49 protein-coding genes and 1 riboswitch (1 of these 50 cut by a window edge) are annotated in these 56,771 nt (G+C 68.6%); of the genes, 25 read left to right on the top strand and 24 right to left on the bottom strand.

Going from position 1 to position 56,771, the window contains the following annotated elements; genetic code table 11:
* The 4 genes from HNP48_RS27120 to HNP48_RS27135 form a co-directional block, all read left to right on the top strand.
* A protein-coding gene (locus tag HNP48_RS27120; protein ID WP_184863073.1) for a methyl-accepting chemotaxis protein crosses the window boundary here: on the top strand, positions 1–143 show its end. The gene continues 1,636 nt to the left of window position 1, outside the view; only the last 143 of its 1,779 coding nucleotides appear in the window; its start codon lies off the left edge, out of view; the stop codon is at positions 141–143.
* Positions 144–244: 101 nt separating this feature from the next.
* The gene (locus HNP48_RS27125) at positions 245–469 is read left to right on the top strand and encodes a 4-oxalocrotonate tautomerase family protein (protein ID WP_184863075.1); all 225 of its coding nucleotides are present in this window, start codon (positions 245–247) and stop codon (positions 467–469) included.
* Positions 470–534: 65 nt separating this feature from the next.
* A riboswitch (cyclic di-GMP riboswitch) is annotated at positions 535–628 on the top strand.
* Positions 629–814: 186 nt separating this feature from the next.
* Positions 815–2,545 (top strand): methyl-accepting chemotaxis protein, encoded by a 1,731-nt coding sequence (locus HNP48_RS27130; RefSeq protein ID WP_184863077.1) that lies wholly within the window; start codon positions 815–817, stop codon positions 2,543–2,545.
* Positions 2,545–3,042 (top strand): chemotaxis protein CheW, encoded by a 498-nt coding sequence (locus HNP48_RS27135; RefSeq protein ID WP_184863079.1) that lies wholly within the window; start codon positions 2,545–2,547, stop codon positions 3,040–3,042. Before HNP48_RS27130 ends, HNP48_RS27135 begins: the two co-directional genes overlap by 1 nt.
* 10 nt (positions 3,043–3,052) lie before the next feature.
* On the opposite strand, the gene recJ is transcribed toward HNP48_RS27135, so the two are convergent.
* Both recJ and HNP48_RS27145 read right to left on the bottom strand, forming a co-directional pair.
* Complete coding sequence (gene recJ, locus HNP48_RS27140) at positions 3,053–4,768, bottom strand: single-stranded-DNA-specific exonuclease RecJ (protein WP_184863081.1); 1,716 nt, start codon at positions 4,766–4,768, stop codon at positions 3,053–3,055.
* The gene (locus tag HNP48_RS27145) at positions 4,765–5,721 is read right to left on the bottom strand and encodes a phosphoglycerate mutase (RefSeq protein ID WP_184863084.1); all 957 of its coding nucleotides are present in this window, start codon (positions 5,719–5,721) and stop codon (positions 4,765–4,767) included. The genes recJ and HNP48_RS27145 overlap by 4 nt, the downstream gene beginning before the upstream one ends.
* 75 nt (positions 5,722–5,796) lie before the next feature.
* Between HNP48_RS27145 and HNP48_RS27150 the strand changes: the two genes are divergently transcribed.
* From HNP48_RS27150 to HNP48_RS27165, 4 genes are all read left to right on the top strand, one after another.
* Positions 5,797–7,053, top strand: a complete 1,257-nt coding sequence (locus tag HNP48_RS27150; RefSeq protein WP_184863086.1) for a lipoprotein-releasing ABC transporter permease subunit — start codon at positions 5,797–5,799, stop codon at positions 7,051–7,053.
* A 17-nt stretch (positions 7,054–7,070) separates the two neighbouring features.
* Complete coding sequence (locus HNP48_RS27155; protein ID WP_184863088.1) at positions 7,071–8,324, top strand: lipoprotein-releasing ABC transporter permease subunit; 1,254 nt, start codon at positions 7,071–7,073, stop codon at positions 8,322–8,324.
* Positions 8,317–9,048 (top strand): lipoprotein-releasing ABC transporter ATP-binding protein LolD, encoded by a 732-nt coding sequence (gene lolD / locus HNP48_RS27160; protein ID WP_260420403.1) that lies wholly within the window; start codon positions 8,317–8,319, stop codon positions 9,046–9,048. The genes HNP48_RS27155 and lolD overlap by 8 nt, the downstream gene beginning before the upstream one ends.
* Positions 9,049–9,163: 115 nt before the next feature.
* Complete coding sequence (locus HNP48_RS27165; RefSeq protein WP_184863090.1) at positions 9,164–12,076, top strand: PAS domain S-box protein; 2,913 nt, start codon at positions 9,164–9,166, stop codon at positions 12,074–12,076.
* 19 nt (positions 12,077–12,095) lie between these two features.
* Here the strand turns inward: HNP48_RS27165 and HNP48_RS27170 are convergent, their stop codons facing one another.
* Genes HNP48_RS27170 through HNP48_RS27185 form a run of 4 tightly spaced genes read right to left on the bottom strand, consistent with a single transcriptional unit; the run spans position 12,096 to position 16,130 of the window.
* A complete protein-coding gene (locus HNP48_RS27170) occupies positions 12,096–13,139 on the bottom strand; it encodes a VWA domain-containing protein (RefSeq protein WP_184863092.1) in 1,044 nt (347 codons plus the stop codon).
* A 20-nt stretch (positions 13,140–13,159) separates the two neighbouring features.
* A complete protein-coding gene (locus HNP48_RS27175; RefSeq protein WP_184863094.1) occupies positions 13,160–14,164 on the bottom strand; it encodes a DUF58 domain-containing protein in 1,005 nt (334 codons plus the stop codon).
* Positions 14,145–15,161, bottom strand: coding sequence for a MoxR family ATPase (locus HNP48_RS27180; RefSeq protein ID WP_184863096.1), 1,017 nt, complete (start codon positions 15,159–15,161; stop codon positions 14,145–14,147). The genes HNP48_RS27175 and HNP48_RS27180 overlap by 20 nt, the downstream gene beginning before the upstream one ends.
* A 33-nt stretch (positions 15,162–15,194) precedes the next feature.
* Positions 15,195–16,130 carry a S1C family serine protease gene (locus HNP48_RS27185; protein WP_184863098.1) on the bottom strand — a complete coding sequence of 312 codons (936 nt, stop codon included), beginning with the start codon at positions 16,128–16,130 and terminating at the stop codon, positions 15,195–15,197.
* Positions 16,131–16,231: 101 nt separating this feature from the next.
* Here HNP48_RS27185 and HNP48_RS27190 point away from each other — a divergent pair, with 101 nt between their 5' ends.
* The 11 genes from HNP48_RS27190 to HNP48_RS27240 all read left to right on the top strand — a co-directional run bounded on the left by HNP48_RS27190 (position 16,232) and on the right by HNP48_RS27240 (position 29,932).
* Positions 16,232–17,056 carry a TatD family hydrolase gene (locus tag HNP48_RS27190; RefSeq protein ID WP_184863100.1) on the top strand — a complete coding sequence of 275 codons (825 nt, stop codon included), beginning with the start codon at positions 16,232–16,234 and terminating at the stop codon, positions 17,054–17,056.
* Positions 17,057–17,153: 97 nt separating this feature from the next.
* Positions 17,154–17,693 carry a DNA-deoxyinosine glycosylase gene (locus HNP48_RS27195; protein ID WP_184863102.1) on the top strand — a complete coding sequence of 180 codons (540 nt, stop codon included), beginning with the start codon at positions 17,154–17,156 and terminating at the stop codon, positions 17,691–17,693.
* Entirely contained in the window at positions 17,694–18,458 is a 765-nt protein-coding gene (locus HNP48_RS27200; protein ID WP_184863104.1) for a spermidine synthase, read from the top strand. It abuts the gene before it with no gap.
* Between the two features lie 52 nt (positions 18,459–18,510).
* Positions 18,511–20,319, top strand: a complete 1,809-nt coding sequence (locus HNP48_RS27205) for a GspE/PulE family protein (protein WP_184863106.1) — start codon at positions 18,511–18,513, stop codon at positions 20,317–20,319.
* 130 nt (positions 20,320–20,449) lie between these two features.
* Positions 20,450–20,938 (top strand): tripartite tricarboxylate transporter TctB family protein, encoded by a 489-nt coding sequence (locus HNP48_RS27210; protein ID WP_184863108.1) that lies wholly within the window; start codon positions 20,450–20,452, stop codon positions 20,936–20,938.
* 18 nt (positions 20,939–20,956) lie between these two features.
* Entirely contained in the window at positions 20,957–22,468 is a 1,512-nt protein-coding gene (locus tag HNP48_RS27215; RefSeq protein ID WP_184863110.1) for a tripartite tricarboxylate transporter permease, read from the top strand.
* Positions 22,469–22,593: 125 nt separating this feature from the next.
* Complete coding sequence (locus HNP48_RS27220) at positions 22,594–23,889, top strand: DUF3422 family protein (protein ID WP_184863112.1); 1,296 nt, start codon at positions 22,594–22,596, stop codon at positions 23,887–23,889.
* A 151-nt stretch (positions 23,890–24,040) separates the two neighbouring features.
* Positions 24,041–24,973: a DMT family transporter gene (locus HNP48_RS27225; protein WP_184863114.1), complete on the top strand. Its 933-nt coding sequence runs from the start codon at positions 24,041–24,043 to the stop codon at positions 24,971–24,973.
* Between the two features lie 109 nt (positions 24,974–25,082).
* Positions 25,083–25,886 carry an SDR family oxidoreductase gene (locus HNP48_RS27230; protein ID WP_184863116.1) on the top strand — a complete coding sequence of 268 codons (804 nt, stop codon included), beginning with the start codon at positions 25,083–25,085 and terminating at the stop codon, positions 25,884–25,886.
* A gap of 279 nt (positions 25,887–26,165) precedes the next feature.
* Entirely contained in the window at positions 26,166–27,275 is a 1,110-nt protein-coding gene (locus tag HNP48_RS27235) for a TRAP transporter substrate-binding protein (protein WP_184863118.1), read from the top strand.
* A complete protein-coding gene (locus HNP48_RS27240) occupies positions 27,272–29,932 on the top strand; it encodes an EAL domain-containing protein (protein ID WP_184863120.1) in 2,661 nt (886 codons plus the stop codon). Before HNP48_RS27235 ends, HNP48_RS27240 begins: the two co-directional genes overlap by 4 nt.
* A 12-nt stretch (positions 29,933–29,944) precedes the next feature.
* Here HNP48_RS27240 and HNP48_RS27245 read toward each other — a convergent pair whose 3' ends face one another.
* Entirely contained in the window at positions 29,945–30,844 is a 900-nt protein-coding gene (locus HNP48_RS27245; protein ID WP_184863122.1) for a DMT family transporter, read from the bottom strand.
* A gap of 93 nt (positions 30,845–30,937) precedes the next feature.
* On the opposite strand from HNP48_RS27245, the gene HNP48_RS27250 reads away from it, so the two are divergent.
* Complete coding sequence (locus HNP48_RS27250) at positions 30,938–31,921, top strand: quinone oxidoreductase (RefSeq protein WP_184863125.1); 984 nt, start codon at positions 30,938–30,940, stop codon at positions 31,919–31,921.
* Positions 31,918–32,763, top strand: a complete 846-nt coding sequence (locus HNP48_RS27255; RefSeq protein ID WP_184863127.1) for an NUDIX domain-containing protein — start codon at positions 31,918–31,920, stop codon at positions 32,761–32,763. The genes HNP48_RS27250 and HNP48_RS27255 overlap by 4 nt, the downstream gene beginning before the upstream one ends.
* Here HNP48_RS27255 and HNP48_RS27260 read toward each other — a convergent pair.
* The 10 genes from HNP48_RS27260 to HNP48_RS27305 all read right to left on the bottom strand — a co-directional run bounded on the left by HNP48_RS27260 (position 32,750) and on the right by HNP48_RS27305 (position 44,942).
* Entirely contained in the window at positions 32,750–34,405 is a 1,656-nt protein-coding gene (locus HNP48_RS27260) for a Na/Pi cotransporter family protein (protein ID WP_184863129.1), read from the bottom strand. The two genes, HNP48_RS27255 and HNP48_RS27260, sit on opposite strands and share 14 nt — an antisense overlap.
* A 306-nt stretch (positions 34,406–34,711) precedes the next feature.
* Positions 34,712–35,539 (bottom strand): phosphodiesterase, encoded by an 828-nt coding sequence (locus HNP48_RS27265; RefSeq protein ID WP_184863131.1) that lies wholly within the window; start codon positions 35,537–35,539, stop codon positions 34,712–34,714.
* 5 nt (positions 35,540–35,544) lie between these two features.
* Positions 35,545–36,609, bottom strand: a complete 1,065-nt coding sequence (locus tag HNP48_RS27270) for an ABC transporter ATP-binding protein (protein WP_184863133.1) — start codon at positions 36,607–36,609, stop codon at positions 35,545–35,547.
* Positions 36,599–37,399 carry an ABC transporter permease gene (locus HNP48_RS27275; protein ID WP_409362586.1) on the bottom strand — a complete coding sequence of 267 codons (801 nt, stop codon included), beginning with the start codon at positions 37,397–37,399 and terminating at the stop codon, positions 36,599–36,601. The genes HNP48_RS27270 and HNP48_RS27275 overlap by 11 nt, the downstream gene beginning before the upstream one ends.
* A gap of 7 nt (positions 37,400–37,406) precedes the next feature.
* Entirely contained in the window at positions 37,407–38,222 is an 816-nt protein-coding gene (locus HNP48_RS27280) for an iron ABC transporter permease (protein ID WP_184863137.1), read from the bottom strand.
* A 9-nt stretch (positions 38,223–38,231) separates the two neighbouring features.
* The gene (locus tag HNP48_RS27285; RefSeq protein WP_184863139.1) at positions 38,232–39,245 is read right to left on the bottom strand and encodes an ABC transporter substrate-binding protein; all 1,014 of its coding nucleotides are present in this window, start codon (positions 39,243–39,245) and stop codon (positions 38,232–38,234) included.
* 38 nt (positions 39,246–39,283) lie between these two features.
* Entirely contained in the window at positions 39,284–40,276 is a 993-nt protein-coding gene (locus HNP48_RS27290) for a LacI family DNA-binding transcriptional regulator (protein ID WP_184863141.1), read from the bottom strand.
* Between the two features lie 134 nt (positions 40,277–40,410).
* Entirely contained in the window at positions 40,411–40,917 is a 507-nt protein-coding gene (gene lspA, locus HNP48_RS27295) for a signal peptidase II (protein ID WP_184863143.1), read from the bottom strand.
* Complete coding sequence (gene ileS, locus HNP48_RS27300; RefSeq protein WP_184863145.1) at positions 40,917–43,775, bottom strand: isoleucine--tRNA ligase; 2,859 nt, start codon at positions 43,773–43,775, stop codon at positions 40,917–40,919. The genes lspA and ileS overlap by 1 nt, the downstream gene beginning before the upstream one ends.
* A 114-nt stretch (positions 43,776–43,889) precedes the next feature.
* A complete protein-coding gene (locus HNP48_RS27305) occupies positions 43,890–44,942 on the bottom strand; it encodes a bifunctional riboflavin kinase/FAD synthetase (RefSeq protein WP_184863147.1) in 1,053 nt (350 codons plus the stop codon).
* 169 nt (positions 44,943–45,111) lie between these two features.
* Between HNP48_RS27305 and HNP48_RS27310 the strand changes: the two genes are divergently transcribed.
* Positions 45,112–45,669, top strand: a complete 558-nt coding sequence (locus HNP48_RS27310; protein WP_184863149.1) for an HNH endonuclease — start codon at positions 45,112–45,114, stop codon at positions 45,667–45,669.
* A gap of 420 nt (positions 45,670–46,089) precedes the next feature.
* Here HNP48_RS27310 and HNP48_RS27315 read toward each other — a convergent pair whose 3' ends face one another.
* The 4 genes from HNP48_RS27315 to HNP48_RS27330 form a co-directional block, all read right to left on the bottom strand.
* Positions 46,090–47,487, bottom strand: a complete 1,398-nt coding sequence (locus tag HNP48_RS27315) for an alpha/beta fold hydrolase (protein ID WP_184863152.1) — start codon at positions 47,485–47,487, stop codon at positions 46,090–46,092.
* 79 nt (positions 47,488–47,566) lie between these two features.
* Positions 47,567–48,682: an acyl-CoA dehydrogenase family protein gene (locus HNP48_RS27320; protein ID WP_184863154.1), complete on the bottom strand. Its 1,116-nt coding sequence runs from the start codon at positions 48,680–48,682 to the stop codon at positions 47,567–47,569.
* A gap of 12 nt (positions 48,683–48,694) precedes the next feature.
* Entirely contained in the window at positions 48,695–49,876 is a 1,182-nt protein-coding gene (locus HNP48_RS27325) for an acyl-CoA dehydrogenase family protein (RefSeq protein ID WP_184863155.1), read from the bottom strand.
* A 46-nt stretch (positions 49,877–49,922) separates the two neighbouring features.
* The gene (locus tag HNP48_RS27330; RefSeq protein WP_184863158.1) at positions 49,923–50,621 is read right to left on the bottom strand and encodes a YceH family protein; all 699 of its coding nucleotides are present in this window, start codon (positions 50,619–50,621) and stop codon (positions 49,923–49,925) included.
* Between the two features lie 24 nt (positions 50,622–50,645).
* Here HNP48_RS27330 and purN point away from each other — a divergent pair, with 24 nt between their 5' ends.
* The gene (purN, locus tag HNP48_RS27335; RefSeq protein WP_184863160.1) at positions 50,646–51,230 is read left to right on the top strand and encodes a phosphoribosylglycinamide formyltransferase; all 585 of its coding nucleotides are present in this window, start codon (positions 50,646–50,648) and stop codon (positions 51,228–51,230) included.
* A gap of 13 nt (positions 51,231–51,243) precedes the next feature.
* Here purN and HNP48_RS27340 read toward each other — a convergent pair whose 3' ends face one another.
* From HNP48_RS27340 to HNP48_RS27350, 3 genes are all read right to left on the bottom strand, one after another.
* Positions 51,244–51,798, bottom strand: coding sequence for a hypothetical protein (locus HNP48_RS27340; RefSeq protein ID WP_184863162.1), 555 nt, complete (start codon positions 51,796–51,798; stop codon positions 51,244–51,246).
* A gap of 158 nt (positions 51,799–51,956) precedes the next feature.
* A complete protein-coding gene (gene xopAW / locus HNP48_RS27345) occupies positions 51,957–52,916 on the bottom strand; it encodes an EF-hand domain-containing protein (RefSeq protein ID WP_184863164.1) in 960 nt (319 codons plus the stop codon).
* Positions 52,917–53,121: 205 nt separating this feature from the next.
* Positions 53,122–53,394, bottom strand: coding sequence for a DUF1653 domain-containing protein (locus HNP48_RS27350; RefSeq protein WP_184863166.1), 273 nt, complete (start codon positions 53,392–53,394; stop codon positions 53,122–53,124).
* Positions 53,395–53,439: 45 nt separating this feature from the next.
* On the opposite strand from HNP48_RS27350, the gene HNP48_RS27355 reads away from it, so the two are divergent.
* Both HNP48_RS27355 and HNP48_RS27360 read left to right on the top strand, forming a co-directional pair.
* On the top strand, positions 53,440–55,296 hold the full coding sequence (locus tag HNP48_RS27355) for a M48 family metallopeptidase (protein WP_184863168.1): 1,857 nt from the start codon (positions 53,440–53,442) through the stop codon (positions 55,294–55,296).
* A 61-nt stretch (positions 55,297–55,357) separates the two neighbouring features.
* Positions 55,358–56,629 (top strand): RsmB/NOP family class I SAM-dependent RNA methyltransferase, encoded by a 1,272-nt coding sequence (locus HNP48_RS27360; protein ID WP_184863170.1) that lies wholly within the window; start codon positions 55,358–55,360, stop codon positions 56,627–56,629.
* The last annotated feature ends 142 nt before the right edge of the window (positions 56,630–56,771 follow it).

The raw sequence follows: 56,771 nt of genomic DNA on the forward strand, positions 1-56,771 counted from the left end.
GCAAACCCCCCGCCCCGGCCGCTGCGCGGCTCACGGCGTCCAAGCCGGTGGTGGCCCACAAGCCCGCGGCTGCCGGCCCGGCCCCTGCGCCGGCCCCGCGTGCCACGGCCAAGGGCGGTGACGACGATTGGGAGAGCTTCTGACCGGCTTGCCAACCGTTTCCACCCAGACACCCCCGAGGGCAGCCCAGGCTGCCCTTTTTTCATGCAAGATGGGCGCTCCTCCCATTCCCCAAAGGTCTGCCATGCCCCTGGTCACCATCCGCCTTGCCAACCGCGACATCCCCACGACGTCGGCCCAGAAGGCCGCGCTCATTGCTGGCACCACCCGCCTCATGCAGGAGGTGCTGGACAAGAAGCCCGAGACCGTGACCGTCATCATCGACGAGATCGATCCCGACAACTGGGGCGTGGGCGGCGAGCAGGTGACGGTGGTGCGCCAGCGCAGCAAGGGCCCTACCCAGGCCTGAGCCTGGGGTGTGCAGCGGCCTATTCCCGACCATATCCCTGACATATTTGCTTACAGGTAGGATGCGCGCAACAAAGGCACACCCGTACGAAAGTCGGGGTCGCAAAGCTTCCGGTCTGAGACCTCGTGCGCGAGGGGGTATGGCAGCGGGGCCGCTGATTTCCGGATGACTTGCGTCCTCGGGTGACTCGCCGCCAGGCGAGGGCACCCCTTCAGGGCGCGCCGCTGATCGCGCGCCTGCTTCTTCTTTTCCCCCTGTATTGACTGCCTTTGTGGCGCCCCTCCCGGGATGGACGGGGCTGGGCGCCCCTGTTCCAGTCCACACGATGAATCCCAGGGAAAAGCAATGAAGTTGAACGATATCCGGGTGGCCACCAAGATGTGGGGCACGATCCTGGGCCTGTTGGTGTTGATGCTCGGCGTGTTTGTCTTCACCCAGTACCGCTCCAGCCTGGCCATGGAGCGGGCACTGGCCGATGTGCAGCGCTACGAGGCCAACATCACGGCGGCGGTGCGCTGGCAGGGGCTGACCGAAACCAATACCGAGCGCTCGCTGGCCAGCATGGCGAGCACCGACGAGGTGATCGAAAAATTCTTTGCCAGCCGCCAGGATGCCGGCTCCGCCCTCATCAGCGAAGTCCAGTCCGGCGTGCGCGCCAGCGCCATCTCGGAGGCCGACAAGGCCGCCCTGGCCAAGGTGGGCGAGGCCCGCGGCACCCTGCTCGACACCCTCAAGAAGCTCCCCGCGGTCAAGGCCTCGGCCGAGCCCGGTGCGCGCAAGGATTTTGCGCTCAAGGAATTCCTGCCGACCTCGGTGGCCTATGTCGATGCGCTCAAGGGCTTCGTCAAGGTGCAGGAGGCCCAGCGCGACGCGGCCAAGATCGAGGCCGGGAATGCGCAGCGCAACGCCACGCTGCTGGGCCTGTCGAGCGCCGCTGTGGTGTTCGTGATCGGCATCCTGCTGGCGTCCCTGCTGGTGCGCTCGATCACGCGCCCGCTGGACCGCGCGGTGGCCGTGGCCGGCGCGATTGCGGGCGGTGACCTGACCCAGCAGGTCCATTCCTCGCGCAAGGACGAATTCGGCCAGCTGCTGCAGGCGCTGTCGCTGATGGTGGGCAAGCTGCATGGCGTGGTGACCGAAGTGCGCCGCGGCGTGGACTCGGTGTCCACGGCCTCGACCGAGATCGCCAATGGCAACCACGACCTGAGCAGCCGCACCGAACAGACGGCCAGCAACCTGGAGGAGACGGCGGCCAGCATGGAGCAACTGACGGCCACGGTATCCCAGTCCTCGGACACGGCGCAGCAGGCGAACCAGCTCGCGGTGGGGGCCGCCCAGGCGGCCACGCATGGCGGCGAGGTGGTGGGCCAGGTGGTGGTCAGCATGCAGCAGATCAGCGACTCGTCCAGGCGCATCGCGGACATCATCGGCGTGATCGACGGCATCGCCTTCCAGACCAACATCCTGGCGCTCAATGCCGCCGTGGAAGCGGCCCGGGCCGGCGAGCAGGGCCGTGGCTTTGCCGTGGTGGCCGGCGAGGTGCGCAGCCTGGCGCAGCGCAGCGCCCAGGCGGCCAAGGAGATCAAGACCCTGATCAGCGCCTCGGTGGAAACCGTGGAAAAGGGCTCGGCCCAGGTGAGCCAGGCGGGCCAGGCCATGGGCGAGATCGTCGGTGGTGTGCGCCGCATGACCGACCTGATCGCCGAGATCGCCGCCTCGGCCAGCGAGCAGCGCGACGGCATCGGGCAGGTGAACCAGGCCGTGACCAACCTGGACCAGATGACGCAGCAGAACGCCGCGCTGGTGGAAGAGTCGGCCGCCGCCGCTGCCGCTTTGCGCGACCAGGCCCAGCATTTGGCCGACGTGGTCTCCATCTTCAACGTCGGCAGCGCAGCCATTGGCTACGCCAACCCACCTGCCGTGCCCCCGGCGATCAAGCCGTCCGCTGCCGCCCCCAAGCCACCGAAGGCAGCACTGGCCAAGGCGGCCGCGGTGCCGGCCCGAAAGGCTGCTGCGCCCCGTCTGACCGACAAACCCGCCAGCACCCCGGACGATGACCAATGGACGAGCTTCTGATGAATGCACCGAACGCGACCACCACCCGCGCGCCGCTGGCCGCTGCAGGCCAGTACCTGAGCTTTCGCCTGGGTGAAGAGAACTACGGCATCGACATCCTGCAGGTGCAGGAGATCCGCTCCTACGAGCCGCCCACGCGCATGCCCGACAGCGCAGGCTTTCTGCTGGGGGTGGTGAACCTGCGCGGCGTGGTCGTTCCCATCCTCGATTTGCGGGTGCGTTTGCACTGCGCCGACAGCGGGATCACCCCGTCCACCGTGGTGATCGTGATCGACCTCAAGACCCGCGTCGTGGGTGTGGTGGTCGATGCCGTCAGCGATGTGGTCACGCTGGAGGCCGGCATGGTGCACGCGGCACCGGGTGTGTCGGGCACGCCGGATGCAGCGAGCATCCGGGGCTTGGCACAGGTGGGTGAGCGCCTGCTGATCCTGCTCGACATCGAGGCCCTGCTGGGCGATGCGGCCCCGGCCGGGGAAGGGCTGGCGAGCGTCGGCTGAGCGCGCCGCGTCAGAGTTCCGCGCCTTCCACGAGGAACTGCACCTTGCGCTCGCCGCGCCACTCGTTGACATCGAGGCGAAAGGCCAGCAGCACACGTGCCGGCAGCTGTTCGGTGTGGCCGAACCAGATCGCGTCGACGGGGTTGCCCTGGTGCATGAGCTTGAGGGACAGGTGGTTCTTGGCCTCGCCCACCAGGCGCTGGCTCAGCACCTGCACCTCTTCGCTGAAGGTGGGGGGCGCAAAACCCTGGCCCCAGACCTCGCGGTGCAGCGTGTCCACCAGGTCGGCGCGGCAGTACTCGGGCGCCAGCGGGCCGTCGGTCTCGATGCGGCGCGTGAGCGTGGAGGCGTCGAGCCATTCCTGCGCTACCTGGGCCAGGGCCTGCTCGAAGGTCTCGAAGGACTCTTCGGCCACGGTGCAGCCTGCCGCCATGGCATGGCCGCCGAACTTGAGCAGCACGCCCGGGTGGCGTTTGGCCACCAGGTCGAGCGCGTCGCGCAGGTGAAAGCCCGGAATGGAGCGGCCCGAGCCCTTGAGCTCGTGCTCCTTGCCCGGTGCGCTGCTGGCCGCGAACACGAAGGTCGGACGGTGCAGCTTGTCTTTGATGCGCGAGGCCACGATGCCGACCACGCCTTCGTGGAAGTCGGGGTCGAAGACGCTGATCGCGGGCGGCGGATCTTCGCTCTCGTCAAACAGGTTCTCGGCCATCAGCATGGCCTGCTCGCGCATGCCGCCTTCGATCTCGCGGCGCTCGCGGTTGATGGCGTCGAGCTGGCCGGCCAGGTCGCTGGCGCGGCCCGCGTCATCGGCGAGCAGGCACTCGATGCCCAGCGTCATGTCGGCCAGCCGGCCCGCGGCGTTGATGCGCGGGCCCAGCGCAAAGCCGAAGTCGAAGGTGGTGGCCGCTGGCGCCTTGCGGCCCGCGGCCGTGAACAGCGCGGCCACCCCGGCCGGCATGGCGCCTGCGCGGATGCGCCGCAGCCCCTGGGCCACCAGGCGGCGGTTGTTGGCGTCCAGGCGCACCACGTCGGCCACGGTGCCCAGGGCCACCAGGGTGAGCAGCGGGTCGAGCTTGGGCTGGCTGGCGGTATCGAACACCCCCCTGCGGCGCAGCTCGGAGCGCAGCTCCATCAGCACATAGAACATCACCCCCACGCCGGCCAGCGCCTTGCTTTCGAAGCTGCAGCCGGGCTGGTTGGGGTTGACCATGGCATCGGCCGCGGGCAGCTCGGGGCCGGGCAGGTGGTGGTCGGTGACCAGCACCTGGAGGCCCTGGGCCCTGGCTTCGGCCACGCCCTCGACGCTGGCGATGCCATTGTCCACGGTGATCAGCATGTCGGCGCCGCGCTCCTTGACACGGCGTGCGATCGGCGGGGTCAGGCCGTAGCCATCGGTCACGCGGTCGGGCACCAGGTAGTCCACGTGCTTTGCGCCCAGCAGGCGCAGGCCGCGCACGGCCACGGCGCAGGCCGTGGCGCCATCGCAGTCGTAGTCGGCCACCACGCACAGGCGCAGGTCCTGCGCGATGGCGTCGGCCAGCAGGGTGGCTGCCGCCCCGATGCCCTTGAGTCCCGTAGGGGGCAGCAGGCGGTTCAGGCCTTCGTCCAGCTCGTCCTTGTCGCGCACGCCGCGTGCGGCGTACAGGCGCGCAAGCAGGGGGTGTACACCGGCCTGCTCCAGCGCCCAGGCGGCGCGCGGGGGGATGTCTCTTGCCGTGATTTTCATAGTTGGGTCGCCACCTGCGCGAAGCGGGTGGGCTGAAAGCGGGCCTTGATGCGCTGCACCAGGCCGCGCGGGGCGGTGTGGAAGGCCAGGGCGGCACGTTCGCCGCACAGGGTGAGGCGCACGGGGCGGCCTTGCTCGGCCTGGCGCAGCAGGTCGGCCACGGGGCCCGCGTCCAGTGCCGTCCAGGCGGTGGCCCAGGCGCGCCAGTCTTCGCGCAGGGCTGCATCGCGCAGGGCCAGCGGTACCGACGGCGCCGATGCGGGCCCGGCGGCCGTGGCGGGCAGGGCGCCTGCGCCATGCACCCAGAAGGAGTTGATGACCGGCAGACCACGCTCGGCCCGCGCATCGTTGAAGGCGTGGGTGTACAGCAGCATCTGCATCTCGCTGTGCAGCCGGTGCAGGGTGCGGGCCCGGGCCGCGTCGGGCATCCAGGCGCGCACGTCGCGCAGCAGCACGCGGTCCAGCGAGGCCGTGGCCAGGTCGGCGAACAGCGGGCTCTCGGCCAGCCAGCGCGTGGGCTGCTCGTAGTGCAGGTGGATGCCATCCTCGGCAAACCAGGGCGAGACGATGGCCAGCAGGGCGCGTGAAGAGGCTTCGTCCAGCCCCAGGGCCTCGGGGTCGCGCAGGGTCACGTGGTCGGTGCTCACCTGCCACTGGCAGGGCGCCACGAAGGCCCAGGCCTGGCCGTCGGTGGGCTGGCCCTGCTGCTGGCGGTGCCAGGCGGCCCAGGGCGTGCGTCCGTCGTCTGCGGGCAGGCCCAGGGCCTGGGCCAGGGCGCGCTCGTGGGGAGCGGAGAAACTGGTCTCCTCGGCCGTGCTGGAGCGGGCCGGGTCGGCGGCGAGCCGCGCCAGCAGGCGGTCCAGGTGCGGCAGGGCGAGCGTGGCCAGGGTTTGCTGGCACCCCTCGGAGGCGCTGGCAGCGTAGGGGATGAGCAAATGGAGGATGTCCGACATCCCCCTATTGTCCGGGATGCCACAATCGCTCCCGCCGTGTTCGGCCATTTCCCGTGGCCCCGGCCTTTCTCCACCATGCAACTTCCCTACGAACTGGCCCTGGGCCTGCGCTACACCCGCTCGGGCCGGGCGGCGCGGCGCAACGGCTTCATTTCCTTCATCTCCGGCGCGTCCATGCTGGGCATCGCGCTGGGCGTGGCGGCGCTGATCGTGGTGCTCAGCGTCATGAACGGCTTCCAGAAGGAGGTGCGCGAGCGCATGCTGGGCGTGGTCGCCCACATCGAGGTCTTTGCACCGCAGGGCGCGGCCATGCAGGATGCGGCGCGCACCATCGCCGAGGTCAAGCAGAACCCGGCCGTCACCGGCGCTGCCCCCTACGTGGCGGCCCAGGCCCTGATCGCCCATGGAGACGACATGAAGGGGGCCCTGGTGCGCGGCATCGACCCGGCGCTGGAAGGCTCGGTGACCTCGCTGGCCGCCTCGAATGCCGAGGTGCTGGCCACCCTGGTGCCTGGGCAGTTCCGCGTGGTGCTGGGCAGTGAGCTGGCCAAATCGCTCGGCGTGAAGGCCGGCGACGCCGCGACCCTGGTGGTGCCTGCTGGCCAGGGCCCGGGCGGCAGCCAGAGCGGCCCGCGCTACCAGCCGCTGACCGTGGCCGGCACGGTGGATTCGGGCCACTTCCAGTACGACTCCACCCTGGTCTGGATGCACCAGGACGATGCCATGGCCACCTTCGGCCTGCGCGGTCCCACGGGCATCGGCCTGAAGCTGCAGGACCTGGAGCAGGCCAATGCCGTGGCCTACCAGCTCGCGCGCACCGTGAGCGGCGACCTGCTGCTGCGCGACTGGACCCAGCAGAACCGCACCTGGTTCGAGGCCGTGCGCCTGCAAAAGCGCATGATGTTCATCATCCTGGCCCTCATCGTCGCCGTGGCGGCCTTCAACCTCGTCTCCACCCTGGTGATGACGGTCAACGACAAGCGCGCGGACATCGCCATCCTGCGCACCCTGGGCGCCAGCCCGAAGAGCATCATGGGCGTGTTCGTGGTGCAGGGTGCCATGGTGGGGGTGATCGGCACGCTCGCCGGCCTGGTGCTGGGCCTGGGTATTGCGCTCAACATCGACGTCATCGTGCCCGCCATCGAGAAGGCGCTGGGCGCCTCCTTCCTGCCCAAGGACATCTACCTCATCGACCGCATGCCCAGCGAGCCGCAGAGCACCGACATCGTGCCCATCGCCCTCATCTCGCTGGCGCTGGCCTTTGTTGCCACCCTGTACCCGAGCTGGCGCGCCAGCCGCGTGAACCCCGCGGAAGCCCTGCGCTACGAATGACGGCGGCCTGAACCCCTATGCAAATCCCCTACGAACTGGCCCTGGGCTGGCGCTACACCCGCGCAGGCCGTGCCACGCGGCGCGATGGCTTCATCTCGTTCATCTCGGGCGTGTCCATGCTGGGCATTGCCCTGGGCGTGGCGGCGCTGATCATCGTGCTCTCGGTGATGAACGGTTTCCAGCGCGAGGTGCGCGACCGCATGCTCAGCGTGGTCTCGCACATCGAGATCCTGGCGCCCCAGGGCGCGCCGCTGCCCGACGTGGCCACCACCCTGGCCGAAGCCAGGCGCAACCCCCACGTGACGGGTGCAGCCCCCTTCGTCTCTGCGCAGGCCCTGCTGTCGCGCGGGCAGGACATGCGCGGTGCCCTCGTGCGTGGCATCGACCCGGCGCTCGAAAGCTCGGTGACCGATCTGGCGGCCGGCAACGAGAAGACGCTCAAGCTCCTGGTGCCCGGTGAGTTCCGCGTGGTGCTGGGCGGTGAGCTGGCCCGCGCCCTGGGCGTGCGCACAGGCGATACCGTGACGCTGATCGCCCCCGCCGGCCAGGTCACGCCGGCCGGCGTGGTGCCGCGCCTCAAGCAGATGACGGTGGCCGGTACCTTCGATTCGGGCCACTACGAGTACGACGCGGCCCTGGTGCTGCTGCACCATGAGGATGCCCAGCGCATCTTCCGCCTGGAAGGCCCCACGGGCATCCGCCTGAAGATCACCGATGTGCACCAGGCGCGCGCCGTGGCCGCCGAACTCGCGGGCAGCGTGGGCGGCGGCCTGGTGGTGCGCGACTGGACGCAGCAGAACCGCACCTGGTTCGCCGCCGTGCAGCTCGAAAAGCGCATGATGTTCATCATCCTCACCCTCATCGTAGCGGTGGCGGCCTTCAACCTCGTCTCCACCCTGGTGATGACGGTGACCGACAAGCGCGCCGATATCGCCATCCTGCGCACCCTGGGCGCCAGCCCCAGGAGCATCATGGGCGTGTTCGTGGTGCAGGGGGCCATGGTGGGTGTGATCGGCACCCTTGCCGGCCTGCTGCTGGGCCTGGTGATCGCCTTCCACATCGACGTGATCGTTCCGGCCATCGAGCAGGCGCTCAACGCGAGCTTTTTGCCCAAGGACATCTACCTCATCAGCAAGATGCCCAGCGATCCCCAGGGCTCGGACATCGTCCCCATCGCCGTCATCTCCCTGGTCCTGGCCTTTGTGGCCACCCTCTACCCCAGCTGGCGCGCCAGCCGTGTGAACCCCGCCGAGGCGCTTCGCTATGAATAACAATAACGCAACAACCTCCGCTGCATCCTTGCCCGCCGCCCCGCCCGCGCGTGGCGAGGTGGTGCTGCAGGCCCAGGGCCTGACCAAGCGCTTCACCGAGGGCCGGCTCGATGTGACCGTGCTGCACGGCGTGGACCTGCAGGTGCATGCGGGCGAGACCCTGGCCATCGTCGGCGCCTCGGGTTCAGGCAAGAGCACCTTGCTGCACCTCTTGGGCGGGCTCGATGCGCCCACGGCCGGCAGCGTGCGCCTCAAGGGCCACCAGCTGCCCTCGCTTTCGCCCGAGCAGCAGGGCCGGCTGCGCAACGAGCACCTGGGCTTCATCTACCAGTTCCACCACCTGCTGCCCGAGTTCACGGCGCTGGACAACGTGGCCATGCCGCTGCGCATCCGCCGCATGCCGCAGGCGCAGTGCCATGACGAGGCCGCGCGCGTGCTGGCTGCGGTCGGCCTCAAGGAGCGCCTGCACCACCGCCCCGCCGAGCTGTCGGGCGGCGAGCGCCAGCGTGTGGCGATTGCCCGCGCCCTGGTCACGCGGCCGGCCTGTGTGCTGGCCGACGAGCCCACCGGTAACCTGGACCGCAATACCGCCGATGGCGTCTTCGCACTCATGCTGCAACTGGCACGCGAGCAGGGCACGGCCTTCGTGATGGTCACGCACGACGAATCGCTGGCCGCGCGCTGTGACCGCGTGGTGCACCTGGTGCTGGGCAAGCTGGGGTAGCCCCAAGCGGGGAACCGCTGGTTACCAGCGCAGGGCCTGGCGCGGCCATGGAAGGGTTCGCATTGGCGCGAACCCGTTTTAAGATGCGCGCAGTGGGCTTCAGGAGACTCTCCCGATGACGGTTCCGGCATCCCTTCCTTCCGATGAAGCGCGCAGGCTGGAAGCCCTGCGCGCCCTCATGGTGCTGGACTCCCCCGCCGAGCCCTTGTTCGACTCCATCGCCCGCATGGCGGCCGATGTCTGTGGCGTGCCGATTGCCCTCATCAGCCTGGTCGATGCCGAGCGCCAGTGGTTCAAGGCCAATGTCGGCCTGCCAGGGGTCAACGAGACCCCGCGCGATGTGGCCTTCTGCGCCCATGCCGTGCTCTCGGACGAACTCATGGAGGTGCACGACGCCACCCAGGACGCGCGGTTTGCGCGCAACCCCCTGGTCACCGAGGCGCCCGACATCCGCTTCTATGCCGGTGCGCCCCTGGTGGCCGGCGATGGCGGCGACCGCGTGGGCACCCTGTGCGTCATCGACCGCGAGGCACGTGCGCTGACGCCGCAGCAGCGGGCCACGCTGCGGTCGCTCTCGGCCATGGTGTCCCAGGCCCTGGACATGCGCCGCGACCTGATCGCGCGCGCGTTCTCGGTGCGCCAGAAGTACGAAACGGCCTTGTCCGAAAGCGAGCTGCGCTACCGCACCATGGTGGAAGCGCAGACCGAGATGGTTTCGCTGGCCTGGCCGCATGGCGAGGTGTTCTATGTCAACCCGGCCTATGCGCGCCACTTCGGTCTCGTGCCGCGCGACATGGTGGGCAAGGACTTGTTCGCCTACGTCGATGTGGCCGACCGCGAAGTGGTTCGCGCGCGCATTGCCGAGGTCTTTCGCACCGAGGGCACCACCCAGGGCGAGAACCGCATGCTCAGCGCCGACGGCACCGAGCGCTGGATGGCCTGGACCAACAGCTTTCTGCGCGACAGCGAGCACCGGCCCTACCTGCACTCGGTGGGGCGCGACATCACGGCGCAGAAGGTGGCCGAGCGCGCCCTGCTGGCCAGCCAGCAGTTGCTGGAGCGCACGGGCCGGGTGGCACGTGTGGGCGGCTGGGAGCTGGACCTGCGCAGCCGCCGGGTCTCCTGGTCGAGCGAGACCCGGCGCATCCACGAGGTGCCGCCGGAGTTCACCCCCACACTGGAGACAGCCCTGGACTTCTACCCGCCCGATGCCCAGCGCACCATGGAGGCGGCTGTGCGCCAGGCGATGGCGACCGGACTGTCCTGGGACCTGGAGGTGCCCCTGGTGACCGCCGCGGGCCAGCGCATCTGGGTGCGCGCCGTGGGCGAGGCCGAGTACGAGGGCGGGGCCGTGGTGCGTCTGTTCGGCGCCTTCCAGGACGTGACGGAGCGCCGGCGCATGGCGCAGCAGCTGGCCAACAGCGAGCGCTTCGTGCGCCTGGTCACCGACGGCCTGCCGATCCGCATCGGCTATGTGGACCGGGAGCTGCGCTTTCGCTTTGCCAACCAGGCCGCGTGCCAGCGCTTTGGCCGCTCGCGCGAGGAAATCATCGGGCGCACGCGCGAGGAGCTGCTGGGCGAGCCCGCACCGCCCGAGGTGGCACAGCGTGTGCAGCAGGTGCTGGCAGGTGTCGCACAGCGCTATGAGGCCGATGAGCTGCGCGATGGTGTCGTGCACCGCATCGAAAGCCAGCTCGTGCCCGATGTCTCCGACGATGGCCGGGTGCGCGGCTTCTTCTCCACCGGCATCGACATCACGCAGCGCGCGGCCGCCGAGCGCGGCCTGCGCGTGCTCACGGCCATCCTGGAGCACACCTCCGATTTCGTGGTGCAGACCGACCTCAAGGGCAAGGTCACCTACATGAACCCCGCGGCGCGGCGCGCGCTCGGCTTTGCGCCCGATGAGGATGTGGGCGCCCACATGTTCACGGAGTTCAACACCTCCGAGACCAATGCGCTGTATGTGCAGACCATCCTTCCGGTCGTTCGGGCCCACGGCATGTGGGTGGGCGAGACCACGGTGTACGCCGCCGGGCAGCGCGTGGTGCCCGTGAGCCACATGGTCATTGCGCACCGCGATGGCGAGGGGCGCATCCAGCATTTCTCGGCCATCATGCGCGACATCTCCGAGGCGGCGCAGGCGCGGGCGGCCCTGCTCAAGCAGACGGCCACCCTGCGCTCCATCACCGAGGCGCTGCCCTCGCTGGTCGCGGTGGTGGGGCCGGATGAGCGCTACCAGTTCGTCAACAGTGCCTTCGAGCGCTGGCACCGTGTGCCGCGCGAGCAGATCCTGGGCCGCAGCATGGAGGATTTCCTGGGCGCGGCAGAGTACGCGCGCACCCGGCCCATGGTGCAGAAGGTGCTCGGCGGCGAGACCCTCACCTTCGACCAGGGCCATCCCCAGCGCGTGCCGGCCAGCCACGTCACCATCCACTTCATCCCGCTGTGGTCCGAGCCCGGTGCGGTCGATGGCTTCGTCTCCATGGCGCAGGACGTCACCAGCTACCACCAGGAGGCCGGCCGGCTGCTGGACCTGGCGCAGCACGATCCGCTCACGGGCCTGCTCAACCGGGCCGGCCTGCAGGCCTATGTGGGCCAGAAGGACCTGGCGGCCGAAGGGCCGCTGCTGGCCTTGCTTTACATCGACCTGGACCACTTCAAGCCGGTGAACGACGAGCATGGCCATCCCGTGGGAGATCTGCTGCTGCAGGCCTTCGCCCAGCGCCTGCTGGCCCTGGTGCGGCCCAGCGATGCGGTGGCGCGGCTGGGGGGCGACGAGTTCGCCGTGGTGCTGGCCGGCGTGCGCGAGCCGGCCCATGCCGAGGCCGTGGCCGGCAAGATCCTGGAGGCGGCGCACACGCCGTTCGAGATCGGCACTCTGCGGCTGTCGGTGGGCGCCAGCGCCGGTCTGGCGCTGGGCACGGATGCCACCCGGGGATGGCCCGACCTCATGGCCCGGGCCGATGAAAAGCTCTACCTGGCCAAGCGCTCGGGCCGGGGGCAGTTCCAGGGCGGGGCGGCCGCGTAGGCCTGTCCGCCCGCCCGGCCTACATCACCCGCCCGTACCACCAGACCGACAGGCCGGCCGCCATGAGGGCCAGGGCAGCCCCGACCAGCGCGAACAGCGCCGAGATCTCGGTCTCCTTCTTCTCCACCGTGAGGCGCGAGCTCAGGGTCTCGTAGACCTTCTTGAGGTCGGCTGCCGTCGCGGCGTGGAAGTATTCGGCCGCCGTGCGGGTGGCCACGGCCTTCAGGGTCTCTTCGTCCAGGCGCACGCGCATGGACCAGCCCTCGAAGCCGATGGTCTCGCCCTGCAGCGTGCCCACGCCCACGGTGTACACGCGCACGCCGCGGTCGGCGGCCCATTTGGCGGCCTCCAGCGGGTCCACCCCGGTGGTGCGCTGCCCGTCGGTCAGCATGATGATGGCGGCCGAGTTGTAGGAGCCCGGCGCCACGGGCGTGAAGGGCTTGGCAGGGTCCTGCTTGTTCAGGTCTTCGAGGGGCTTGGGCTTCATGGCCTGGCGCCCGCCCAGGGCCGAGATGTCGATGCCGGCATCGGGGAACAGGGTGGCCAGCGAGAGCATGATGCCGTTGCCCGTGGCCGTGCCGCGCTGCAGCTGGAAGCTGTCGATCGCCTTGACCAGGTCCTCGCGGCTCTGTGTGGGCAGTTGCGCCAGCTGGGCGCTGCCGGCAAAGGCGACGATGCCCACGCGCACATGGCGCGGCAGTTCGGCGATGAAGGCCTTGGCCGCGTCCTGCGCGGCGGTGATGCGGTCGGGCTGCACGTCGGTGGCGCGCATGCTGCCCGAGACGTCCATGGCCAGCATGATGGTCTGGTCCTGCGAAGGCAGGGTGATCACGGCCAGGGGCCGCGCGGCGGCCACGAGCAGGGCGATGAGCGCCAGCAGGAACAGCAGCGGCGGAATGTGCCGGCGCAGGTGCTGGGCCGGGCCCATGGCTTCGCGCACCAACGCCAGGCTGGAGTAGCTCAGCGCCGTTTTCTTGCGCCGGTGCAGCAGCCACCAGTACAGCAGTACCAGGAGCGGTGCGGCCAGCAGCAGCCAGAGCAGGGTGGGCCAGAGAAAGACCATGGTGGCGTGTCCTGTGGTTGTCAGGCGGCGGCCTGCGCGGCCGTCCATTGGAACGAGGGGTGCGTGGCCGGGCGCACGCGGTGCTGGCGCAGGTCCATGAAGCGCAGCAGCGCATCCACCAGGTCGTCGTCGGTGCGCAGCTCCAGCGTATCGGCGCCGGCCTTGGTCAGGCCCTCGCGCAGCACGGCCTCGCGCTGCGCCGCCAGCCGCGCGAAGCGGTGGCGAAAGCCGCTGTCGTGCGTGTCCACCTGCAGTTGCTCCCCGCTTTCGGCGTCGCGCAGCGTGACCAGGCCCACGTCGGGCAATTCCAGTTCCAGCGGGTCGAGCAGGCGCACGCTCACCACGTCGTGGCGGCGGGCCAGCTGGGCCAGCGGCTTTTCCCAGCCGGGGGCGCTGATGAAGTCCGACACCACGAACACCGTGGAACGCCGGCGCAAGGTGCCCAAGGCGCCCTGCAGCAGCAGGTGCAGCTCGGTATTGCCCGATTGCAGTTGGGGGGCCGGCTTGAGCAGCTGGTGCACCAGGTGCAGCACATGGGCGCGGCTGCTGCGCGGCGGCAGCACGGTGTCCACCGCGCGCGCAGGCGCACCGCCGGCGCCATAGAGCATGGCGCCCACGCGGTTGCCGTGGCGCGTGAGCAGGCGCGAGAGCACGGCCACGAAGCCGATCAGGATGTCGCGCTTGGCATTGCCCTCGGGCCCGAAATTGACCGAGGGGCTCAGGTCCAGCAGGAACCAGGCCGACATCTCGCGGTCTTCGGTGAACACGCGCACATGGGGCAGGTTCAGCCGCGCGGTCACGTTCCAATCGATGTGGCGCACGTCATCGTGGGGCTGGTACTCGCGCAGGTCCGCCAGGTCCAGGCCGGCGCCGCGCATCAGTGTGCGGTAGTCGCCCTGCAGCAGCCCGTCGAGCCGGCGGATGACGCTCCACTCCAGCTGCCGCAGCAGGCGGTCGGCCTGGCCGGGCAGGGTGGGGAGCGTGCGCGGCGGCGCAGCCCCAGTGTCAGGCGGCTTTTTGCTCATGGTGCAACGGCTTGGCGGGGGCGGGCACCTTGGCCATGATGCGCGCGATCAGTGCGTCGGCATCCAGGCCTTCGGCCAGGGCTTCGTAGGACAGCGACAGGCGGTGGCGCAGCACGTCGGCCGCCAGGTCGGTCATGTCTTCGGGCAGCACATAGCTGCGCCCGCGCAGCATGGCCAGGGCCTGGGCACCCTCGGCCAGGCAGATGGTGGCGCGCGGGCTGGCGCCGCAGGCGATGAAGGGGGCCAGGTCCTTGAGGTCGTGGCGCGCCGGCGCGCGCGTGGCGGCCACCAGCTTCACGGCGTACTGCAGCAGCGAGGGGTCGACATAGACCTCCCGGCACTCGGCCTGCAGCGTGGCCAACTGGGCCGTGGTGGCCACGGGCAGCACCTGCACGGGCTTGGCCAGCGCGCGCTGGGCGATCACGAATTCCTCTTCCTCGGTCGGGTAGTCGATCAGCACCTTCATCATGAAGCGGTCCACCTGGGCTTCGGGCAGGGCGTAGGTGCCCTCTGTCTCGATGGGGTTCTGTGTGGCCATCACGAGGAAGGGCGAAGGCACCTTGTGCGTTTCGCCGGCAATCGTCACCTGGCGTTCCTGCATCACCTCGAGCAGCGCGCTCTGCACCTTGGCCGGGGCGCGGTTGATCTCGTCGGCCAGCAGCAGGTGGGTGAACACCGGGCCCAGCGAGGTGCTGAACTCGCCCGTCTTCTGGTTGTACATGCGCGTTCCCACCAGGTCGGCGGGTACCAGGTCGGGCGTGAACTGGATGCGCTTGAAGCTGCCCTGGATGGTGCTGGCCAGGGTTTTCACGGTCAGGGTCTTGGCCAGGCCGGGCACGCCCTCGACCAGCAGGTGGCCCTGGGCCAGCATGGCCACCATCACGCGTTCCAGGAAGCGGTCCTGCCCCACCACGACGCGCTTGACTTCGTAGAGCACCTGCTCCATCAGCGTGGCGGTGGCGGCGTTCGAGGCGGTGGTCAGCGGGGTCGGTTCCATGGGACTCCTTGCGGGACGGTGGACGGTAGGGATTCAGAAGGGCGACATGCCCACGGCCGAGGCCGCGTTCTCGATGGGCACGGCAAAACCGATGCCGATGAAGGTGCGCGCCGGCGTGGGGTTGAGGATAGCGGTGACGATGCCGATGACCTCGCCATCCATCGTGACCAGCGGGCCGCCCGAGTTGCCGGGGTTGGCCGCCGCGTCGAACTGGATCAGGTTGCCCAGCTCACGCTTGCCCTCGGGCGAGGTGAACTGGCGCCCCAGGCCCGAGATCACGCCGGCCGAGGCCGAGGGCCCGATGCCGAAGGGAAAACCCACCACGGCGACCTGGTCTCCGGGGCGCAGGTCGTTGGTGGAGCGCAGGGAGGCGGCTTCCAGGTCGTCGGGTACCTTGTGGGCCTGGAGCACCGCCAGGTCGTTCTCGGGCTGCACGCCGGTGATGGTGGCCGTGGTCTGCAGCCCGTCGTGGAAGGTCAGCTGGATGCGGTCGGAGCCCGCCACCACGTGCAGGTTGGTGAGGATCACGCCCTTGTCGACGATCACCACACCCGTGCCCACGCCGCGCTCCACCTCTTCCTTGCCGTTCTTGCTGCGCCCGAAGCCCACCACGCGCACCACCGAGGGTGCGATGGTTTCCACGGCGCGTGCCGCCGCCGAGGGCAGGGTGGTGGTCTCCAGGGTGCGCAGCACCGCCTTGTCGATGTCTTCCTGGGTGAGCTTGCGGGGCACGGCGCGCTGGTTCAGCCACACGCTGGCGACCAACAGGGCGGCCAACAACAGCAGGGTCGCCCACAGGGCATGCAGGCTGCGGCGCGAAAGGCTGACCGCCTGGGGCCTGGCGGCGGGCTGTTCCGGGGCAGGCGCCGCCTGGGCAACCGCCTCCAACGGCGCGGCGCTGCCCGGGTCCGCGGCCCCGGACGGGCGGCGGGCAGGGCGGGAGCTGCTGTAGACAGTGGGTCTGGGCATCCTGTCACCTTCCGGTGCACCTTGGCGCGGTGCATGGTTTCACAGTAGCACGGATCGCGCCCTTGTGCATCCCCCGGGACATCATCGTGCATCATGTTCGCATGAGCTTCTGGATAGACACCCATTGCCACCTCGATGCCCCCGAGCTGGCGCCCGATGTGGATGCCGTGCGCGCACAGGCGCGTGCGGCCGGCGTGGCGCACTGCGTACTGCCGGCGGTGCAGCGCTCCAACTGGGACGATGTGCGCCGGCTGGCGCACCAACATGGGGACAGCTACGCCCTGGGAATCCACCCCCTGTGCACCGCCACGGCGGCCGACGAGGACCTGGCGCACCTGGCCCAGGCCCTGGCGCAGCACCACGACGACCCGCGCCTGGTCGCCGTGGGCGAGATCGGCCTCGACTACTTCGTGCCGGGGCTCGACCCGGACCGGCAGGCGCATTTCTACCGCGAGCAGCTCAGGCTGGCGCGGCGCTTCGGGCTGCCGGTGATCCTGCACGTGCGCCGCTCGGCCGACAAGCTGCTCAAGGGCCTGCGCGAGGTCCCGGGCCTGTCGGGCATCGCCCATGCCTTCAATGGCAGCGTGCAGCAGGCCCAGGCCTTCGTGGACCTGGGTTTCAAGCTCGGCTTTGGCGGCGCCATCACCTACGACCGCGCCCTGCAGCTGCGCCGTCTGGCCACCGAGCTGCCGCTCGGCTGCCTGGTGATGGAGACCGACTCGCCCGACATCCCGCCGCACTGGCTCTACACCACCGCCGCCGAGCGCGAGGCGGGCCGCCCCCAGGGCCGCAACACTCCGGGCGAGCTGCCGCGCATCGGCGAGGTGGTGGCGGGGCTGCGTGGCATGCCCGTGCAGGCGCTGGCCGCGGCCTCCACGGCGAACGCGATGGCGGCCTTGCCGCGCATGGCACCTCTGCTGCCCTAGCAGACACGCTTGCTTACCTTTTGTGCGCGGCAAATGGACGTTCTTTAGCTATACATTTGATAGTAATTGCGCGCCATCGCATTCGCCCGCACACCGCATGTCCTCCATCTCCCCTGCCACGCCCCCCGATCACACGCCAGCCCGGTTGACCGGCCTGCCGGCCGTGGTGTCCGGGCGCACCGTGGTGCTGGTGCTGGGCAGTTTTCCCGGCGCCGCCTCGCTGCGCGCGCAGCAGTACTATGGCCATCCGCAGAACCAGTTCTGGCGTATCCTGCAGGCGCTGTGGCCGCAGCACCCACTGCCGGGGCCCGGCCAGTACGCCCAGCGCTGCGCGTGGCTGCTCGAGCGCGGGCTGGGCCTGTGGGACGTGTATGCCAGCTGCGAGCGCGAGGGCAGCCTGGACGCCGACATCCGCCATGCCGTGGTGAATGATTTTGCGGCGCTGCGCGCCGTGGCACCACGGCTGGCCGCCATCGCCCACAATGGGGGTGAAAGCTACAAGCACGCGGCGCGCACCGCCGCCCTGGGCGTGCCGGTGCACAAGCTGCCGTCGACCAGCCCGGCCAACGCCTCCTGGAGCTTCGAGCGCAAACTGAACGCCTGGGCCGAACTCATGGCCCGTTATGAATTGACCTGAATGACCACCCGCAAGAAAGCCCGCCCGATCGAACTGCCCGAAGTCAGCGTCTCCGATGACGGCGAAGTGCGCCACCTGCACCTGGGCACGCCCTGGATCCAGGGCTCGATGCGCGTGGACGAACCCTTTGCGCTGGAGCTGGAGTACGTGCAGCGCATGATGGCCTGGCTGCTCTTCGTCGAGCCCGCGTCCGTGGGCAAGCGCCACGCCATGCAACTGGGCCTGGGGGCGGGCGCCATCACCAAGTTCTGCCACAAGAAGCTGCGCCTGTGCGCCACGGCCATCGAGCTCAACCCCCAGGTGCTGGCCGTGTGCCGCCAATGGTTCAAGCTGCCGCCCGATGGCCCCAAGCTGCGCGTGGTGCTGGCCGATGCGGCCCAGGAGATCCAGAACCCCATGTGGCTCGGGACCGTCGATGCGCTCGCCGTCGATCTGTACGACCACGATGCGGCCGCGCCCGTGCTCGACAGCCCCGACTTCTACGCCGACTGCCGCGCCCTGCTGTCCGAGGACGGCAGCATGACGGTGAACCTCTTTGGCCGCTCGTCGAGTTACGAGAAGAGCCTCCAGAGCATGGCCAGCGCCTTTGGTGAGGACGCGCTCTGGGCCTTCAAGCCCACGCGCGAAGGCAACACCGTGGTGCTGGCCCAGCGCACCCCCACACGCCCCAAGCGCGCCGAGCTGCTGGCCCGTGCCGAAGCCATCCAGGCGCGCTGGGAGCTGCCCGCTCCCAAATGGCTGCGGGTGTTCAAACCCGTGGCCTGACCGCCTTGCACCCTGCCCACCCGTCCCGCCCATCCCCTCCAAGAGGTCCGACATGAGCACCACCATTTCCCCGCCCGCTCCAACCGCGAAGGCCGGCATCGCCCCGGTCAACCACATCGGCCCCGTGGACTGGCGCCGCCTGGTCGAGTGGCTGAGCGCCGATGGCGTGATCTCCCAGGAAGAGGCGCAGCGCACAATTGCCCGCTGCTCGCAGGCCGAAAGCGCGCAGCCGGCGTTGGTCCGGCTGGCCGCGGTGGCCATGACGCGCGCCTCCGATGGCAAGCCGCTGGACATCGAGCTGCTCACCGAGTACCTGGCCAAGCGCAGCGGCCTGCCCTACATGCGCATCGACCCGCTCAAGGTCGATGTGGGCCGGGTCGCCGACACCATGAGCGCCACCTATGCCGAGCGCCACAAGGTGCTGCCCGTGCAGGTGACGACCAAGGAGGTGGTGGTGGCCACGGCCGAGCCCTTCATCAGCGACTGGGTGGCCGAGGTCGAGCGCCAGTCGCGCCGCACGGTGCGCCGCGTGGTGGCCAACCCGCAGGACATCCATCGCTTCACGGCCGAGTTCTTTGCGCTGGCCAAATCCGTGCGCGCCGCGCAGAAGGCCGGCGGCGCCGCCAGCGGCAGCAGCTTCGAGCAACTGGTGGAACTGGGCAAGAGCAACAAGCAGCTCGATGCCAATGACCAGGGCGTGGTCCGGGTGGTGGACTGGCTCTGGCAATACGCCTTCGACCAGCGCGCGAGCGACATCCACCTGGAGCCGCGGCGCGAGCAGGGCGTGATCCGCTTTCGCATCGACGGCGTGCTGCACCCGGTCTACCAGATGCCCATGGGCGTGCACAACGCGATGATCTCGCGCATCAAGCTGCTCGGCCGCATCGACGTGGTGGAAAAGCGCCGCCCGCAGGATGGCCGCATCAAGACCCGCAACCAGCGCGGCGACGAGGTGGAAATGCGCCTGTCCACGCTGCCCACGGCTTTCGGCGAGAAGATGGTGATGCGGATCTTCGACCCCGACAACACCGTCAAGGACCTCGATGCCCTGGGCTTCGCGCAGCACGACGCGACGCGCTGGGAGGGGCTGGTCAAGCGCCCGCACGGCATCATCCTCGTGACCGGGCCCACGGGCTCGGGCAAGACCACCACGCTGTACTCCACGCTCAAGCGCGTGGCCACTGAAGAGGTCAACGTGAGCACGGTGGAGGACCCGATCGAAATGATCGAGCCCAGCTTCAACCAGACCCAGGTGCAGCCCCAGCTCGACTTCAACTTTGCCGAGGGCCTGCGCGCGCTGATGCGCCAGGACCCGGACATCATCATGGTCGGCGAAATCCGTGACCTGGAGACGGCCGAGATGGCGATCCAGGCGGCACTCACGGGCCACCTGGTGTTCTCCACGCTGCACACCAACGACGCGCCCTCGGCCATCACCCGCATGATGGAACTGGGCGTGCCCTCCTACCTGATCAATGCCACGCTGCTCGGGGTGCTCGCGCAGCGCCTGGTGCGCACCTTCTGCAAGCAGTGCAAGCAAAAGGACGAGTCGGCCGACCGCGAGGCGCTCAGTGCCTTCATCAAGCCCTGGAAGCTCAGCGGCGGCTACCAGCCCTACAAGGCCGTGGGCTGCGTGGACTGCCGCATGACCGGCTTCCAGGGGCGCATGGGGCTGTACGAACTGCTCACGGTGAGCGAGGCCCTCAAGGAGAAGATCAACACTGCGCCCTCGATCGAGGCGCTGCGCCGCCAGGCCATTGCCGACGGCATGCGGCCCCTGCGCCTGGCCGGTGCCTTGCGTGTGGCCGAGGGCATCACCACCATCGAGGAGGTGATGTCCGCGACCCCTCCAATGGACTGATTTGCATGCCTTGTACATAGGGAAAACGCGCAGTCCCGAGTGTTACCGGGTGTAGGTGGAATCCACATCCGGCGGGGGCCTTGCTGCCCCCACAATCGCACGGTCGTGAAATCCGCATAGGAGACATATCGTGCAAATCAAAAGTCAAAAAGACTTTTTCTCTGGCCTCATGTTCATGGGTGTCGGTGTCGCGTTCGCGTGGGGGGCCACCACCTACAACGTCGGCAACGGTGCCCGCATGGGGCCTGGCTACTTCCCGCTGCTGCTGGGCATCCTGCTGGCCCTGATCGGTGCGGTGATCACCTTCAAGGCCACCACCGTCGAGACGGTGGACGGTGACAAGATCGGCAAGTGGGCCTGGAAGCCGCTGTTCTTCATCCTCGCTGCCAACTTTGCCTTCGGCATCCTGCTGGGCGGCCTGCCCAGCCTGGGGATTCCGGCCATGGGCCTGATCGTCGGCATCTATGCGCTGACCTTCATCTCCAGCCTGGCCGGCAACGAGTTCAAGGCGCGCGATGTGTTCGTGCTCGCCACCGTGCTCGCAGTCGGCAGCTACGTGGCATTCGTCTGGGCGCTGAAGCTGCAGTTCCCGGTGTGGCCCAGTTTCATTTCCGGTTAAGCCAGGAGCATCCACACCATGGAATTGATCAACAACCTGTCGCTGGGCTTCGGCGTAGCGTTCACGTTCCAGAACCTCATCTATTGCTTCATCGGCTGCCTCTTGGGCACGCTGATCGGCGTGCTGCCCGGCATCGGCCCCGTGGCCACCATCGCCATGCTGCTGCCTGCCACCTACGCCCTGCCCCCCGTGGCGGCGCTGATCATGCTGGCCGGTATCTACTACGGCGCCCAGTACGGCGGCTCCACCACCGCCATCCTGGTCAACCTGCCGGGCGAATCGTCCTCGGTGGTGACCGTGATCGACGGCTACCAGATGGCGCGCAAGGGCCGAGCGGGGCCGGCGCTTGCGGCGGCCGGGCTGGGTTCGTTCTTCGCCGGTTGCGTGGGCACGCTGATCCTGGCGGCCTTCGCGCCCCCGCTGACCGAAGTGGCCTTCAAGTTCGGCCCTGCCGAATACTTCTCGCTGATGGTGCTGGGCCTGATCGGTGCCGTGGTGCTGGCCTCGGGCTCGCTGCTCAAGGCTGTGGGCATGATCGTGCTGGGCCTGCTGATGGGCCTGGTGGGTACCGACGTGAACTCGGGCGTGGCCCGCTTCAGCTTCGACATCCCCGAACTGACCGACGGCATCGGCTTCGTGACCATCGCCATGGGCGTGTTCGGTTACGGTGAAATCATTGCCAACCTCTCGCGCCCCGACGACGAGCGCGAAGTGTTCACCGCCAAGGTCGAGGGCCTGTTCCCCACCAAGGAAGACTTCAAGCGCATGATCCCCGCCGTGCTGCGCGGAACCTCGCTGGGGGCTGCCCTCGGTATCCTGCCCGGTGGCGGCGCGCTGCTGGCGGCCTTCGCTGCCTACACGATCGAGAAGAAGACCAAGCTCAAGCCCGGCGAAGTGCCGTTCGGCCAGGGCAACATCCGCGGCGTGGCGTCGCCCGAGTCGGCCAACAACGCCGGTTCGCAGACCTCGTTCATCCCGCTGCTGACGCTGGGTATTCCTCCCAACGCCGTGATGGCGCTGATGGTGGGTGCCATGACCATCCACAACATCCAGCCTGGTCCCCAGGTGATGACGAGCAACCCCGAGCTGTTCTGGGGCCTGATCGCCTCGATGTGGATCGGCAACGCCATGCTGGTGATCCTGAACCTGCCGCTGATCGGCATCTGGATCAAGCTGCTCACCGTGCCCTACCGCTGGCTGTACCCCTCCATCGTGCTGTTCTGCGCGGTCGGTGTGTACTCGACCAACAACAACACCTTCGACATTTGGATGGTGGGTGCCTTCGGTCTGGTGGGCTACATCTTCCACAAGCTGGGCACGGAACCTGCGCCCCTGCTGCTGGGCTTCATCCTGGGCCCGATGATGGAAGAAAACCTGCGCCGTGCCCTGCTGCTGTCGCGCGGCGACTGGAGCGTGTTCGTCACGCGTCCGCTGTCGGCCGGCCTGCTGGCGGCCGCCGCCCTGCTGCTGGTCATCGTGCTGCTGCCTGCGGTGAAGAGCAAGCGTGAAGAGGCCTTCGTCGAGGACTGATCCCTCGGCGGTCCCTGACCTCCCCGCAACGGCGCCTTCGGGCGCCGTTGTTTTTTGGCGAGTCCGCGCTGCCGGCTTGGTGGGGTCGCAGTAGACAATGGCGTGACCGCTTCTTGATCCAGCGCATGCCCACACCCACCAGCTTCCAGCAGCACCCGCACCGGACCCTGCTGCACAACGAGATCCATGCCCGCCCGCCCGAGGCCATGGCGGCACCGCTGGCCATCGCCCACATCGTGATGCTGGCCGATGCCGCGGGGCGCGAGGCCAGCCGGGCCCATGTGGCCGCGCTGCTGCGCAACCACCATCTGGCCCTGCCCGATGCCCACACCACCCACCTGCGCATGGACCTGGGTGCGTTTCGCATGCGCTGGGAGCTGCACACCGAGTTCGTGACCTGGACCTTCATGGTGCCGGCACAGGTGGATGCCTTTGGCGACCGCGACCCTGTGGGTGCCACCGAGGCCGTGCCCCAGGAGTGGCTGGCGGCCTTGCCTGGCCAGTGCCTGTGCAGCCTGAACCTCTGGGTGCTGCCCACGCACACCTTTGGTTCGGGCTCGCTGGTCAAGCATGTGCTGCACGAGGACACGCTGGTCGCCTCCACCGTGGCCGATGGCCATGGCGAGGTGTACACCGACTTCGCGATCCATGCCGACGGCTTCTCGCGCATGGTGCTGCTGGCCGGTGGCATGACGCCACGGCGCCTGGGCCGGCTGGTGCAGCGCCTGCTGGAGATCGAGACCTACCGCATGGCGGCGCTGCTGGGCCTGCCCGCGGCGCGCGAAGCCGCCAGCGTGCTGGCCTTTGCCGAGCGCGAGCTGGCCGAACTGGCCGAGGCCATCCGCACGGCCAACCGCGATTCCGAGCCCGTGCTGCTCGACCGGCTGACGCGGCTGGCCGGGCAGGTGGAGAGCCAGTACGCGGCCACGCACTCGCGTTTCTCGGCCAGCAGCGCCTACTTCGAACTGCTGGACCGGCGCATACAGGACGTGGCGGAGTCGCGCCTGGCCGGCATGCAGACCATCCGTGAGTTCATGGACCGGCGCCTGACGCCGGCCCGCAGCACCTGCGAGTGGGCGGCCCGGCGGCAGGATGCCCTGTCGCAGCGTGTCTCGCGCATGAGCAACCTGCTGCGCACGCGCGTGGAGATCGAGCAGCAGCAAAGCAGCCAGGCGCTGCTGGCCACCATGAACCACCGCCAGGACCTGCAGCTCAAGATGCAGTCCACGGTGGAGGGCCTCTCGGTGGCGGCCATCACCTACTACATCGTCGGCCTCGTGAGCTACCTGGCCAAGGGCGCGCAGAAGCTCGGCTGGCCCCTGTCGGCAGAGACCACGGCGGCCCTGGCGATTCCGCTGGTGGCCGTGGGCGTGTGGTGGTCGCTGCGCCGGCTGCACCACACGATCTTCCGCAAGCACTGACCGCGGAGCCCGCGCGCGCGGCCGTCGCCGATGGCGCTGGCCCACGCACGCAGGACTGATGGCGCGGGTTATTGCTCCCGTGCCACACTGGCGGGCTGCCCGGGGGCGTCTGCAGACCGCAGGGGCCCGACCGTCGGCGCGAGAGAAGCCTTTGTCGAACCCCCAGCCACCATCGGCCGCCAAGGCCGGCAGCCAACACATCGCCTCGGGCTTCCTGCTGGCCCTGTTCGGCTCCATCGCCTTCAGCGGCAAGGCCATCATCGTCAAGCTGGCCTACCGCTACGGCGTTGATGCGGTCACGCTCATCATGTACCGCATGCTGTTTGCGCTGCCCATCTTCGCCGCCATGGGCTGGTGGGCCAGCCGGGGCAGGCCGCCGCTGTCGCGCAAGGATTGGCTGGGCATCGTGGGGCTGGGCATCACGGGCTACTACCTGGCGAGCTTTCTCGACTTCGCCGGTCTGGCCTACATCAGTGCCAGCCTGGAGCGCCTGATCCTGTACCTCAACCCCACGCTGGTGATGATGCTGGGCTGGGTGCTGTACCGGCGTGGCATCCGCTGGGGCCAGGCCCTGGGCATGCTGGTGAGCTACAGCGGCGTGGTGCTGGTCTTCGGCCATGAGGCCAACCTGCAGGGCAGCAATGTGGCCCTGGGGGCGCTGCTGGTGTTCCTGAGCGCGGTGAGCTATGCCATCTACCTGGTCTACAGCGGCGAGATGGTGCAGCGCATCGGCGCCTTGCGCCTGGTGGGTCTGGCCACCACCGTGGCCTGCCTGTGCTGTCTGCTGCAGTTTGTGGTGCTGCGCCCACTCTCCGCGGCCATCGTCGCGCCCGAGGTGGTCTGGCTGTCGGTGCTCAATGCCACGCTGTGCACGGCCGTGCCGGTGCTCATGGTCATGATGGCGATCGAGCGCATCGGTGCCGGCATGGCGGCGCAGATCGGCATGGTGGGGCCCCTGTCCACCATCCTCATGGGGATCTGGATCCTCGGAGAGCCCTTCACGGTCTGGGTGGCGTGTGGCACGGCCCTGGTGGTCGCGGGCATCTTCGTCTTCACCCGCCCCGCCCGCAGGGCAGCGTCCTGAACGGCCTCAGAGGGCAGTGCCCCGCCGTGGGCAGGGCTGGCCAAGTCCACTTATGATTTGGCGCAGGGGGAGCGCGGTGTGCGCTTCCCGATGAATCACGGAGTTGGACATGGATCTGGGTATTGCAGGCAAGTGGGCGTTGGTGTGTGGCGCGAGCAAGGGTTTGGGCTTTGGCTGTGCCCAGGCGCTGGTGAACGAAGGTGTCCACGTTGTCATCAATGCCCGCAATGCCGACGTGCTGGCCCAGGCTGCGTCGCGCCTGCAGGCGCAGGGGGCAGGCGGCAAGGTGCAGGTCCTGGCGGTGGCGGCCGACATCACCACCCCCGAAGGCCGCGCTGCCGTGTTCTCGGCGGCCGGTGGCCCCGGTCACGCCTTTGACATCGTGGTCACGAATGCCGGCGGACCCCCTCCCGGTGATTTCCGCAACTGGGACCGCGATGCCTGGATCAAGGCGGTGAATGCCAACATGCTCACCCCCATCGAGCTCATCAAGGCCACGGTGGACGGCATGGCAGAGCGCGGCTTCGGCCGCATCGTCAACATCACTTCCAGCGCCGTGAAGGCCCCCATCGACATCCTGGGCCTGTCCAACGGTGCGCGCAGCGGGCTCACGGGCTTTGTCGCCGGGGTCGCGCGCAGCAAGCTCGCGGCCGGTGGCGTGACCATCAACAACCTGCTGCCGGGCAAGTTCGATACCGACCGGCTGGCTGCCACCATCGGCAACGCGGCTGCCAAGTCCGGCACCAGCGTGGAAGAGTTCCGCCGGGCGCAGCAGGCCCAGATCCCGGCCGGCCGCTATGGCACGGCCGAAGAATTCGGCGCCATCTGCGCCTTCCTGTGCAGCATGCAGGCGGCTTACATGACCGGCCAGAATGTGCTGGCGGACGGGGGCGCGTACCAGGGGACGTTCTGAGCGGTACGGCGCTGGGGCCACCCGCATCGGCACTGTCCACGCGGGTAGGTACCCGCCATCGGCTGCGGCATGCAGGGCCTTGATGTCCCTCAAGGTCGCTGGAATGAAGGGCGTGCCGGGGGCTGCAAGGGGGCTTTTCTGCGTGTTTTCCCGGTTTGGCGTGGGGGGTGCCAAGGCACAATGGGCTGATGGCCCTGCCAGGGTCCGTTGTGTTTTGCGCACATTTTTCCCATACTTTGGGAATCTAGGACGAACAATGAGGCTGGAGATACCATCGCCATGAACCTGTCCCGTGTCCTGACGAACCGACTTGCCGCTCTGGCCCTGCTGGGGGCAGGCCTGTGGGCGTGCGGCAGTGGCGTGGCCTGGGCCCAGGCCGCCGGGGCCGGGCCGGGCGCCAAGGCCGCCATGCCCTACAAGCTGCGCATCGTCGGGGGGCTGGCCGGTATCAACCAGTACACACGGCAGGAAGAGCCTTTCTGGAGCAAGGAGCTGGCCCGCCTGAGCGGAGGCAAGTTCGACGCCGAGATCGTACCCTTCGACCGCGCCGGCGTGCCCGGGGGCGAAATGCTGCGCCTGCTGCAGCTTGGGGTGGTGCCCTTTGGCACCACGCTCATGAGCTCCTTCTCGGCCCAGTACCCGGAGTACACCGCGCCCGACCTGGCGGGCCTGAACCCCGACATTGCCACGCTCAAGACCACGGTGGCGGCCTTTCGCCCCTACCTGGAAAAGGCCTTGCGCGACCAGCATGGGGTGGAGGCCCTGGCCATCTATGTCTACCCGGCCCAGGTGGTCTTCTGCAAGAAGCCCTTGCGCAACCTGGCCGACCTGTCGGGCCGGCGCATCCGCGTCTCCTCGTCCAGCCAGGCCGATTTCGTCGGGGCGCTGGGCGGTGTCCCCGTGCTCACGGGCTTTGCGCAGATCGTGACCAGCCTGTCGGCCGGCAACACCGAGTGCGCGATCACCGGCACCATGTCGGGCAACACGCTGGGCCTGCACACCATGACCTCCCACCTGCATGCGCTGCCGGTGAACTGGGGCCTGGCGGTGTTTGCCGCCAACCAGGCCGCCTGGGAGGCCTTGCCCCCCGACCTGCGCGCCTTGCTGCGCCGCGAGCTGCCGCGGCTGGAGGCCGCCATCTGGGAAGAAGCCGAGCGCGAGACCGCCGATGGCATGGCCTGCAACCGCGGGGCGGCCAATTGCACCGGGGGGCGCAAGGGCAACATGGTCGTCGTGCCCGTATCGGAGCAGGACGAGAAGAGCCGCCGCGAGATCCTGGCCTCCACGGTGTTGCCGCGCTGGGTGCAGCGCTGCGGCCCGCGTTGCGCGGACATCTGGAACCGAACCATCGGGCCCGTGCGCGGCCTGGCCGCGGCGCCTGGCAAATGAACCCATCCTCGCCAGCGCGCATCAAGATCTACGTCTCGGGGGCGGTTGCCTTCTTCCTCGCGTCGGTGGCCCTGGTGGCAGCCACGCTGGTCTGGAATGCGCGCCAGGTGGCGCTGGCCGACAGCGCAACGCAGGCCACGCGTTTCGTGGCGGGGGCCGAGGCGGCGCTCAACCGGTCGCTGCTCTCGGTGGACGTGCTGCTGGCCAGCATGGACGAGTTGCTGGGCCTGTCGACCGCCATGGTCGACTGGATCGACTCCGACAGTGCCAGCCAGCGCCTGCGCAGTTCGGCGCGCCAGAACCTCATGGTGCGCTATGTGGCTCTGGTCGATGCCCAGGGCAAGGTGATCGCGTCCTCGGACGCCGCAGGCAGCCGGCTGGCGCTGGATTTGCCGGCAGGTTTTCTCGATGAAGTGCTGAACCAGTCGGTCTCCACCCTCATGGTCAGCCAGCCTGTGGTGAGTTTTGCCAGCGCCGAAAAGGTGCTGTACTTTGCGCGCCACCTCAAGATGGCCGACAGCTCGCGTGTGGTGGCGCTGGCAGAATTGCCTGTGACCTCGCTCAGCTCGGTGCTGGTGCAGGGGGTGGACATCAGCGGCCTGCAGGTCACGCTGGAGCGCGCGGGCGGGCAGATGCTGCTGAGCGTGCCGGGGCGCGAGGATGCCGTCACCCACACCCTGTCGCCACCGCTCGAGACCCTGGACGACAGCGGGCCGAACTGGCGCGCCCCGGCGCGCCTGAGCGGTGAGGTCGCACTGGTGGTGTACCGCCCCATCCTGTACCAGGACCTGCGCATCTCGGCCAGCATTCCACAGCGCGATGCCCTGGCTTCCTGGCGCACCGAACGCAATGCCGTGGCCCTCACCGCGCTGGCCTTCCTGGCCATGATCCTGGCCGCGGGCGGGTTTGCCCTGCGCTACATCGACCGCATGACGCAGGCCCGCCTGGCCATTGCCCAGAGCAAGGCCACGCTGGACCAGGCGCTCGAATCCATGGTCAGCGGCTTCGTGCTGCTCGACGGCATGCAGCGCGTGGTGCAGTGGAACCGGCGCTTCGAGGAGATCTTCCCCTGGCTCCAGCCCATGCTGGCGCCCCAGGTGCCGTTCCGCAAGGTGCTCGAAGAAAAGGCCCGGCACCATTTGCCGCACGCCTCCGATGCGGAGCGTGCGCTGTGGATAGAGCACCGTCTGGCGCTGCAGGCGCAGCCCCAGGGGCCGCACGAACAGTCCCTGCCCGATGGCCGCGTGATCCAGATCACCGAGCGGGTGACGCCCGATTCGGGGCTGGTCATCACCTACCACGACGTGACCGCGCTGCGCCAGGCCAGTGCCGAGATCGAGAGCCTGGCCTTCTTCGATCCCCTGACCAACCTGCCCAACCGGCGCCTGTTGATGGACCGCATGCAGCAGGCCACGGCCGCCAGCGTGCGCAGCGGCCAGCACGGCGCCCTGCTGTTCCTGGACCTGGACCACTTCAAGACCCTGAACGACACCCTGGGCCACGAGGTCGGCGACATGCTGCTGCGCCAGGTGGCGCAGCGCCTGAAGACATGCGTGCGGCGCGAGGACACGGTGGCCCGCCTGGGCGGGGACGAGTTCGTGGTGATGCTCAGCGACCTGTCGGAGCACAGCAGCGAGGCGGCTGCCTATGCCCGCCGGGTGGGCCAGAAGATCCTGCGCAAGCTCAACCAGCCCTACACGCTGGGCACCCACACCTACCACAGCACCCCGAGCATCGGCGCCACGCTGATGGGCGGCGCCATGCAGCCCTCGGTGGACCTGCTCAAGCAGGCGGACATCGCCATGTACCAGGTCAAGTCGCAGGGCCGCAATGCGCTGTGCTTCTTCGATCCGCAGATGCAGATCGCGATCAGCCAGCGTGCGCAGCTGGAGAGCGACCTGCAGCTTGCCCTCACGGGGCGCCAGTTCGTGCTGCACTACCAGCCCCAGTTCCACCTCGACGGCCGCATGGTCGGGGCCGAGGCGCTGATCCGCTGGCGCCACCCCGAGCGCGGACTGCTCACCCCCGGCCACTTCATCGGCGTGGCCGAGGAGAGCGAGCTCATCGTGCCCATGGGCCACTGGGTGCTGCGCACCGCCTGCGAGCAACTGGCCGCGTGGCAGGGCGATGCGCGCTACCGGCATGTGCAGCTGTCGGTCAACGTCAGCGCGCGCCAGTTCCGCCAGCGCGACTTCGTGGCCCGGGTGGTCGAGGTGCTGCGCGAAACCGGGGCCCGGCCCCACCTGCTCAAGCTCGAACTCACCGAGTCCCTGGTGCTCGACAACGTGGACGACACCATCGCCAAGATGGGCCTGCTCAAGACCAAAGGGGTGCGTTTCTCGGTGGACGATTTCGGTACCGGTTACTCCTCGCTGGCCTACCTCACGCGGCTGCCGCTGGACCAGCTCAAGATCGACCAGTCCTTCGTGCGCAACCTGGGCGTCAAGCACACCGACGACGTGATCGTGCAGACCATCATCGGCATGGCGCGCAACCTGGAGCTCGACGTGATCGCCGAGGGCGTCGAGACCCAGGCGCAAAAGGATTTCCTGGCCCTGCACGGTTGCCAGTTCTTCCAGGGCTACCTGATGGGCCGCCCCATGCCCGTGGCCGATCTCGAGGCCCAACTGGGCACCAGCAGCGCGGCGTTGGCCTGAACGCGCGCCACCTCAGCGCCGCGACGACACGACGATCCCGCCCACGATGAGGGCAAAGGCCAGGCCGTGGAACAGCTGGGGCCTGTCGCCCAGGAAGGCCGCCGACAGCAGCGCGGCGAACAGCGGGGTGAGGTTGACGAAAAAGCTCGCCAGCGCAGGCCCCGCGCGCTGCACCCCCACGCCCCAGAAGCGGTAGGCCAGCACGGCCGGCCCTACGGCGATGAAGGCCAGTGCGGCCGCCAGCGGCCAGCCCCACGCGATGTGGGTGCGCCCGGCGGCCCACTCCAGCCCCGCGAAGCTGCCCGACCAGGCCAGGCCGAACACCATCTGCGCCATCAGAAAGGCCGCCCAGTCGCCGCGGATGGCAGCCGGTTCGCGCGTGCCCGAGAGCATCCAGCTGTAGAACGCCCAGGAGATGGTGGCCAGCACCATGAACAGGTCACCCGGCACCAGGCGCAGCGCCAGCAGCTGGCTCCATTCGCCGCGCGAGAGCACCAGCAGCACCCCGCACATGGACAGAAAGGCCCCGGCCAATTGGCGGCGCGTGACCGGGGCCTTGAAGAACAGCGCGCCCACGGCCAGCATCCAGATCGGCATGCTGGAACCCACGAGCGTCGCATTGATGGGCGTGGAGGTCTGCAGCGCCATGTACTGCAGCGCGTTGTACAGGCCCACGCCCAGCAGGCCCAGCAGCGCATAGCGGCGCCAGTGCGGCCACAGCGGGCTGTCCCTGTGCAGCACGCCGTGCGCCAGCGGCAGCAGGATGAGGAAGGCCAGTACCCAGCGGATGAAATTGAGGGTGAGGGGCGGGATCAGGTCGTGCACCAGCCGGCCGACCACGGCATTGCCGGCCCACAGCATCGGCGGTACCACCAGCATGGCCGCCGTGCCGGGCGTGAGTCTTTGCGTCATGCGGCTAATGTAGCGACCCCTGGTGGGCGAGCCTTGCAGATTCATGGCAGGATGGCCGCCGTTTTGTCGCACACGCACAAGGAGACCGATCCCATGAGCCTCGCCGTCCAGATCCGCCAACATGGCGGTCCCGAAGAACTCCACCTTGCCGATGTCACCGTGGGCGAGCCCGGCCCGGGCGAGATCCGCATCCGCCACCATGCCATCGGCCTGAACTACATCGACGTGTACCACCGCACGGGCCTGTACCCCCTCTCCATGCCCGCCACCATCGGCATGGAGGCCGCGGGTGTGGTCGAGGCCGTGGGCGAGGGCGTCACGCACCTGAAGGTGGGCGACCGCGCGGCCTACGCCAGCCAGCCACCGGGCAGCTACTGCGAACTGCGTGTGATGCCCGCCAAATGCGTCTGCAAGCTGCCCGATGCCATCAGCTTCGAGACCGGTGCGGCCATGATGCTCAAGGGCCTGACGGCGCAGTACCTGCTCAAGAAGACGCTGCCCGTGCAGGGCCTCGTGGCGGGTGACCATGTGCTGTTCCACGCGGCGGCTGGCGGCGTGGGCCTGATCGCGAGCCAGTGGGCCAAAGCCCTGGGCCTCAAACTCATCGGCACGGCCGGCACCGATGCGAAATGCCAGCTGGCGCTGGCCAATGGCGCGGCCCATGCCATCAACTACAACACCGAGGACTTCGCGGCGCGCGTCAAGGAGATCACCGGCGGCCAGGGCGTGAAGGTGGTGTATGACTCCGTGGGCAAGGACACCTGGGACAAGTCGCTCGAATGCCTGCGCCCCTTCGGCCTCATGGCCAGCTTCGGCAATGCCTCGGGCCCGGTGCCGCCGTTTGCGCCCGGCGCGCTCGGGGCCAAGGGCTCGCTCTACGTCACGCGCCAGACCTTGTTCACCCACATTGCCACGCGCGAGAGCACGCAGGCCATGGCCGACGACCTGTTTGCCGTGGTGGCCAGCGGCCAGGTGAAGATCCACATCGACCAGCGCTACCCGCTGGCCCAGGTGCAGCAGGCGCACCGCGACCTCGAAGCGCGCAAGACCACTGGCTGCACCATCCTCACGCTGTGAGCACGCAGGCGCAGACTTTTGCCGGGTGGCTGGCTGCGGCCCGCGTGGCCGCACAGCAGGTCCCGGCACAGCCGCGGCTGCCGCTGTCGGTGGCGGGGCAGCGCGTGGGTTCGGTGGCCGAAGGCGTTCTGGATGCCGTGGCCCCGGGTTTGGAAGGCGGCCATCGCCTGCTCAGGCAGGAACAGGGCTGGCACCTGGACGTGGCGCCGGACGCGGCCACGGCTGCGCTCAACGCACTGGCTGCCGCGCTGCGTGCGCAAGACCGGTGCGGCCCCTGGCGCAATGAGCAACTGGCCGTGCCCAATGCCCAGGGCGGGGTGGTCGCCACCGTGGAGCGCGGCGCCGTGCGCGTGCTGGGCATTGCCACGCGGGCCGTGCACCTCGTGGGCCTGGCACCCGACGGGCGCATGTGGGTGCAACTGCGCTCGCGCACCAAGCCCAACAACCCGGGCATGTGGGACACCTTGATGGGCGGCATGGTCGCCGCCGCCGACACGCTGGAGCAGGCCCTGGAACGCGAGACCTGGGAGGAAGCCGGGCTGCGCACGGCCCACCTGGCCGGTGTCGCCCATGGCGGCCATGTGCTCTTTTCGCGCCCCAGCCGCGAGGGCCGCGGTATCGGCTACATGGTCGAGCGCATCGACTGGTTCCGGGCCACGGTGCCCGAGGGCATGGTGCCTGCCAACCAGGATGGCGAGGTGGAGCGTTTCGAGCTGCTGGACCTGGGCGAGGTCCAGCGCCAGGTGGCCCAGGGCCAGTTCACGCAGGAGGCCGGGCTGGTGATCGGGGGCTACCTGGACTCGACCGCGGCCAACGCGCAGCAGCGCCTCACTCCGGGGTAACCGCAGCCCGCAGCCGGCTCGGCGCCAGCGCGCCGGCCGACTCCAGGATCGGGTAGGCCACGGAGCACAGCAGCGAGTTGATGCGCTTGAGTTCGCTGATCAGGTCGATGTGCAGCGAGCTGGTCTCGATGCTCTGCACCGTCTTGTCCGACAGGCGCATCAGGTGGGTGGTCGAGTAGGCGCGCTCCAGGTCGCGAAAGCGCGCCTTTTCCTCCAGCAGCTTCTGCGCATCGCGCACATTGCCGTTGAGGAACACGCTCATCGCGAGGCGCAGGTTGTCCAGCAGGCGGGCGTGCAGTTCGTTGATTTCTTCCATGCCGGCCTCGGAGAACTGGCGGCCCTTCTTGATCTTCTTGTCCTCGATGTCGATCAGCACCCGCTCGATGATGTCGCCGATCTGCTCCATGTTGATGGTGAAGCTGATGATGTCGGCCCAGCGCCGGCCCTCGCGCTCGTCCAGGGCCTCGCGTGAGATCTTGGTCATGTAGTACTTGATCGCCGAGTACAGGCCATCCACCTCGTCATCGAGCTTGCGCAGCTCCTCGGCCAGCTGCAGGTTGTCGGTGCGGATCACGGTGTGCAGGCCGATCATCATGGACTCGACCACATCGGCCTGGTGCAGGGCCTCCCGGGCTGCACACGAAATCGCCAGAGAAGGGGTGGCCAGTGCGGACGGGTCCAGGTGCTGGGGCCGCCGCCCGGCTGCCGACTGCGCCTTGTCGCGCGGCAGCAGGCGCGCCACCCAGTCGGCCACCCAGTGGGTGAAGCCGATGAAGCCCACGCTGATGACCACGTTGAAGCCCAGGTGGAACAGCACCACCCCCGGGCCTGCGCCCGGCAGCTGCGGCTGCACATAGGTGAGCCACAGCCCGATGAACGGCGCCACCAGCAACACGCCCAGCAGCTTGAAGGCCAGGTTGCCCACGGTGACCTGGCGCACCTCGATGGCCGACTTGGCCGTGGTCAGCACGGCCAGCAGCCCGCTGCCCAGGTTGGCGCCCAGCACCAGGCCCAGCGCCACGTCCAGCGGCACCACCTGGGAGGCGGCCATGGCCGCCAGCAGCAGCACGATGGCCAGGCTGGAGTAGGCCAGCACCGCGAGCAGCGCGCCCATGAAGATTTCCAGCACGATGTCGCTGTTGAGCGATCCCAGCATGGCCTTGATGATGGGCGAGGCCAGCATGGGCCCGCTGGCCTGCACCACCATCTCCAGCGCCAGCAGCATCAGGCCCAGGCCGATCAGCACCCGGCCCACGCGCCCGGCCGTGCTGGCCTGGCGCGAGATGAAGAGCACCACGCCCACGAAGATGAACAGCGGCGACAGCCAGGACAGATCGAACGAGAACAGCACCGACATCAGCGCCGTGCCCACATCGGCCCCGCGCATCACCGCCAGGGCCGCGGGCAGGGTGATGAGCCCCTGACCCACGAAGGACGAGGTCATGAGCGAGGTGGCCGTGCTCGACTGCACGAGCGCGGTGACCCCCATGCCGGAGAGGGCGGCCGTGAAGCGGTTGCCCATGCTGCGGGCCAGCAGGGTCCGCAGGTTGGCGCCGAATACGCGCAGCACGCCGGTACGTACGAGGTTGGTTCCCCACACCAGCAGCGCCACCGCTGCCAACAGATTCAGGAGATGCTTCATTAGTAAACGCTAACTTTTCTTCTTGTGACGTGCACTGGCAAGCATGCACCGTGCCCGAAGTCGGGCCGGCCCCATCCGTTCATTTCCACACTGCGGGATTACAGGGCGCTGCCGCACCCTGGGGCGGGCGCGAGAAGGGCTGCGGCGCAGAGCGACTCCTGGGTGGAGTGGGCGCTCGCAGACAATAAGGGCACCCGCCATTGTCATAAAAATGACACATAACGGACGCTCAAGCATACTCCTGAATCCATAGCGCGGGAAGCATGCCCATGAGGCGGCAGGTGTGTTGTGCGCCGCGGACGGGCCTTAGTCGATCAGTTGCCCGCCGTCGTGGAAGGGAAAGGGGCCCGGGTGGCTGCCGCTGGCCACCAGGTGGCTGACCAGCGGGCCACCGGCCGGTAGCGCATGCAGGGCGAAGCCGGGTGGCTCCAGGGTCCAGGCCGAGGCGGCGTCCGGTGCCAGGTCCAGGCAGACCTGGTGGGCCGGCGAGGGCACGGTCATGGCCAGGGTGCCGCCAAAGCGTGCCTGGATGCTGCGGTGCAGGTGGCCGCAGAAGATGCGTTCCACATTGGGGTAGCGCGCCACCAAAGCCTCCAACTCCCGGGCGCCCTGCAGCAGCCCGATGTCGTCCATGTGGCCGATCAGCGTGCGAAATGGTGGGTGGTGCATGGCGATCACCACGGGCCGCGTGCGGTGCGTCTCCAGCTCGCGCGCCAGCCAGGCCAGGCGCTCGGCGCACAGGCCGCCCTCGCTGGCGCCGGGCACCACCGTGTCCAGCGCGATCAGGGTCAGCGCACCGATGGGCACGCTGTACTGCACGAAGCCCTCCGTGCCCAGGTAGTGGTGCCCGGGAAAACTGGCGCGCAGTTGCCGGCGCTCGTCGTGGTTGCCGGGCAGCAGGTAGGTGGGCAGATCGCCCAGCGGCTCCAGCAGGCCACGCAGGTGCTCGTACTCGGCCGCGCGGCCGAAGTCGGTCAGGTCCCCGGTGATCACCAGGGCGGTGGGCTGCTGGGGCAGGCGCAGGATGGTCTGCACTGCCTGGGTAAGGTAGGGGGCCGTGTTGATGCGCCCATAGGCCAGCCGGCCGGGCTCGCGGATGTGCAGGTCGGACAGTTGCAGCAGCAGGGTGGTCATGGGTGTCAGGTGCTTTGGTGGCTGGGCATGAGGCGTTCGGGGCGGATGCGGATGGCCACGCCCTCGCCCTGGCGGGCCGGGTGGTCGCGGGCCACGTCGGCCTGCAGGGGCTCCTGGCCCGCCACTGCCAGCGTGAGCTGCACGCGCTCGCCCAGGAAGCTGCGGCGCAGCACCTCGGCGCGGCCCCAGCCTTCGCCCGCAGGACCGGCCTGCACCTCGATGTCTTCGGGCCGCACCAATAGCACGGTGTCGGCGGCGCAGGCTGCAGGGCAGGGCATTTCAATGCCACCCAGGGGCAGCAGCTGGCGGGCCCGCGCCGCTTCGTCGCGCTGCAGGCGGTTCACCCGGCCCAGGAACGTGGCCACGAAGGAGTGGGCCGGTGCGCGGTACAGCGTTTCGCCGTCGCCCACCTGCACGATGCGGCCGGCCTGCATCACGGCCAGGCGGTCGGCAATGGCCAGGGCCTCCTGCTGGTCGTGCGTGACGTGGATGGCCGTGATGTGCAGGCGGCGCAGCAGCTCGGCCAGTTCGTCGCGCAGGGCTTCCTTGAGCTTGGCGTCCAGGGCCGTGAGCGGTTCGTCCAGCAGCAGCACGCGGGGGCGCACGGCCACGGCGCGGGCCAGGGCCACGCGCTGGCGCTGGCCGCCCGAGAGTTCGGCGGGGCGCTTGTGCTCCAGCCCGTTCAGGCGCACCAGGTCCACCAGCTCGCCGACCACGCGGCGCTGCTCGGCGGCGTCGGCGCCGCGGATGCGCAGGCCGTAGCCGATGTTGGCGGCCACTGTCATCTGCGGGAACAGGGCATAGTGCTGGAACACCATGCCGATGCCGCGCTGCTCGATGGGCAGTTGCGTTACGTCGGTGCCGCCAAAGGCGATGCGGCTGCCTGCGTCGGGCGATTCCAGGCCCGCGATCAGGCGCAGCAGCGTGGTCTTGCCGCAGCCCGAGGGGCCGAGCAGGGCCAGCACCTCGCCGGGCTCCACCGAGAGGTCGGTGGGCTGCAGGCCGCGCGTGCCGTCGGCATAGGTCTTGGCGCAGTGGACCACGTCCACGCGCGTGCGTTCAAGTTCCATGGTGTTTCTCGATGAAGCTGCCGATGGCCTGCAGGCCCCACAGCACAGGCAGGATGACGATGAGGAAGACCAGCGTGTAGGCCGAGCCGATCTCGATGCGCATGGAGGCATAGCTGTCCGCCAGGCCCACGGGCAGGGTGCGTGTGAGCGGGGTGTGCAGCATCCAGGTCAGGTTGAATTCGCCCACCGAGAGCGTGAACACCATCAGGCAGCCCGCCACAATGGCCGGCAGCACGGCGGGCACCAGCACGCCGAGAAAGCGCTGCGCGAAGCTCGCGCCCAGCGAGCGCGCGGCTTCTTCGAGCGCGCGCAGCTCGTCCTTCTGGAAGGCGGCGCCCACGGTGCGCACCATGAAGGGCAGGGTGAACACCATGTGCCCGACCAGGATGAAGGCAAAACTCTGGCGAAAGCCCGAGAGCGTGCCGTAGGCCAGGATCAGGGCCAGCGCGCTGGCCAGGCCGGGCACGGCCACGGGCAGCGTGAGCAGCTCCTCGAACCCGCGCGCAAGGCGGGAGCGGCTGCGCACCAGCGCATAGGCACAAGGCACGCCGATGAGCAGGTTGCCCAGCACGCAACCCAGGGCCAGCAGCAGCGAGGCGCCCACGGTGCCACCGTAGTTCTCCCACACCTCGCCGAGCCAGCGCAGGGTGAGACCGCTCTTCAGCCCGGTGCTGTAGTTGTTCACCAGCCCGGCCAGCACCGACAGGGCGATGGGGGCGAGCATGAACAGGCTCACCAGGGCCGTGAGCGCCACCAGGGACCAGGGTGCTTGTCGTGCGTTTCTCATCATGGATGCGTCAGAAAGCCGCGGTGCCGGATGCGCGGCGCGCCGCCCAGAGCGCCAGCCAGGTGATCAGCCCCAGCGTGATCGACAGGCTGGCGGCCAGCGCGAAGTTGGCGTAGTTGGTGAACTCGTTGTAGATGGTGATGGGCAGCACCTCGAACTTGCTGGCCAGGGTGAAGGCCGTGCCGAAGGCCCCCATGGCGGTGGCGAAGACGATGGCGCCGCAGCCCAGCGTGGTGGCGGCCAGCTCGGGCAGCCACACATCGCGCGCCACGCGCCAGCGCGAGGCACCGAGCGACCGGGCGGCTTCTTCCAGCGCCGCATCCATGGCACCCGCCGCAGCGGTGTAGGTGGCGATGGCGCGCGGCAGCGAGAAGTACAGGTAGGCCAAAAACAGGCCGGTGAGCCCGTAGGCAAAGGTGGTGCGGCCCAGGCCCAGGGCATCCGAGAGGTCGGCCACCAGCCCTTGGCGCCCACCCAGCAAGATCATGAAGAAGCCCACGATCACGCCGGGGAAGGACAGCGGCAGCGTGAGCAGCGACAGCAGCAGCTGGCGCCCGCGAAAGCGCTGGCGCGCCAGCGTGATGCCCACCAGCGCGCCCAGCACCAGCGTGGCCAGGGTGACCATGAGCGACAGGCCCAGGGTCTGCAGCAGGCTGTGCAGGTAGCGGGTGTGGGTGAGTACCGCGAAGTACGTGGCCCAGCCCTTGCCGGCCGGCAGGGCCAGCAGCAGGGCCACGGGCAGCAGCCAGAAGGCAGCGAAGAAGGCCACGGCCGGCGCTGCGCAGGCCAGCAGCAGCGCGTGGGAGGGAGCGAAGCCGTGGCGCATGGCGTGTGCTTACTTGACTTCCGCGAGGTAGCGGTCCGAGAAGCCCTTTTGTACCGCCGCCATGCGGCCGTAGTCCACCGTCTTGGCGCGGGCATAGTCGCTGGCCGGCAGGAAGCGTGCCTGCACGTCCTTGGGCATGGCGCTGGCGCGCACGGGGCGCAGGTAGGCGTTGGCCCACAGGGCCTGGCCTTCGTCGGAGAGCACGAAGTCCAGCACTTTCTTTCCATCGGCCGCGTGGGGCGCGTTGGCCACCAGGCCCATCACGTAGGGCACGACCAGCGTGCCTTCGGCGGGGATCACGAACTGCACGTTGGCCTTGTCCTTGTACTTGGCGCGGTAGGCGTTGAAGTCGTAGTCCAGCAGGATCGCGATCTCACCCGAGAGCACGCGCGCATACGAGGTCTGCTTGGGCACGATGGGCTCGTTCTTCTGCAGGGCCTTGAAGTAGTCGATGCCGGGGCCGAAGTTCTCCAGCGTTCCGCCGCGCGCCTGGTTGGCCGCCACGGCGCCCACATAGCCTACGAAGGCCGAGGCCGGGTCCAGGTAGCCGATGAGGCCCTTGTAGTCGGGCTTGAGCAGGTCGGCCCAGGACTGCGGCACGGGCTTGCCCTTGAGCGCGTCCACATTGACCATGAAGCCGAGCGTGCCCGAGTGGATGGTGAACCAGTGGCCGGCCGGGTCCTTGAGTCCGTCGGGGATGTCCTTCCATGCCGCTGGCTGGTAGGGGGCCACCAGGCCGTCCTTGTGCGCCTGGATGGCGAAGGTCACGCCCAGGTAGGTCACGTCGGCCACGGGGCTGGCCTTCTCGGCGGCCAGTTGCGCCAGCGACTGGCCGGAGTTCTTGTTGTCCGGCGGCACGGTGACGCCGGTTCTGGCCTTGATGGCCTTGATCTGGCTGCCCCAGTCGGCCCACTCGGGCGGGCAGTTGTAGCAGATGGCCGTCTGGGCCATGGCCGTGCCGGTGGCCGCCAGGCCGAAGGCGAGCGCGGTGGCGCGCAGGAAGTGGGTGAGCGGGAAGGTCATCGGGAACTCCTGTGGACGAAGGTGGTGGGGATAGGGGATCAGGCGGATGCGCAGGATTCGCCGGTGCGAAAGTGGTGGGGCAGGGTCAGCCCGGCATCGGGCGCCAGCGGTGCGCCGCTGGCCATGGCCTGCACCAGCAACTGCACGCTGCAGCGGCCGATGTCGGCATTGGGCTGGGCCACGGTGCTCAGCATGGGGGTGAGGTCTTCGCCCAGCGCGATGCCGTCGAAGCCCGCCACGCTCAGGTCGCGCGGCACGGCCAGCCCGGCCAGGTGGGCGGCGCGGATGCTGCGAATGGCCAGCAGGTCGTTGGAACAGACCAGTGCCGTGGGCCGCCCGGGCCGCTGCAGCAGGGCGGTGACATCCTGCACGGCGGTCTCCACGAAGGGCACTTCGAGCACTGGCGCATCGGCCAGGCCGGCCGCGGCCATGCCGCGCTGGAACCCGCGCCAGCGCTGCTGGGCCCGGTCGGAGGCGGCAAACTGCCCGCTGACCATGGTGATGCGCCGGTGCCCGAGCGCTGCCAGGTGCGCCACCAGTTCGGCCACGGCCTGCTCGCCATCTACCGAGACGCAGGGGTGCTCCGGGTGCCGGTTGTAGGCCAGTACGTAAGGCAGGCCGGCTTCGGCCAGGCGCTGCAGCGCGCTCGACGTGGCAGGGTTGGAAACCACGAGGATCATGCCGTCGACATTGCCCGCCAGCAGCAGGTGCACGGCGCGATCCTCCTGCGCCAGTTGGTAGTCGGTGGCGAAGGGCAATATGGCGTAGCCGCCTGCGGCCGCAGCCTGGGCGATGCCCTGCAGGCATTCGGCAAACACCGGGTTGAGCAGGGTGGGCAGCACCACGCCGATGACGCGGCTGCGCTGGGTGCGCAGCGTGCGTGCGCTGGCGTTGGGCAGGTAGCCCAGGGCCTGGGCCACCTGCTCCACATGCGTGCGCGTGGCGGGCGTCACCTTGTCCGGCAGGTTGAAGACCCGCGACACGGTGGCGACCGAGACCCCTGCCTGGCGGGCCACGTCCTGGATGCTCATGGAACCTCGTTGCAATGTAAACGTTTACATTGGAGCGAAGCCGTGTGACGTGCGTGTGACCGGTGCCAAGGGTTGGCACCATGAAAAACGGCCCTCGAAAGGGCCGGTCAGGAATGCGGGAGTGGGGGGCGCCGCTACTTCGCCTTCTTCATCCGCAGCAGCTCGTCGAGCACCAGGCACACCGCACCCACGGTGATGGCCGAGTCCGCCAGGTTGAAGGCCGGGAAGTGGTAGCCGCGGGCATAGAAGTCCAGGAAGTCGACGACATAGCCGTGCATCATGCGGTCCACCACATTGCCCACGGCACCGCCCAGGATGCTGGAGAGCGCAAAGCAGAACAGCTTTTGCTCCGGGTGCGCGCGCAGCTGCCAGACGATGAAGATGGTTGCGGCCACGCCGATGCCGGTGAAAGCCCAGCGTTGCCAGCCCCCAGCATCGGCCAGGAAGGAGAAGGCCGCGCCCGTGTTGTGCGCACGCACGATGTTGAAGAAGCTGGTGATGGGGGTCGCATCACCCAGGCGGTAGGCGTCCAGGATCAGCGACTTGGTGACCTGGTCGGCGACCAGGATCACCAGGGCCCAGGCCAGCCAGGGCCACATGCGGCCCAGGGCCGAGGTGGAGGTGCCGCTTGCCGCTGCCATCACGCGTGCACGCGGCTTTCGCCGGCGCCGTACAGGTTGCTCGTGCAGCGCCCGCAGATCGTCGGATGGGCCGGGTCCTGGCCCACGTCGGCGCGGTAGTGCCAGCAGCGGTCGCACTTGGCATCGGTGCTGGGCGCCACGCTAATCTGCAGGGCATCGCCGGCTGCCAGCTCGACGGCCGAGGTGATGAACACGAAGCGCAGGTCGTCGCCCAGGCTGGCCAGCAGCGCGTGGTCCTCGGGCGCGGCCGTGAGCAGCAGATTGGCCTGCAGCGACGAGCCCACCTGGCCGTCCGCGCGCAGCACCTCGATCTGCTTGTTCACCGCGTCGCGGATCTCGCGCAGGCGCGACCACTTGGCCAGCAGGCCCTCATCGGCGCCGGCGATGGAGCCGTAGGTTTCCACGAAGATGGATTCCGAGCTGCCGAACACCTTCCACGCCTCTTCGGCCGTGAACGAGAGGAACGGTGCCATCCAGCGCAGCATGGCGTGCGTGATCTGGTAGAGCGCGGTCTGTGCGCTGCGGCGCGCCAGGCTCTTGGGCGCCGTGGTGTACAGGCGGTCCTTGAGCACATCGAGGTAGAAGCCGCCCAGGTCTTCCGAGCAGTACAGCTGCAGCTTGGCCACCACGGGGTGGAACTCGTAGACCTTGTAGTGCGCGAGCACCGTGGCCTGGAACTCGGCCGCGCGCGTGAGCGCGTAGCGGTCGATCTCCAGCATCTGTTCGAACGGCACGGTATCGGTGGCCGGGTCGAAGTCGCTCACATTGGCCAGCAGGAAGCGCAGCGTGTTGCGGATGCGGCGGTAGGCGTCCACCACGCGTGCGAGGATCTTCTCGTCGCCCGCGATGTCGCCCGAGTAGTCGCTCGCAGCCACCCACAGGCGGATGATCTCGGCGCCCAGTTTCTTGTTGATCTCCTGCGGATCGATGCCGTTGCCCAGCGACTTGCTCATCTTGCGGCCCTGGCTGTCCACGGTGAAGCCGTGGGTCAGCAGGCCGCGGTAGGGCGCGCGGCCTTCCAGCGCGCTGGCCAGCAGCAGCGAGCTGTGGAACCAGCCGCGGTGCTGGTCATGGCCTTCCAGGTACAGGTCGGCCTCGGGACCGGTGTCGTGGTGCACATTGGGGTGCGTACCGCGCAGCACGTGGCTGAAGGTGGAGCCCGAGTCGAACCACACCTCCAGGATGTCGGTGCTCTTGGTGTAGTGCGGCGCATCGGCGGCGCCCAGGATTTCTTCCACCGTCACGCGGCTCCAGGCCTCGATGCCGCCCTTCTCCACGATGTCGGCGGCCTGGTCCATGATTTCCATGGTGCGCGGGTGCAGTTCGCCCGAATCCTTGTGCAGGAAGAAGGGGATGGGCACGCCCCAGCTGCGCTGGCGCGAGATGCACCAGTCGGGCCGGCCGGAGATCATGTCGTGCAGACGGGTCTTGCCGTTCTCGGGGTAGAAGCTGGTGTGCTCGATGGCGTCCAGCGCGATCTGGCGCAGCGTCTTGGCGGGCTTTTCACCGGCCTTGGTGAACACGCCTTCGCCTTCGTCCATGCGCACGAACCACTGCGCGGCCGCGCGGTAGATCACCGGCGTCTTGTGGCGCCAGCAGTGTGGGTAGCTGTGCGTGATGTCCTTGGTGGCCATCAGGCGGCCGGCATTGCGCAGCGCCTCGATGATGACGGGCACGGCCTTCCAGATGTGCTGGCCGCCGAACAGCGGGAAATCGGCCGCATAGGTGCCGTTGCCCTGCACGGGGTTCAGGATGTCCTCGAGCGCAAGGCCATGGGCGCGGCAGGAGTTGAAGTCTTCCAGGCCGTAGGCGGGCGAGGAGTGCACGATACCCGTGCCGTCGTCGGCCGTGGCGTAGTCGGCCAGGTACACGGGCGAGAGGCGGCGGTAGCCGGCATCGACGTCGTACAGCGGGTGCTCGAATTCCAGCCCGCCCAGGTTCTTGCCGGCCGTGGTGGCCAGCACCTGGCCGGTCGCGCCATAGCGCTCCAGGCACGAGGCCACGAGCGGCTCGGCCACGAGCAGCAGGCGTTCGCCGGCGTCCACCAGCGCGTAGCTGATCTCGGGGTTCAGGTTCAGCGCCTGGTTGGCAGGGATGGTCCAGGCGGTGGTGGTCCAGATCACCACGAAGGCGTCCTTGGCCAGGGCCGGCAGGCCGAAGGCGGCGGCCAGCTTGGCCGGCTCGTGCGCCTTGAAGGCCACGTCCAGCGTGGTGCTCTTCTTGTCGGCGTATTCGATCTCGAACTCGGCCAGCGAGCTGCCGCAGTCGAAGCACCAGTACACGGGCTTGAGGCCGCGGTAGACGAAGCCGCGCTCCATCACGCGCTTGAATGCACGGATCTCGCCCGCCTCGTTGGCGAAGTTCATGGTCTTGTAGGGGTTGTCCCATTCACCCAGCACACCCAGGCGCTGGAAGTCGGCCATCTGCTGGGCGATCTGCTCCGTGGCGTAGGCGCGGCTCTTGGCCTGCATGTCGTCGCGGCTCAGGTTGCGGCCGTGCTTCTTCTCGATGGCGTTTTCGATCGGCAGGCCATGGCAGTCCCAGCCGGGCACGTACAGCGCGTCGAAGCCTTCGAGCTGGCGCGCCTTGGTGATCATGTCCTTCAGGATCTTGTTGACCGCGTGGCCCATGTGGATCTGGCCGTTGGCGTAGGGTGGGCCGTCGTGCAGGATGAACTTGGGCGCACCGCAGCGCGCGTCGCGCAGGCGCTTGTACAGGCCCTTGTCATCCCATTCCTTGACCCAGCCCGGCTCGCGCTTGGGCAGGTCGCCGCGCATCGGGAAGGGGGTGTCGGGCAGGTTCAGGGTGCTGCGGTAATCCGGTGCGGTGGATTCGGTGGTACTGGCGTTGTCGGACATGGGGAAGCCTTAAAACGGGGCATTCCGGGGCAGGCCCGGAGCAAATGCGGGAAGCAACAAGGGGGTGTGGGAAGGAATCCGGCCTGCAGGGCAGGCGCTGCGCAGGCAGCCCCCTCAAATTCGGTCGCGCGTGGTCTGGCGCCGGGTCTCGGTGTGGTTGGTGGGGGCGTGGGCCGACGCGAAGTAGGCGCGCGCATCCGCACAGTCCTTGGCAATGCCCGTCGTCAGGGCATCCAGACCGTCGTACTTGAGCTCGTCGTGCAGTTTGTGCAGCAGTTCCACCCGGACGATTTTACCGTACGCCCCTTCGACCCCCAGTTCGGCGGGCCATTGCAGGCAATGGGTCTCCAGCAGCACCCGGCCGCCATTGACGTCATCGGGGTCCAGCGAAGGGCGCACCCCCAGGTTGGCCACGCCCTGCAGCGGGGTTTCGCAAAGGCCATGCACCAGCACGGCAAAGATGCCGCTGGCGGCGGGTTTCCAGTGCGCAAAGCGCAGGTTCAGCGTGCGAAAGCCGTCACCCGCCCCCTCGGCCGTGGCGCCCAGTTCGCGCCCGAGCTTGCGGCCGTGCACCACATGGCCCGATATGGCGTAGGGTCGGCCCAGCAGCCGCGCGGCGGCTTCCATGTCGCCCTGGCCCAGGGCCTGGCGCACGGCCGAACTCGACACGCGCAGGCCGTGCACTTCGTAGCTGTTCATGCGCGCCACGTCGAAGCCCTGGGCCTGGCCCGTGGCGTCGAGCAGGGCGTAGTCGCCCGCGCGCTGGGCGCCGAAGCGGAAATCATCGCCCACCAGCACATAGCGCGCGCCCAGGCCCCGGATCAGCACTTCGTCGATGAAGGCCTGGGGCGACTGGGCAGCCAGCCGCGCGTCGAAGGGCAGCACCACTGTCTGCTGCACGCCACAGCGTGCCAGCTCGGTGAGTTTGTCGCGCAGGGTGCCCACGCGCGCGGGTGCCAGCTCGGGCTTGTGCAGGGCCCCGGCAAAGTAGTCGCGCGGGTGGGGCTCGAAGGTCAGCACGCAGCTCTCCACCCCGCGGTGGGCGGCTTCGCTGTTGAGCAGCGCCAGCATGGCCTGGTGGCCGCGGTGCACGCCATCGAAGTTGCCGATGGTCAGCGCGCAGGCGGGGGCGATGCCGGGGTGGTGGAATCCGCGGAAGATCTTCATTGATTTGTTATCTTTTTGATAGCAGCTTGGGCATATGGGTAAAGCACCGTACGCCAATCTGTCATGAAAACAGAGTATATTGTGTACCACGGGCCCCGCTGAAGAGCCGGGTTCGCGAGACATCCGCGTTCCGATTCCTTGTGTTCATTCTTGTTCCAGGAGGCGTGTTTTGAAGGTCTTGAAGCTGTCAGCCCAGGGGTTGCCCCAGTCGTGGATATCGCTGGAGCAGGCGGTCACCCATTACGCCGCCGGCGAAGTGCGCTGGGAGTCCGGCGGCGAGGTTGCGCTGTTCCGCGGCGGCCACAACGCCGTCACGGGCGAGCAGTCGCTGATCGCGGTCAACAGCATCATCGGCACCAAGGGCGTGCCCAGCATCAACCCCTTTGACCTCAAGCCGGGCCTCACCAACAGCAAGCTTTTCATCCGCGACCGCAATGTGTGCGCCTACTGTGGTGGCCACTTCCACGAAGACAACCTCACGCGCGAACACATCGTGCCCTTTGCCCGCAATGGGCAGGACCACTGGATGAACGTGGTCACCGCCTGCCGTCCCTGCAACCACCGCAAGGGCCCACGCACCCCCGAGCAGGCGCACATGCCGCTGCTCTACGCCCCCTACGTGCCCAGCCTCTGGGAAGATTTCATCCTGCGCAACCGCCGCATCCTCGCCGATCAAATGGAATTTTTGATGGCCCACGTCCCCAAATCCTCTCGTCTGCTGGCTTAGTTGGCGGAGCGGCCAATACGACCCCGCTGGCGTCGTTGCTCCGTCTTGCCGTACGAGGGCCTGCCAATCCTCTTTGAGGGGATCGCGTTGCTCGGCCTGGGGGCTGGATGCAAGGCGCCTGTGCGCAGCAAGGTAGGAACCTTGCAAGCGCGGGCAACGCCGCAGACGGCCCCCAGGCCGGACAACCCGAAGGGAAGGCTCTTGCCAGCGCGCCACTCGTCGTTGCGCTCCTTGCGTGTGCAAGGGCACACGCTGCGTCGCGCGCCTAGATTGGCACGCCGGCAAGGGCCTTCGCGACCCCGAAAAGAGGATTGGCAGGCCCTCAGTACTGTCTGCGACGAAACGCCTAGCCATAAGGGCCGTCTTGACCACTCTTGGTGGAGCGCTGAGAAATGCGGATACCTGCCAGCGCCCAATTCTTCAATACGTCAGTTCCAGAAACACCAGATGGCCATCGGCCGCTGGCCAGGTCTGTCCCACCACGCGCTCGCCGTTGAACTGCGCGGCCACGCTGCGCTGGGGGCCTTCGGGCTTGATCTTGGCCGAGGCCACGCCGGCACCGGCGGGCACGCCTGCGGGCGGGGCGCCGTCCAGCAGCATCTGGTCGCGTGCCGGGTCCAGATAGCCGCGCGGGCGGGTCATGCTGACCACGCTGGGGGCGGCCTTGTCGGCGTCGGCGATGCGTTCGGCGCGCAGGTGCACGATGGAACTGCTGCGCGGAAAGCCGCTGCGGTAGATGTGGGTGGTGGCGTAGCCTGGGGCGCTGATGGCGAATTCCAGCGGTGCGCCGGTGGGCACGACCAGCGGACCCCACTGGCCGTCGGCCGCCACCGTGGTGCGCAGCAGGGCGTTGCCGGTGCGGGCACCGGTGGCCGGGTCGGTGGCATACACCTCCAGCTGGGCGCCGGGCAGGGGCAGGTTGTTGCTGAAGTTGCCGGTCTTGGCGTCGAGCGGGTCCACGCCCAGGCCCGTGACCTTGCCCGACAGGGCGACGCGCGGCTCGTTGGCGATGGCGGTGGCGGCCGGCGCCTTGCCCGTGATGAACTGGTAGGCCGCCGCAAAAGCAGCGGGCGAGAACGAGGTCTCGCGGTGGTCGATGCGCGGGATCACCACATTGGTGGCGCCCTTGAGCTCGGGGCCGGCCGCCGTGACGTTCGTGGCCATGCCCTTCTGGCCGATCCACAGGCCATCGGGCTGGGCGAACTTGTCGTTGTTGTCCGAGCGCACGGTCATCCAGCGCACGGGGCCGGTGACTTCATCGCCTGCGGCGTTCTTGGGTGCGTTCAGGCCTTTGAGGAAGGGGCCCGTGCCCGCGAATTCATTGCCTTCGCGAAAGCCCGGGATCGCCCAGACGCCGTGGTTGGGCGTGCCGCCCAGAATGGCATGGCCCACGGTCTGCTCGCCACCACCGTTCAGGACGTAGTTGCGGATGGCATTGCCGCCGCGCGAGTTGCCGATCAGCACCACTTTGGCCGCGCCCGTGGCTTGGCGCACCTTGTCCACTTCTGCCTTCAGGTAGGCCATGTGCTCGGCCGTCGAGGTGCGCCCGGCCTGGGGCTTGGTGTCGTCGTCGCGGTTCAGGGGGTAGGGCAGGTCAATGGCATGCAGGCGCTCGCGCGGCCAGCCGTTGGACTCAAAGCGCCACACCGTGGTCTGCCACAGCGCCGCTGTGTCGCCGTTGCCATGCACGAAGACAATGGGCGGGAAGCTGTCCTGCGAGGGCGCCTGGCTGGCGCAGCCTGCGAGGGCCAGCACCGCGGTGGCGGCAGCCACCAGGGCGGACCGGCGTGGCAGGGAAATCATCGTCTTCGTCGTCATCGTGTGCTTCTCCGGAAATGAAAAATGCCCGTGGACCGGCTGATCCACGAGCATGTCCTGCGGGTGTTACGCGCCTGCGTCAGGCAAACACGCCGGCCGTGTCCTGCATGCGGGCCGACACTTCGCCCAGGTGGTGCAGGGTGTCGCCAAACGCCATCTCCAGCTGCGTGAGCTTCTTGAAGTAGTGGCTGCCGATGTACTCGTCGGTCACGCCGATGCCGCCGTGCAGCTGCACCGACTGCTGGCCCACGAAGCGCATGGCCTGGCCCAGCTGCACCTTGGCGCGGGCCATGGCGGCGCGGCGTTCGGCCGCGGGGGCGCCCAGCTTGAGGCTGGCGTAGTAGCTCATCGAGCGGGCCAGTTCCAGCTGCATCTTCATGTCGGCCACGCGGTGGCGCAGGGCCTGGAAGCTCGAGATCAGCACGCCGAACTGCTTGCGCTGGTTCATGTACTCGACGGTGCCGGCCACGGTCTTGTCCAGCACGCCCACGGCCTCGGCGCAGGTGGCGGCGATGCCGGTGTCCACGGCCAGTTCCAGCGCGGCCAGGCCGTCGGCGGTGACCAGTGTGGCGGGCGCGTTGGCCAACACCACCTCGGCGGCGCGGCTACCGTCCTGGGTCACATAGCCCTTGGCGGTGACGCCATTGGCAGAGCGCTCCACCAGGAACAGCGCGATCTTGCCGTTCAGCTGGGCGGGCACGAGGAAGGCGTCGGCCTGGTCGCCCGCAGCGACCACGCTCTTGGTGCCGGTCACGCTGTGGCCGCCGGCGGCTGCCGTGGCCTTGGCATCGCACACATCCAGGCGGTAACGTGCCTTGCGCTCCTGCTGGGCCAGCACCACCAGGGCCTCGCCGCTGGCAATGCGCGGCAGCCAGGCGCCCTGCACCTCGGCGCTGCCGAACTGTGAGAGCACGGCACTCGCAATGAAGGCCTGCGCCAGGGGCTCCAGCACCATGCCGCGGCCCAATTCCTCGGCCACCACCATCGCATCGATGGCGCCCTGGCCCAGGCCGCCATGGGCCTCGGGCACGGTCAGGGCCGTCAGGCCCAGCTCGGCCAGCTCATTCCAGGCATCGCGCGAGAAGCCACCGGCCTCTACGGCCGCACGGCGGCGCTCGAAGCTGTAGCCCTTGTCCACCCACTTGCGCACGGCATCGCGCAGCTGTTCCTGGTCGTCGGAAAAATCGAAATCCATGGTCTTGTCTCCTTAGCCCAGAACGGTCTGCGCCACGATGTTGCGCTGCACTTCGTTCGAGCCGCCGTAGATGGTGGTCTTGCGCAGGTTGAAGTAGGTCGATGCCAGGGGCGCGTTGGCCACCTCGCCGCCGGGGAAATCGCCCTGCCAGCCGGCTTCCATGGCCTCCTCGATGAAGGGCAGGGCGAAGGGGCCCGCGGCCAGCATCATCAGCTCGGCATAGCGCTGCTGGATCTCGCTGCCGCGGATCTTGAGCAGGCCCGCGATGTCCAGGGAGTTCTTGCCCGACTTCTCGGCCGAGAGCACGCGCAGCACCAGCATTTCCAGCGCCACGATGTCCACTTCGAGCAGGGCGACCTGGTCACGAAAACGCGTGTCTTCCCACAGGCCTTCGGCCTTGGCGATGCGCTTGAGGCGCTCCAGCTCGCGCTTGCTGCGGTTCACGTCGGCGATGTTGGTGCGCTCGTGGCTCAAGAGGTGCTTGGCATAGGTCCAGCCCTTGTTCTCTTCGCCGATCAGGTTCTCGGCCGGCACTTCGACGTTGTCGAAGAACACCTCGTTGACCTCGCACTCGCCATCGAGCAGCTTGATCGGGCGCACGGTCACGCCGGGCGACTTCATGTCCAGCAGCAGGAAGGAGATGCCGGTCTGCGGCTTGCCCTCGGTGCTGGTGCGCACCAGGTTGAACATCCAGTCGCCGTGCTGGCCCAGCGTGGTCCAGGTCTTCTGGCCGTTGACGATGTACTTGTCGCCCACGCGCTCGGCGCGCGTCTTGACCGAGGCCAGGTCTGAGCCCGAGCCCGGCTCGCTGTAGCCCTGGCTCCACCAGACTTCACCGCTGGCGATGCCGGGCAGAAAGCGCTTTTGCTGTTCGGCATTGCCGAAGGCCATGATCACCGGGGCCACCATCACGGGGCCGAAGGGGATGATGCGCGGTGCGCCGGCCAGAGCGCACTCTTCCTCGAACAGGTGCTTTTGCACGGCCGTCCAGCCGGGGCCGCCGAATTCCTTGGGCCAGCCGAAGCCGAGCCAGCCCTTCTTGCCCAGGATCTTGGCCCAGCCCTGCATGTCGTCACGGGTCAGGCGCAGGGCGTTGTGCACCTTGTGGGAAATTTCGGGGGGCAGATTGCTGCGGACCCACGCGCGAACTTCGTCGCGGAAGGCCTGCTCTTCGGGGGTGAATGCGAGGTCCATACGGCTTGTCTCCTGAGAAGTCCTGTTTGTAGCACGGTCGTTCGTTTTATTCCTGTCCGGGTGGCGACATCGGGGCCGTGGGCGGTGCCATGCCCAGCTCGGCGCACAGCCGCTCCACCGTGGCCTGCAGGCCGGCCACCTGGGCCTCCAGCGCAGCCACCCGGGCCTGCAGCGCCGAGGGCGCCCCGCCTCCCGTGGCGGCGGAGACCGTCGGTGCGGTGGTGTCCACAGGACCGCACAGCAGGTGCGCCCAGCGCTGCTCGCGCGCGCCCGGTGCGCGGGGCAGCAGCACGACCAGCGGCCCGCCCTTCTCGGCGCTGCGCTCCTGCAGTTCGTCGAGGAAGGCTTCTACCGAGGAGATGTCGGCAAAGCGGTACCAGCGCTCGGCGTTGATGCGCAGCTCGCCTGCGGTCTGCGGGCCGCGCAGCATCAACAGGCCCAGCAGCACGGCCGACTGCTCGGGCACGCCCACGCCGCGCTGGAAGTTGTGCTCCCAGCGCGTGGTGCGGTTGCCGCTGGTCTCGAAGGCCAGCGTCTGCTGGCGCAGGGAGTCAAGGGCCTCCTGGGCCTCGGCCTCGCTCAGGTTCATCACCGGGTCGCGGCTGGTCTTCTGGTTGCAGCCGGTGACCAGGCCGTTGAGCGACATGGGGTAGCTGTCGGGCACGGTGCGGGCCTTCTCCATCAGGGTGGCGAGCACGCGGGCCTCGTTCGCGGTCAGGGGGCGGTTGGCGGGGTCGAAGGGCATGGCTGGGATAATCCGTGGCAATTTATGAAGAACATCGTGATTTTGATCTCCGGCAGCGGTTCCAACATGGCTGCCATCGTGCGCACCGCGCAGCAGGAAGACTGGGCCCGGCGCCATGGTGCGCGCGTGGCCGCCGTGCTGAGCAACAAGGCCGATGCCGCCGGGCTGGCGTTTGCGCGCGCCGAAGGCATTGCCACCGAGGCGCTGAGCCACAAGGCCTTCGACAGCCGCGAGGCATTCGACACCGCGTTGGCGCAGGCCATCGACCGGTACCAGCCCAGCCTGGTGGTGCTGGCCGGTTTCATGCGCATTCTGACGCCAGGTTTCGTGGCGCGCTATGCCGGCCGGCTGATCAACATCCATCCCTCGCTCTTGCCCGCTTTCACGGGGCTGAACACCCACCAGCGGGCCATCGACGCCGGTTGCAAGGTCGCCGGGGTCACCGTGCACCAGGTCACCGATGAGCTCGACGTGGGCCCCATCCTCGACCAGGCGGCGGTTCCCGTGCTGCCGGGTGATACGGCCGAGACGCTCGCCGCCCGTGTGCAGGCGCAGGAGCATGTGATCTACCCGCGGGCCGTGCGGGCCTTCATCACGGCGCTGGCATAGCGCGCCTTCCCGGCTACAGGGTACGCACCAGTTGGGCCTCGCTGCTGTCCAGCAGGTCCTGGGCCAGCGCGGTCTGGTGAGAATCAGTGGCGTGTGCCACGACCACCCATTGGCGCTTGCGCAGCGCGGAGCGCACCCGGCGGATGACCCAGAGGCGGTCCGGGCGCAGGGCTGCCATGGCCCCCAGCATGAGGCCGAAGGTGGTGCCAAAGCCCACGATGGCCATGAAGGCCAGCAGAGGGCTGTTGAGAACCGCCGGTTCGCTGGTGGCGATCAGGTAGCCAAAGGCCAGCAGGCCCAGCATGGCACCGAGCATGCCGGCCACGGCGTGCGTGACCAGCAGGGTGGTGACCGGGCCGCGGGGCTCCGGTTCCAGGGCCTCGCTGAGCAGGTCCCGGGCGCGCAGCCCGGCGTGCTGGGGCCCGAGCAGCCGGACCTGCCCCCGCCGCATGCCCGGCAGCCGCAGCAGGCGGCGCACGGCGATGTCCGCTTCTGCCTCACGGGCAAACAGCCCGACGACCTTGGTCAGCGATTTTTCTTCCCCCAGTCCTTGCAGCAGATAGTCCATGGCGTGCTCCGTGGTGCCCCTGGCCGGGACTGGCGGGGCAGCCCCGGGACGTGTGGATCATGGTTTTCACGATAGCCCGGACCGTAGGCCTGGGCTGTAGGACGTCGTGGCGTGCCGGCGCAAGTGCCGGCCCTGCACACCAGCCTGCATCGATGCCGTCAGGCCAGTGCGCTCAGCGTGCTGCCCGATGGCGATCCGGTGCTAGCAGCAGCCTCGTACCGGCTGCGCGCCAACTGGGCCAGTTGCCCCAGGTCCATCGTCGGCCCGCTGTCCTGCGCCGGGTTGCTGGCCGCGCCGCCGAACTGGCGGGTCAGCTGCGCGATGAAGGACTGCGCCTCGTCGCTGCTGATGCTGCTGTCGCCATCGGTGTCGATGGTCTTGAACAGCGCCGTGATCGCATCGGCCTGCGCTGCGCCGGCTGCCTGTTCCGAGGCAGAGACCACGCCATCCTCATTGGTATCCAGCGGGTCGTACGTCGTGCCGCTGCTGGCCGAGGTGCCGCCCGGGCCGCCGGGGCCTCCCGGGGGCGGCGGGGGCATGCCGCCCACCGCGCCGCCAGCGGGCCCGCCCGAGGGGCGGCCGGCATCGAATTCCGCTTGCGAGAGGCTGCCATCGCCGTCGGCGTCGAGCTGGCTGAACAGTTCATCGCTGTCCACCCCGGTCTTGCTGGCGGTGCCGCCGGACATCTTTTCCAGCAAGGCTTGCAGCTCGGTCTGGCTCACACCGCCGTCGCCATCGGTGTCCACCTTGCCGAACAGGTCGTCCCCGGCCTGGCCTGCGCTCCCTGCTCCCTCGCTGCGCGACTGCGCAAAGGCCATGGTCGAGGGGGGCGGGGGCAGGATGCTTTGCATCGTCTTGCCCAGCTCATCGGCATTGAGGCTGCCGTCACCGTCGCTGTCGTACTGCTTGACCAGGTCGGCGGCGCTGGCCTGGCCGTCCACGCCGGTTTTCTGGGCCACATCGTCCAGCAGGCCCTGCAGCTCGGCCTCGTTCACACCGCCGCTGCCGTCGGCGTCCATCTTGGCCAGCAGCCGCTCCGGCGAGGGGCCCGGGCGTTGCGCCCGCTGCATGCTCGCACTGGACCAGGCACTGCTGACGCTGCTTGTGATGCTCGTCATCGTCGTTCCTTCCATGGGTTGCGGGCTGCAGCCTGTGTTCCCCGAAACGGCGAGCATGCCGGCAGCGGCCCGCATCCCATTCTTGGAAGTGCCGGTCACGGCGGTTTGTACGGTTTGTGTCCGTGCGGACACAATGGCACTGGCGGTGGCGTGAACTGGCAGGTGTTTACCGTTCAATTCAGCGCTTTGCCCGGCCGGGGCGGATTCAGCGGGCGCCCGGGGCCGGTGGCGCCACCTCGTCGTCGGCGCATTTCTCGAAGCGCGGGCGCAGGCGGCCCTCGATCAGCACGTCTTCGGCGAACATGGCCGCCGGCCGGACCCAGAGGCCGCGCTGGCCGTAGAGTGCACGGTACAGCGTCATGGGCTCCAGGGTCTCGCTGTGGCGCACGGTGTCGATCACCTCGTAGAGCATGCCCTTGTAGTGGCGGTAGAGGCCGGGCGGGGTGGGGGTGAAAGAGGGCAGGTCATCGTCGGTCATTTAGTATGTCGGTCAGCAAAGAACAGGGTTGAGGGGAAAATTCCAGTGGATCAGGCAGATTTTGTGCACCTGGTGCGCATGAGCGAGCACGACAGCGCCGACAACAGCCGCCGCTACCGGCTCGGCGTGGCGGCTTTCGCCGCGCTCGGCTATGCCTGGGTGCTCGGCTGCCTGGCGCTGGGGGCGGGGCTGCTCGCCTGGGTCATTCCGCAACTGCTGTATGGCCGCTTCCGGCTGGCGCTGGTGGTGGCCCTCGTGGGCTCGGCGGGCCTGGTGTGGGTGAGCATACGCGCCCTCTGGGTGCGGGTGGACGAGCCCAAGGGCATGGAGATCACCGCGCTGGAGGCGCCCGAGCTGTTCGAGGCCCTGGAGCGCATGCGCCGCAAGATCAAGGGCCCGCCCATCCACCATGTCTATCTGAACGATGAGTTCAACGCCAGCATCCAGCAACTGCCGCGCTATGGGCTGCTGGGCGGGGCGGTGAACTACCTGACCATCGGCCTGCCCCTGCTGCTGGCGCTGGACCGGCCGCGCTTCCTGGCCGTGCTGGCGCACGAGTACGGCCACCTGCGGGGCGACCATGGCCGGTTTGCGGCCTGGATCTACCGCACCCGGCTGTCCTGGATGCGCCTGAACAGCAGCCTGGAGGACGACGAGGGCGCTGTGGCCGTGGCCACCCAGGCCTTCATGCGCTGGTATTTCCCCCGTTTCGTGGCCAAGACCTTCGCGCTGGCGCGCCAGGATGAGTACGAAGCCGACCGCATCGCCGGCAAGCTGCTGGGGCGCGATGTCACCGCGGCAGCGCTGATCGAGATCGAGGTGCGCGGCGAATGGCTGAACGACAATTTCTGGGGCGGCCACTGGAGCGAGGCTGCCGGCAACCCCTTGCCCGTGGGGCCCTACCGGGCCATGCGCAAGCGCCTGGCCGAGGTGCCGGAAGCCACCTTTGCCAACGACGCGTTGCGCCAGGCGCTCAAGCGCATCAGCAATGTGGACGATACCCATCCCGGCCTGCGCGATCGCCTCGAAGCGCTGGACGCCGTGCCCACCCTGCCGGCAGAGTGGTCGCGTGGTGGCGCCCTGGCTTTGCTGGGCTCCGAAGCCAAGCGCTGGGTGGCGCATTTCGACAAGCAGTGGTGCCGCGACAATGCCGGTGAGTGGAAGCGCCACCATGGCTGGCTGGGCCGGGTGCGTGACCGTGCCCAGACCCTGCAGGCCCGCATGGCGCAGGCGAGCGCCGCCGAGCTGGTGGAACTGGCCCGGCTGCAACGCCACCTGGACCCCCGCGCCGAGGTGCGCGGCCTGTACGAAACGGCGCTGGAACGCAGTACCGACCACCCGGGTGCGTTGCGGGGCCTGGTGCAATGCCTGCCGGCCGACGACCGCGACGGCAAGATGCTGCTGCTGCACCGGCTGTGGGAGGCCGGCAGCAGCGACCGCTACTGGACGGCACGCACGGCGCTGGCCGAGCTGGAGACGCCACGCCTGGGCTACGACCACGACGCCGCGGCCTTCAAGCAGTGGCGCAAGCGCCTGGAGCGCGCGCAGGAGTCCGAGGAGCGCGCCTGGGAGGAACTGTCGGGCACTTCCTTCTTCAGCCAGACCACGCGCCACGACCTGAGCCCCTTCGAGCTCGAGGAATTGCAGGCCGAGCTGGTGCGCTACAGCGACGTGGAGCGCTGCTGGCTGGTGCGCAAGAACCTGCGCGAGCACCCCCAGCGCCGCGCCTACCTGGTCTTCGTGGACCTGCCCGACATGGACGATGGCAGCCGCTACCAGCTGTGCCGTGCCCTGGAGCGCCAGCTCAGCCTGCCCGGGCCGGCCCTGGTGCTGTGGGCCGGTGAATCGCCCACGCTCAAGGAAATCCAGCGCTCGGCGTTCGACCCCGTATTCACACGTTGAAAGGGGCCGGCGAAAGCCGAAATCAAGGGTTTGTGGGCCAGAGTGGGACAATGGAGGGGATATGCATCCCAAAGTTCTTCTCGACGCCTGCGCTGAACTCGTCAGGCTGACCCTTACCTTCGAACACCCCGCCGATGCGGTGGTGTCGCGCTTTTTCCGTGACAACCGGGGCCTGGGGCCGCGCGAACGCGCCACGCTGGCCGAGACGGTCTACACCGTGCTGCGCAAGAAGCTGTTGTTCGACCACATGGCTCCGTCGGGCTCGGGCCCCAAGGAGCGGCGCCTGGCCATCCTGGGCTTCCATGGCCCGCGCGATTTCCTCAAGGGGGCGCTGAACGAGCAGGAGAAAAAGTGGCTCGACCAGTGCGATGCCGTCACGGTCGATGACCTCATGGAGCGCCACCGCCACAACCTGCCCGAATGGCTGGTCCAGCCCCTCAAGGAACAACTGGGCACGGGTTTCTGGCCGCTGGTGGAAAGCCTGTCGAATGCCGCACCGCTGGATTTGCGCGTCAATGCCCTGCAGGACAAGCGCGCCGATGTGCAAAAGGAACTGGCCAAGGCCGGGATCCCGGCCGTGCCCACGCCGTACTCGCCCTGGGGCCTGCGCATCGACGGCAAGCCCGCACTGGCCAAGCTCGACGCCTTCACCCGAGGGGCCGTGGAGGTGCAGGACGAAGGTTCGCAACTGCTGTCCCTGTTGCTCGACGCCAAGCGCGGCGAGATGGTGGTCGACTTCTGCGCGGGAGCGGGCGGCAAGACGCTGGCCATCGGCGCCACCATGCGCAACACCGGGCGGCTGTATGCCTTCGACGTCTCGGGCCACCGCCTGGACGCCTTGAAGCCCCGGCTGGCGCGCAGCGGCCTGTCCAACGTGCACCCTGCCGCCATTGCCCACGAGCGCGATGAGCGCGTCAAGCGCCTGGCCGGCAAGATCGACCGCGTGCTGGTCGATGCGCCCTGCTCGGGCCTCGGAACCCTGCGCCGCAACCCCGACCTCAAGTGGCGCCAGTCCCCCAAAGCCGTCGAGGAGCTGACTGCCAAGCAGACGGCGATCCTGGCCAGCGCCGCGCGGCTGCTCAAGTCCGGTGGCCGGCTCGTGTATGCGACCTGCAGCATCCTGCGGCAGGAGAACGAGGCGATCGCCGAGGCGTTCACTGCGGCCCACCCCGATTTCGTGCCCCTGGATGCGGGTGAGACCCTGGCCCAGCTCAAGGTCGAGGGCGCTGAAAAATTGTGCAGTGGCGGAGCTTCGGGCACTGGCTATCTGCGCCTGTGGCCCCATCTGCACCAGACGGACGGCTTCTTCGCGGCCGTCTGGGTGAAAAAATAGGCACCCCCTGAGTCGCTTCGCGCCTTCACCCCTCTCTCGACTCGCTGCGCGAGTCGGGAGGGGGACGCCCCCGGTGCGGCGGGGCGGCCCTTGCACGGGGGCACTGGTATAGGGCGCGCCCGTTTCAGTCAGTGTCAACAGT

Source organism: Acidovorax soli (genome assembly GCF_014207955.1).
Classification (GTDB): Bacteria; Pseudomonadota; Gammaproteobacteria; order Burkholderiales; family Burkholderiaceae_C; genus Acidovorax; species Acidovorax soli_A.

Bases quoted from the DNA above. Each gene is read 5' to 3' on its own strand.
- xopAW (WP_184863164.1), bottom strand. From the start codon at position 52,916: ATGACGAGCATCACAAGCAGCGTCAGCAGTGCCTGGTCCAGTGCGAGC.
- lolD (WP_260420403.1), top strand. From the start codon at position 8,317: ATGAATAACAATAACGCAACAACCTCCGCTGCATCCTTGCCCGCCGCC.
- HNP48_RS27215 (WP_184863110.1), top strand. From the start codon at position 20,957: ATGGAATTGATCAACAACCTGTCGCTGGGCTTCGGCGTAGCGTTCACG.
- HNP48_RS27280 (WP_184863137.1), bottom strand. From the start codon at position 38,222: ATGCGCCACGGCTTCGCTCCCTCCCACGCGCTGCTGCTGGCCTGCGCA.
- HNP48_RS27265 (WP_184863131.1), bottom strand. From the start codon at position 35,539: ATGACCACCCTGCTGCTGCAACTGTCCGACCTGCACATCCGCGAGCCC.
- ileS (WP_184863145.1), bottom strand. From the start codon at position 43,775: ATGTCCGACAACGCCAGTACCACCGAATCCACCGCACCGGATTACCGC.
- HNP48_RS27130 (WP_184863077.1), top strand. From the start codon at position 815: ATGAAGTTGAACGATATCCGGGTGGCCACCAAGATGTGGGGCACGATC.
- HNP48_RS27270 (WP_184863133.1), bottom strand. From the start codon at position 36,609: ATGGAACTTGAACGCACGCGCGTGGACGTGGTCCACTGCGCCAAGACC.
- HNP48_RS27180 (WP_184863096.1), bottom strand. From the start codon at position 15,161: ATGGAACCGACCCCGCTGACCACCGCCTCGAACGCCGCCACCGCCACG.
- HNP48_RS27175 (WP_184863094.1), bottom strand. From the start codon at position 14,164: ATGAGCAAAAAGCCGCCTGACACTGGGGCTGCGCCGCCGCGCACGCTC.
- HNP48_RS27235 (WP_184863118.1), top strand. From the start codon at position 26,166: ATGAACCTGTCCCGTGTCCTGACGAACCGACTTGCCGCTCTGGCCCTG.
- HNP48_RS27275 (WP_409362586.1), bottom strand. From the start codon at position 37,399: ATGATGAGAAACGCACGACAAGCACCCTGGTCCCTGGTGGCGCTCACG.
- HNP48_RS27230 (WP_184863116.1), top strand. From the start codon at position 25,083: ATGGATCTGGGTATTGCAGGCAAGTGGGCGTTGGTGTGTGGCGCGAGC.
- HNP48_RS27205 (WP_184863106.1), top strand. From the start codon at position 18,511: ATGAGCACCACCATTTCCCCGCCCGCTCCAACCGCGAAGGCCGGCATC.
- HNP48_RS27145 (WP_184863084.1), bottom strand. From the start codon at position 5,721: ATGTCGGACATCCTCCATTTGCTCATCCCCTACGCTGCCAGCGCCTCC.
- HNP48_RS27305 (WP_184863147.1), bottom strand. From the start codon at position 44,942: ATGAAGATCTTCCGCGGATTCCACCACCCCGGCATCGCCCCCGCCTGC.
- HNP48_RS27260 (WP_184863129.1), bottom strand. From the start codon at position 34,405: ATGAAGCATCTCCTGAATCTGTTGGCAGCGGTGGCGCTGCTGGTGTGG.
- HNP48_RS27170 (WP_184863092.1), bottom strand. From the start codon at position 13,139: ATGGTCTTTCTCTGGCCCACCCTGCTCTGGCTGCTGCTGGCCGCACCG.
- HNP48_RS27165 (WP_184863090.1), top strand. From the start codon at position 9,164: ATGACGGTTCCGGCATCCCTTCCTTCCGATGAAGCGCGCAGGCTGGAA.
- HNP48_RS27320 (WP_184863154.1), bottom strand. From the start codon at position 48,682: ATGGATTTCGATTTTTCCGACGACCAGGAACAGCTGCGCGATGCCGTG.
- HNP48_RS27155 (WP_184863088.1), top strand. From the start codon at position 7,071: ATGCAAATCCCCTACGAACTGGCCCTGGGCTGGCGCTACACCCGCGCA.
- HNP48_RS27190 (WP_184863100.1), top strand. From the start codon at position 16,232: ATGAGCTTCTGGATAGACACCCATTGCCACCTCGATGCCCCCGAGCTG.
- HNP48_RS27245 (WP_184863122.1), bottom strand. From the start codon at position 30,844: ATGACGCAAAGACTCACGCCCGGCACGGCGGCCATGCTGGTGGTACCG.
- HNP48_RS27220 (WP_184863112.1), top strand. From the start codon at position 22,594: ATGCCCACACCCACCAGCTTCCAGCAGCACCCGCACCGGACCCTGCTG.
- HNP48_RS27290 (WP_184863141.1), bottom strand. From the start codon at position 40,276: ATGAGCATCCAGGACGTGGCCCGCCAGGCAGGGGTCTCGGTCGCCACC.
- HNP48_RS27315 (WP_184863152.1), bottom strand. From the start codon at position 47,487: ATGACGACGAAGACGATGATTTCCCTGCCACGCCGGTCCGCCCTGGTG.
- HNP48_RS27250 (WP_184863125.1), top strand. From the start codon at position 30,938: ATGAGCCTCGCCGTCCAGATCCGCCAACATGGCGGTCCCGAAGAACTC.
- lspA (WP_184863143.1), bottom strand. From the start codon at position 40,917: ATGGCAGCGGCAAGCGGCACCTCCACCTCGGCCCTGGGCCGCATGTGG.
- HNP48_RS27340 (WP_184863162.1), bottom strand. From the start codon at position 51,798: ATGGACTATCTGCTGCAAGGACTGGGGGAAGAAAAATCGCTGACCAAG.
- HNP48_RS27330 (WP_184863158.1), bottom strand. From the start codon at position 50,621: ATGCCCTTCGACCCCGCCAACCGCCCCCTGACCGCGAACGAGGCCCGC.
- purN (WP_184863160.1), top strand. From the start codon at position 50,646: ATGAAGAACATCGTGATTTTGATCTCCGGCAGCGGTTCCAACATGGCT.
- HNP48_RS27240 (WP_184863120.1), top strand. From the start codon at position 27,272: ATGAACCCATCCTCGCCAGCGCGCATCAAGATCTACGTCTCGGGGGCG.
- HNP48_RS27195 (WP_184863102.1), top strand. From the start codon at position 17,154: ATGTCCTCCATCTCCCCTGCCACGCCCCCCGATCACACGCCAGCCCGG.
- HNP48_RS27360 (WP_184863170.1), top strand. From the start codon at position 55,358: ATGCATCCCAAAGTTCTTCTCGACGCCTGCGCTGAACTCGTCAGGCTG.
- HNP48_RS27150 (WP_184863086.1), top strand. From the start codon at position 5,797: ATGCAACTTCCCTACGAACTGGCCCTGGGCCTGCGCTACACCCGCTCG.
- HNP48_RS27135 (WP_184863079.1), top strand. From the start codon at position 2,545: ATGAATGCACCGAACGCGACCACCACCCGCGCGCCGCTGGCCGCTGCA.
- recJ (WP_184863081.1), bottom strand. From the start codon at position 4,768: ATGAAAATCACGGCAAGAGACATCCCCCCGCGCGCCGCCTGGGCGCTG.
- HNP48_RS27285 (WP_184863139.1), bottom strand. From the start codon at position 39,245: ATGACCTTCCCGCTCACCCACTTCCTGCGCGCCACCGCGCTCGCCTTC.
- HNP48_RS27350 (WP_184863166.1), bottom strand. From the start codon at position 53,394: ATGACCGACGATGACCTGCCCTCTTTCACCCCCACCCCGCCCGGCCTC.
- HNP48_RS27125 (WP_184863075.1), top strand. From the start codon at position 245: ATGCCCCTGGTCACCATCCGCCTTGCCAACCGCGACATCCCCACGACG.
- HNP48_RS27185 (WP_184863098.1), bottom strand. From the start codon at position 16,130: ATGCCCAGACCCACTGTCTACAGCAGCTCCCGCCCTGCCCGCCGCCCG.
- HNP48_RS27325 (WP_184863155.1), bottom strand. From the start codon at position 49,876: ATGGACCTCGCATTCACCCCCGAAGAGCAGGCCTTCCGCGACGAAGTT.
- HNP48_RS27200 (WP_184863104.1), top strand. From the start codon at position 17,694: ATGACCACCCGCAAGAAAGCCCGCCCGATCGAACTGCCCGAAGTCAGC.